Origin of the sequence: Psychrobacter sp. Pi2-51, from assembly GCF_904846665.1 — a bacterium.
Lineage (GTDB): Bacteria > Pseudomonadota > Gammaproteobacteria > Pseudomonadales > Moraxellaceae > Psychrobacter > Psychrobacter glaciei.
Window position 1 is genome coordinate 57,672 of record NZ_CAJHBP010000007.1, and the last position, 57,671, is coordinate 115,342.

51 protein-coding genes and 1 pseudogene (1 of these 52 only partly in view) are annotated in these 57,671 nt (G+C 43.7%); 27 read left to right on the forward strand and 25 right to left on the reverse strand.

From position 1 onward, the window contains the following. The 3 genes from JMY08_RS05435 to JMY08_RS05445 all read right to left on the reverse strand — a co-directional run. On the reverse strand, nucleotides 1-288 hold the start of the coding sequence (locus tag JMY08_RS05435) for a histone deacetylase (RefSeq protein WP_201591999.1). The gene continues 630 nt to the left of window position 1, outside the view; 288 of the gene's 918 nt are visible here — the first part of the coding sequence; the start codon lies at nucleotides 286-288; its stop codon lies off the left edge, out of view. 118 nt (nucleotides 289-406) lie between these two features. Further along, nucleotides 407-1,240, reverse strand: coding sequence for a YbjN domain-containing protein (locus tag JMY08_RS05440; RefSeq protein WP_201592002.1), 834 nt, complete (start codon nucleotides 1,238-1,240; stop codon nucleotides 407-409). Nucleotides 1,241-1,304: 64 nt separating this feature from the next. Next, complete coding sequence (locus JMY08_RS05445; RefSeq protein ID WP_227679600.1) at nucleotides 1,305-2,342, reverse strand: hypothetical protein; 1,038 nt, start codon at nucleotides 2,340-2,342, stop codon at nucleotides 1,305-1,307. Between the two features lie 133 nt (nucleotides 2,343-2,475). Here JMY08_RS05445 and ccmA point away from each other — a divergent pair, with 133 nt between their 5' ends. The 5 genes from ccmA (at nucleotide 2,476) to ccmE (ending at nucleotide 5,915) form a co-directional block, all read left to right on the forward strand. After that, nucleotides 2,476-3,105, forward strand: a complete 630-nt coding sequence (gene ccmA, locus JMY08_RS05450) for a heme ABC exporter ATP-binding protein CcmA (RefSeq protein ID WP_201592008.1) — start codon at nucleotides 2,476-2,478, stop codon at nucleotides 3,103-3,105. Nucleotides 3,106-3,161: 56 nt separating this feature from the next. Next, the gene (locus JMY08_RS05455; RefSeq protein WP_010201640.1) at nucleotides 3,162-3,899 is read left to right on the forward strand and encodes a heme exporter protein CcmB; all 738 of its coding nucleotides are present in this window, start codon (nucleotides 3,162-3,164) and stop codon (nucleotides 3,897-3,899) included. Nucleotides 3,900-4,117: 218 nt separating this feature from the next. Beyond that, entirely contained in the window at nucleotides 4,118-4,906 is a 789-nt protein-coding gene (gene ccmC / locus JMY08_RS05460; RefSeq protein ID WP_201592022.1) for a heme ABC transporter permease CcmC, read from the forward strand. Between the two features lie 44 nt (nucleotides 4,907-4,950). Further along, nucleotides 4,951-5,172: a heme exporter protein CcmD gene (ccmD, locus tag JMY08_RS05465; RefSeq protein ID WP_189585616.1), complete on the forward strand. Its 222-nt coding sequence runs from the start codon at nucleotides 4,951-4,953 to the stop codon at nucleotides 5,170-5,172. A gap of 242 nt (nucleotides 5,173-5,414) precedes the next feature. Next, entirely contained in the window at nucleotides 5,415-5,915 is a 501-nt protein-coding gene (ccmE, locus tag JMY08_RS05470) for a cytochrome c maturation protein CcmE (RefSeq protein ID WP_189585613.1), read from the forward strand. Nucleotides 5,916-6,015: 100 nt separating this feature from the next. On the opposite strand, the gene JMY08_RS05475 is transcribed toward ccmE, so the two are convergent. The 7 genes from JMY08_RS05475 to JMY08_RS05505 form a co-directional block, all read right to left on the reverse strand. Continuing rightward, nucleotides 6,016-6,864 (reverse strand): aldo/keto reductase, encoded by an 849-nt coding sequence (locus JMY08_RS05475; RefSeq protein WP_201592025.1) that lies wholly within the window; start codon nucleotides 6,862-6,864, stop codon nucleotides 6,016-6,018. A gap of 357 nt (nucleotides 6,865-7,221) precedes the next feature. After that, nucleotides 7,222-8,181: a MetQ/NlpA family ABC transporter substrate-binding protein gene (locus tag JMY08_RS05480; protein ID WP_201592028.1), complete on the reverse strand. Its 960-nt coding sequence runs from the start codon at nucleotides 8,179-8,181 to the stop codon at nucleotides 7,222-7,224. A 169-nt stretch (nucleotides 8,182-8,350) separates the two neighbouring features. Continuing rightward, nucleotides 8,351-9,007 (reverse strand): methionine ABC transporter permease, encoded by a 657-nt coding sequence (locus tag JMY08_RS05485; protein ID WP_373299678.1) that lies wholly within the window; start codon nucleotides 9,005-9,007, stop codon nucleotides 8,351-8,353. 49 nt (nucleotides 9,008-9,056) lie between these two features. Beyond that, the gene (locus tag JMY08_RS05490) at nucleotides 9,057-9,827 is read right to left on the reverse strand and encodes a methionine ABC transporter ATP-binding protein (protein ID WP_189585601.1); all 771 of its coding nucleotides are present in this window, start codon (nucleotides 9,825-9,827) and stop codon (nucleotides 9,057-9,059) included. Between the two features lie 281 nt (nucleotides 9,828-10,108). Next, complete coding sequence (locus JMY08_RS05495) at nucleotides 10,109-12,316, reverse strand: sensor histidine kinase (protein ID WP_201592031.1); 2,208 nt, start codon at nucleotides 12,314-12,316, stop codon at nucleotides 10,109-10,111. A gap of 111 nt (nucleotides 12,317-12,427) precedes the next feature. Further along, nucleotides 12,428-13,150: a response regulator transcription factor gene (locus JMY08_RS05500; RefSeq protein ID WP_010201627.1), complete on the reverse strand. Its 723-nt coding sequence runs from the start codon at nucleotides 13,148-13,150 to the stop codon at nucleotides 12,428-12,430. 295 nt (nucleotides 13,151-13,445) lie between these two features. Beyond that, nucleotides 13,446-14,675 carry an efflux RND transporter periplasmic adaptor subunit gene (locus tag JMY08_RS05505; protein WP_201592034.1) on the reverse strand — a complete coding sequence of 410 codons (1,230 nt, stop codon included), beginning with the start codon at nucleotides 14,673-14,675 and terminating at the stop codon, nucleotides 13,446-13,448. 815 nt (nucleotides 14,676-15,490) lie between these two features. On the opposite strand from JMY08_RS05505, the gene pilG reads away from it, so the two are divergent. The 9 genes and pseudogenes from pilG to JMY08_RS05550 all read left to right on the forward strand — a co-directional run bounded on the left by pilG (nucleotide 15,491) and on the right by JMY08_RS05550 (nucleotide 29,053). Further along, nucleotides 15,491-15,868, forward strand: coding sequence for a twitching motility response regulator PilG (pilG, locus tag JMY08_RS05510; protein ID WP_010201623.1), 378 nt, complete (start codon nucleotides 15,491-15,493; stop codon nucleotides 15,866-15,868). Between the two features lie 333 nt (nucleotides 15,869-16,201). After that, nucleotides 16,202-16,564: a response regulator gene (locus JMY08_RS05515; RefSeq protein ID WP_010201622.1), complete on the forward strand. Its 363-nt coding sequence runs from the start codon at nucleotides 16,202-16,204 to the stop codon at nucleotides 16,562-16,564. Nucleotides 16,565-16,567: 3 nt separating this feature from the next. Further along, a complete protein-coding gene (locus JMY08_RS05520) occupies nucleotides 16,568-17,098 on the forward strand; it encodes a chemotaxis protein CheW (protein ID WP_010201621.1) in 531 nt (176 codons plus the stop codon). Nucleotides 17,099-17,646: 548 nt separating this feature from the next. Beyond that, a pseudogene (locus JMY08_RS05525) lies at nucleotides 17,647-18,693 on the forward strand (methyl-accepting chemotaxis protein); the annotation flags it as partial. Nucleotides 18,694-18,821: 128 nt separating this feature from the next. Further along, complete coding sequence (locus JMY08_RS05530; protein WP_201592048.1) at nucleotides 18,822-19,772, forward strand: CheR family methyltransferase; 951 nt, start codon at nucleotides 18,822-18,824, stop codon at nucleotides 19,770-19,772. Nucleotides 19,773-19,802: 30 nt separating this feature from the next. After that, entirely contained in the window at nucleotides 19,803-26,762 is a 6,960-nt protein-coding gene (locus JMY08_RS05535) for an Hpt domain-containing protein (RefSeq protein WP_201592063.1), read from the forward strand. Then, complete coding sequence (locus JMY08_RS05540) at nucleotides 26,752-27,747, forward strand: chemotaxis protein CheB (RefSeq protein ID WP_201592066.1); 996 nt, start codon at nucleotides 26,752-26,754, stop codon at nucleotides 27,745-27,747. The genes JMY08_RS05535 and JMY08_RS05540 overlap by 11 nt, the downstream gene beginning before the upstream one ends. A gap of 17 nt (nucleotides 27,748-27,764) precedes the next feature. Continuing rightward, the gene (locus JMY08_RS05545) at nucleotides 27,765-28,349 is read left to right on the forward strand and encodes a hypothetical protein (RefSeq protein WP_201592069.1); all 585 of its coding nucleotides are present in this window, start codon (nucleotides 27,765-27,767) and stop codon (nucleotides 28,347-28,349) included. 176 nt (nucleotides 28,350-28,525) lie between these two features. Beyond that, nucleotides 28,526-29,053: a cytochrome b gene (locus JMY08_RS05550; protein ID WP_201592072.1), complete on the forward strand. Its 528-nt coding sequence runs from the start codon at nucleotides 28,526-28,528 to the stop codon at nucleotides 29,051-29,053. A 108-nt stretch (nucleotides 29,054-29,161) separates the two neighbouring features. On the opposite strand, the gene minE is transcribed toward JMY08_RS05550, so the two are convergent. The 5 genes from minE to JMY08_RS05575 form a co-directional block, all read right to left on the reverse strand. Beyond that, nucleotides 29,162-29,452 (reverse strand): cell division topological specificity factor MinE, encoded by a 291-nt coding sequence (gene minE, locus JMY08_RS05555; protein WP_010201590.1) that lies wholly within the window; start codon nucleotides 29,450-29,452, stop codon nucleotides 29,162-29,164. A gap of 2 nt (nucleotides 29,453-29,454) precedes the next feature. Then, nucleotides 29,455-30,267 carry a septum site-determining protein MinD gene (gene minD / locus JMY08_RS05560; protein WP_010201589.1) on the reverse strand — a complete coding sequence of 271 codons (813 nt, stop codon included), beginning with the start codon at nucleotides 30,265-30,267 and terminating at the stop codon, nucleotides 29,455-29,457. Between the two features lie 360 nt (nucleotides 30,268-30,627). After that, nucleotides 30,628-31,470, reverse strand: coding sequence for a septum site-determining protein MinC (gene minC, locus JMY08_RS05565; RefSeq protein WP_201592076.1), 843 nt, complete (start codon nucleotides 31,468-31,470; stop codon nucleotides 30,628-30,630). 111 nt (nucleotides 31,471-31,581) lie between these two features. Further along, nucleotides 31,582-32,703 (reverse strand): hypothetical protein, encoded by a 1,122-nt coding sequence (locus tag JMY08_RS05570; RefSeq protein WP_201592079.1) that lies wholly within the window; start codon nucleotides 32,701-32,703, stop codon nucleotides 31,582-31,584. Nucleotides 32,704-33,149: 446 nt separating this feature from the next. Continuing rightward, entirely contained in the window at nucleotides 33,150-34,106 is a 957-nt protein-coding gene (locus JMY08_RS05575; protein WP_201592082.1) for an acyltransferase, read from the reverse strand. A 420-nt stretch (nucleotides 34,107-34,526) separates the two neighbouring features. Between JMY08_RS05575 and JMY08_RS05580 the strand changes: the two genes are divergently transcribed. The 7 genes from JMY08_RS05580 (at nucleotide 34,527) to JMY08_RS05610 (ending at nucleotide 43,082) form a co-directional block, all read left to right on the forward strand. Beyond that, complete coding sequence (locus tag JMY08_RS05580) at nucleotides 34,527-35,183, forward strand: OmpA family protein (protein ID WP_189585567.1); 657 nt, start codon at nucleotides 34,527-34,529, stop codon at nucleotides 35,181-35,183. 290 nt (nucleotides 35,184-35,473) lie between these two features. Continuing rightward, a complete protein-coding gene (locus JMY08_RS05585; RefSeq protein WP_201592085.1) occupies nucleotides 35,474-36,922 on the forward strand; it encodes an imelysin family protein in 1,449 nt (482 codons plus the stop codon). A gap of 274 nt (nucleotides 36,923-37,196) precedes the next feature. Next, a complete protein-coding gene (locus JMY08_RS05590; protein ID WP_201592088.1) occupies nucleotides 37,197-38,846 on the forward strand; it encodes a di-heme oxidoredictase family protein in 1,650 nt (549 codons plus the stop codon). Nucleotides 38,847-38,887: 41 nt separating this feature from the next. Then, nucleotides 38,888-40,036 carry an imelysin family protein gene (locus JMY08_RS05595; RefSeq protein ID WP_010201580.1) on the forward strand — a complete coding sequence of 383 codons (1,149 nt, stop codon included), beginning with the start codon at nucleotides 38,888-38,890 and terminating at the stop codon, nucleotides 40,034-40,036. Nucleotides 40,037-40,039: 3 nt separating this feature from the next. Then, nucleotides 40,040-41,650: a DUF1513 domain-containing protein gene (locus JMY08_RS05600; RefSeq protein ID WP_201592090.1), complete on the forward strand. Its 1,611-nt coding sequence runs from the start codon at nucleotides 40,040-40,042 to the stop codon at nucleotides 41,648-41,650. A 22-nt stretch (nucleotides 41,651-41,672) separates the two neighbouring features. After that, a complete protein-coding gene (locus JMY08_RS05605; RefSeq protein WP_201592092.1) occupies nucleotides 41,673-42,335 on the forward strand; it encodes a M48 family metallopeptidase in 663 nt (220 codons plus the stop codon). 144 nt (nucleotides 42,336-42,479) lie between these two features. Next, the gene (locus JMY08_RS05610) at nucleotides 42,480-43,082 is read left to right on the forward strand and encodes a methyltransferase domain-containing protein (protein WP_201592094.1); all 603 of its coding nucleotides are present in this window, start codon (nucleotides 42,480-42,482) and stop codon (nucleotides 43,080-43,082) included. Here the strand turns inward: JMY08_RS05610 and JMY08_RS05615 are convergent. Together JMY08_RS05615 and JMY08_RS05620 are read right to left on the reverse strand one after the other, a co-directional pair. Then, the gene (locus tag JMY08_RS05615) at nucleotides 43,063-43,731 is read right to left on the reverse strand and encodes a hypothetical protein (RefSeq protein ID WP_201592096.1); all 669 of its coding nucleotides are present in this window, start codon (nucleotides 43,729-43,731) and stop codon (nucleotides 43,063-43,065) included. The two genes, JMY08_RS05610 and JMY08_RS05615, sit on opposite strands and share 20 nt — an antisense overlap. A 44-nt stretch (nucleotides 43,732-43,775) precedes the next feature. Then, the gene (locus tag JMY08_RS05620; protein WP_201592098.1) at nucleotides 43,776-44,684 is read right to left on the reverse strand and encodes a hydrogen peroxide-inducible genes activator; all 909 of its coding nucleotides are present in this window, start codon (nucleotides 44,682-44,684) and stop codon (nucleotides 43,776-43,778) included. A gap of 277 nt (nucleotides 44,685-44,961) precedes the next feature. On the opposite strand from JMY08_RS05620, the gene ahpC reads away from it, so the two are divergent. Continuing rightward, nucleotides 44,962-45,528, forward strand: a complete 567-nt coding sequence (ahpC, locus tag JMY08_RS05625; RefSeq protein WP_010201562.1) for an alkyl hydroperoxide reductase subunit C — start codon at nucleotides 44,962-44,964, stop codon at nucleotides 45,526-45,528. 161 nt (nucleotides 45,529-45,689) lie between these two features. Here the strand turns inward: ahpC and JMY08_RS05630 are convergent, their stop codons facing one another. Further along, the gene (locus JMY08_RS05630) at nucleotides 45,690-45,938 is read right to left on the reverse strand and encodes a YdcH family protein (protein WP_201592100.1); all 249 of its coding nucleotides are present in this window, start codon (nucleotides 45,936-45,938) and stop codon (nucleotides 45,690-45,692) included. Between the two features lie 213 nt (nucleotides 45,939-46,151). Next, nucleotides 46,152-46,400 (reverse strand): YdcH family protein, encoded by a 249-nt coding sequence (locus JMY08_RS05635; protein ID WP_010201558.1) that lies wholly within the window; start codon nucleotides 46,398-46,400, stop codon nucleotides 46,152-46,154. A 488-nt stretch (nucleotides 46,401-46,888) separates the two neighbouring features. Here JMY08_RS05635 and ahpF point away from each other — a divergent pair, with 488 nt between their 5' ends. Both ahpF and JMY08_RS05645 read left to right on the forward strand, forming a co-directional pair. After that, the gene (gene ahpF, locus JMY08_RS05640; protein ID WP_201592102.1) at nucleotides 46,889-48,466 is read left to right on the forward strand and encodes an alkyl hydroperoxide reductase subunit F; all 1,578 of its coding nucleotides are present in this window, start codon (nucleotides 46,889-46,891) and stop codon (nucleotides 48,464-48,466) included. A 257-nt stretch (nucleotides 48,467-48,723) separates the two neighbouring features. After that, nucleotides 48,724-50,172 carry an alanine/glycine:cation symporter family protein gene (locus JMY08_RS05645; RefSeq protein ID WP_201592103.1) on the forward strand — a complete coding sequence of 483 codons (1,449 nt, stop codon included), beginning with the start codon at nucleotides 48,724-48,726 and terminating at the stop codon, nucleotides 50,170-50,172. 74 nt (nucleotides 50,173-50,246) lie between these two features. On the opposite strand, the gene JMY08_RS05650 is transcribed toward JMY08_RS05645, so the two are convergent. The 5 genes from JMY08_RS05650 to JMY08_RS05670 form a co-directional block, all read right to left on the reverse strand. Continuing rightward, a complete protein-coding gene (locus JMY08_RS05650; protein WP_201592106.1) occupies nucleotides 50,247-50,990 on the reverse strand; it encodes a glutathione S-transferase family protein in 744 nt (247 codons plus the stop codon). A gap of 153 nt (nucleotides 50,991-51,143) precedes the next feature. Beyond that, nucleotides 51,144-51,476 carry a TIGR01244 family sulfur transferase gene (locus tag JMY08_RS05655; RefSeq protein ID WP_010201553.1) on the reverse strand — a complete coding sequence of 111 codons (333 nt, stop codon included), beginning with the start codon at nucleotides 51,474-51,476 and terminating at the stop codon, nucleotides 51,144-51,146. Between the two features lie 119 nt (nucleotides 51,477-51,595). Beyond that, nucleotides 51,596-51,922, reverse strand: coding sequence for a beta-lactamase hydrolase domain-containing protein (locus JMY08_RS05660; RefSeq protein WP_010201552.1), 327 nt, complete (start codon nucleotides 51,920-51,922; stop codon nucleotides 51,596-51,598). Between the two features lie 214 nt (nucleotides 51,923-52,136). Next, nucleotides 52,137-53,846 carry a SulP family inorganic anion transporter gene (locus JMY08_RS05665; RefSeq protein WP_201592107.1) on the reverse strand — a complete coding sequence of 570 codons (1,710 nt, stop codon included), beginning with the start codon at nucleotides 53,844-53,846 and terminating at the stop codon, nucleotides 52,137-52,139. Between the two features lie 56 nt (nucleotides 53,847-53,902). Beyond that, a complete protein-coding gene (locus JMY08_RS05670) occupies nucleotides 53,903-54,241 on the reverse strand; it encodes an ArsR/SmtB family transcription factor (RefSeq protein ID WP_010201550.1) in 339 nt (112 codons plus the stop codon). A gap of 411 nt (nucleotides 54,242-54,652) precedes the next feature. Between JMY08_RS05670 and JMY08_RS05675 the strand changes: the two genes are divergently transcribed. The 3 genes from JMY08_RS05675 to trxC all read left to right on the forward strand — a co-directional run bounded on the left by JMY08_RS05675 (nucleotide 54,653) and on the right by trxC (nucleotide 57,007). Continuing rightward, entirely contained in the window at nucleotides 54,653-55,525 is an 873-nt protein-coding gene (locus JMY08_RS05675) for an MBL fold metallo-hydrolase (RefSeq protein WP_189585542.1), read from the forward strand. 304 nt (nucleotides 55,526-55,829) lie between these two features. Beyond that, entirely contained in the window at nucleotides 55,830-56,450 is a 621-nt protein-coding gene (locus tag JMY08_RS05680; RefSeq protein ID WP_201592108.1) for a class I SAM-dependent methyltransferase, read from the forward strand. 119 nt (nucleotides 56,451-56,569) lie between these two features. Further along, on the forward strand, nucleotides 56,570-57,007 hold the full coding sequence (gene trxC, locus JMY08_RS05685) for a thioredoxin TrxC (RefSeq protein ID WP_201592109.1): 438 nt from the start codon (nucleotides 56,570-56,572) through the stop codon (nucleotides 57,005-57,007). Nucleotides 57,008-57,127: 120 nt separating this feature from the next. On the opposite strand, the gene JMY08_RS05690 is transcribed toward trxC, so the two are convergent. Continuing rightward, entirely contained in the window at nucleotides 57,128-57,529 is a 402-nt protein-coding gene (locus JMY08_RS05690) for a hypothetical protein (RefSeq protein WP_201592110.1), read from the reverse strand. Nucleotides 57,530-57,671: the final 142 nt, after the last annotated feature.

A 57,671-nucleotide genomic window follows, 5' to 3' on the forward strand; every position in this document is an offset into this window, starting at 1 on the left:
ATGGGCAATATGACGACCACGATTGACTAAAGCTTCGGTCATCTCAAAGCCGATAGGGCGTGCTTCCTTGCGCGGTAAGGTTTGGGTTTTAAGCTTATACCAATAGTCCGTAGTATGAGTGGTCAAAATCTCCTCTTCGCTTAATCGCGCAGGCGCAAAAAAATTAACCGTACTGATAGTGCCTTCAGCCAATAGCCGCTCAGGAACCATGGTGTATTTTTGCATGGGAAAACGGTGCTTTTCAGGCACGGCATATCGAAAAATATCAGAGTAAGCAATTTTGAGCATAGCGTTAAAGGATGTCTTTGTTGAGAGGGGTTTTAAGGATAGATAGGTTTAAGCGCTTTGAAAGTAAGGTATTGGTGAGAAATTGTAAAAACCGAAAATATCTATTGTGATCAGCTGATTACTGAACAAACTGCGTTGGCAAAAAGAAGGTTTTAGAATCTGATTGTTGACGCAGCTCTATTAATAAAGTCTGCATGTCTTCAGCAGGATCTTGGTTATTGAGCAAATCACTAAACAGCTCATTTGCCACAGTGGTCATTGCAATGACACTTTGTAGTAAATGCTCGATAATTTCGTCATTAATACCAACAGTTTCGACATCGACAGCGTGTTTATAGCGTATCTCGCCATCGTTGATATCCATTTCTAGGTTACCAATCAGCATGTCATAATTGATCTGAGTAATCAGTAGCATCGCGGCACTTTGATGACTTTCTGGTATTAAAAATGGCAAAATGCCATAGACTGCCAGTAGCTTGGTTTTTTCTTGCACCCGAAATAGATAGCCGCAGTTCAGTTGTTTATGACGCATTCTCAGCGACAAATGATGCGTTGTTTGGTTGTCACTGCTTTTATCGCCACTGGTTTGGGGTCGATAGTGAGTATAGTGCCATTGCTTATCATTAAAGTACTGTTTTAGGCAGTCGACAATGGAAGTGTCATTAGGCTCGTGTTGTGATGCTTTTAATTTTGCCTCAGCTTGAGAACGCTCGCTGTCATTATTATCACGCTGACCGAAAAAACTGCCAGTAGAGTCAGCCGTATTTGCCTCATCGCTATTACGAGTGTTGGCGCTAGAGATTCCGGCCTGCATCAGATCAAGATCAATTTCATCGTCAGCCGCTGATGACTGCGTCGACAAGTTTGCGCCATCGACAACAGACTGCGGTGCTGAGGCAGTCAGTAACCGTTTGAGTTTTTGCCACAAGCTGAGTTTGTTACGTTGACTCATAAGTATTGTGCTGACAAGTAAATGGATGATATTAAAAACTGACCACTAAGTAAAAAACAGTCAGTTACTTATTGTTAAACATCAAACCCTCTTTGATAGAGGGCTGTGCATAAAATGCTTGCAACATCTCACGTATATGCGCTGTAAACCACTCGCTTTCAATGGCATCATGTATCATAGGCAATAGAGCGGTACTCAATTGCGTCATGGCTTGCTCATCTATATATAAACTCGCGGCTACCGTTGCCATGCTATCGCCTTGATGGTTGGCATACCACGTATCGATGCTGGCTGACACGAGGCTGTGCAGATAAGGCGACATGCGCAGGCGGTTATAGCTCTGTTGGATGCTGGCTTCGATATGCTCGATACTACTATTACCAGGCTCATCACTTAAATAATTTTGCAGTTGGCTAATCGGCTGATCTTTGATTCTTGCCCAACCGCTTACTAGTAACCGAGCGACTTCGTCATTTGATAAGTGCTCTTGAGCATTGGCTTCTGCACGACGTGCTAAGTCTTTAATATTACGATGCAAATACGTCTGTAGTTTTTCATCAAGATTTCTATTGGTCGCCTTTTCAAAAGAGCTGCGCCCAAACTTCATCAGTTTGCCAGCAGCGCCTGCTTTATCCAGCGTGGTTTCCATAAAGTCGTTGATCGCGTGATAGAGCGTTTGTGTCAGCAAATCTGCAAAAGTCTCGTTGCCAACCAGCGTATGAATCAAGATATTACGCTGCTGCTCATGGCTACCCACATAATCGGCTAGGGTCTGCACTTGAGTGTCATCCACCAGCTCAGACAACGGCACATTGTCATTGACGGGATGATAAATAATCGTATGCAAGATATCGCGAATATCTTTACGTATCACATCCGTCATCGGCTGGTTAAGTAGCCAATCGTTGATCAGATGTTGCAAATCATCGGCGCTGACATATTTATTCAATGGCTGGGCAGCAAACCACTGCCAAGCCTCTATGCTTAGCGGTTCTGCTTGTTGCCGCAACCATTGCTGTATAAACGCAACTTGCGCGTCGACTAAGCTGTCTATTGTTAGCGCTGGCGTATCTAAATTTTGGCTATCTTTTGAAGTCTGCATAGGTTTTGAGGTCATAGTTATCGACAATTTGTTATACTGTGTGGTTGGGGTAAGCATAAAGTATTATGCCACGAACATGATATTTGTTGGTGATGAATATTGACTGCTGCTTGAGAAATAATAAGAGGTTTGAATGACAGCTCTGAATACCGCCTTACTTACGCTTGATGAGCTGACCGTTCAGCGCGGTGAAATCCCTCTATGTGAAGGCGTTGCGCTCGATTTACCGGCGGGCAGTATTTGTCACTTGATTGGTGCTAATGGTACAGGCAAAACGACGCTACTGATGCAGCTGGCTGGATTATTACCAGTGTTGGAAGGTCAAGTTTACTATCAAGGATTGGCAAGTTTACCGGTTCAGCCTTTATATGTGTCGCATCAGTTGGGCATACATCCAAATTTGACGGTCGCGCAAAATCTGACCTTTTTGCTGAATTTATACGGTATTAGCCCAAGTGTTGCTGATATTGATGACGCCCTTTCTTGGGTCGGACTGCAAGGCTTTGAGACGATTAGCTCAAGCCATTTATCTGCTGGACAAACCCGCCGTATCACCCTTGCACGGCTTTACTTATTGACCTCTGAGGTGACACCGTTATGGCTACTTGATGAGCCTTTTACTGCTCTTGATGTCGATATGGTGGCGCGGATTGAAGACAGATTACGCGAATTTGCCAATGCTGGCGGTGCTATATTAATGACCAGTCATCAGGCAGTCGGCGTAGCCAACCAAGTGCTCGATTTGTCCGATTATATGGTTTGAATGCTAGGGCGTGTCATCAGTATAAATGTGCCAAGCATCCGTGGAAGAGCGAATAAATGATAGAAACAGACAATCCAGTACAAGTAGCGAATAAAAGCTCAAACGTTAGCGCATCGGCTGCGCGCGGTATCAGCTTTGTGCAGTTATGGCGACGCGAGTGGCACGTGAAGCAGCAAGGAGCGGTACAGTGGTTGTACCCTTTGGTGCTGTTCTTAGTGATTATTACCTTATTCCCACTAGCGGTTGGTAGTGAGCCTGCGCTATTGCAGCGCCTTGGCGTGTCGGCGGTGTGGATTGCCGCTCTGTTGTCATTGGTGATGGGTGTCGATGGCTTGTTTAAGCCTGCTCTTGATAATGGTACGCTGGCACAATTGGTCGTTGCCAAAGCGTCGCTGCCGTTATGGGTGTTGATTCGTTTGGTTATCCATTGGATCTTTAGTAGTGGTATTGTGGCAGCGCTGAGTTTGCTTGCCGTGCCATTGTTTCAGCTTAGCTGGTTTGAGGCGTGGATATTGATGGCTTCTATTGTGACAGGCAGTCCGATGTTATTGATGTTATCAGCAGTTGCCAGTAGTTTGACGCTGTCATTGAAAAATGGCGCGGTGCTGGTGCCTTTGATTGCTTTGCCGATGCAGTTACCGGTATTGATTTTTGCCACTGGAGCAGTTGATTTATTTGCTACTGGTCTTAATGGCTTACCGATACTGGCATTATTATTGGCAGGCAGTATTATTTCAGTATTAATCATGCCATGGGTGATTGCGATGACCTTAAAAATGTCATGGCTCAATTAAACAGTAGATTTTCTGTACTATCAAAACCCAGTCGTTTAAACCCAATGTATTAACAGCATGTTGAAAACTGGCAACTTTGCTATAATAGCCAGCTAACTAAGCAAACAATCACTTGTAGATTCTATCCAGTGTTTAACGCCGGCAGGTTGACAGATAGTCGCGCCCATGATGCGCTATATCGGTTACAACCAATACGCTGTGCCAATAGGTTTATTCCCATGCCCAACCTGAATAACGTCTCATCTCCTAGCCTGTGGCAGCGCATCTGGCAGGGCTTTTTGACCACTGTGGGTACCAAGCAGTTTTTTCGTATTTTTTCGCCTTGGGTCAAGTGGTTGGCAATATTAGCTAGTATTTGCCTATTGATCGGTAGTGTCTGGGGTCTCGCTTTTGCGCCACCTGATTACCTGCAAGGTAATAGCTACCGCATTATTTTTATTCACGTGCCTTCTGCTAGCATTGCCATTTCTATTTATTTTGCCTTAGCAGTGCTCGGGGTTATTTATTTAGTCTGGAAAATCAAGACCGCTAGTCTGGTGGCGCAGGCGCTTGCTCCGCTAGGATTTTTGCTCTGTGTGGTTAGCTTAATCACGGGCTCTATTTGGGCAAAACCCACTTGGGGTACTTACTGGGTTTGGGATGCACGTTTGACCTCTATGCTCATTTTGGCGTTTTTGTATGCGGGCGTGATGGCGTTATTTGCAGCGTTTGAGCATACGGCCAATCGTGGTAAAGCCGCCGCTATTTTGTCTATTGTTGGCGCAGTAAACCTGCCTATTATTAAGTATTCGGTACAGTGGTGGAATACCTTACATCAAGGCTCGACCTTTACCTTAACTGCTGCACCAAAAATGTCAGCGGATATGTGGATGCCATTATTACTGATGATTATTGGTAGTTATTTATTGGTCGCGACGTTAGCGATTTATCGTACCAACACGCTGATCTTGTATCGTGATCAAGGCAAAGCGTGGGTCAAAGAATATATTCGCGGACAAGCCAAATGACTGCAATGACTGTCGCCAAAACAAATAACGGCTAGGAAAATATTATGCAGCCTTACTTTTATAGCGTATCTGAGTTTCTCGCCATGGGTAAGCATGGTGTTTTTGTTTGGTCATGCTGGGCCATTACCGTTGGCGTGATGCTGGCTTTTATCATTTATAGTCGCAGGCAGCGACAGGCCCTTATCAAGCAGCTGACCATTCAGCAGGCTCGACAAGCTCAACGTACGGCTAAAACTCCTAATCCTGAAACCAAGCAACCGATGTAAAAATTATTTTAATATCATGGCCTTAGCTCAAAAAATTATGATCTCTTAATTGTAAAGATATGACCTCGTCAGTTGCTAAGGGCTTATTGATTTATACGAAAAATGCTACCATATAGCCATTAGAAGAGTACGATTAGAAAGACATTTTTAGAACGTTTTTCTAATGGTAGTTTCTTTAATATTTTCTGTTTTATAGGCTGTCTATAGCATACAAAACAGCGACTCATCAATGAGGTAGTGGTATGAACGCAGTTCGTCGCAAAAAACTGATGTGGGTTATGTTTACGTTGGCAGGGGCGGCAATCGCCGTCGTATTGGTGATTTATGCCATTGGACAACAAACCGACTATTATTTCGATGCCACAGCCATTGCGCAAGGTGAAGCACCCCAAGATAAGCGTATTCGAGCGGGCGGCATGGTAGTCGCGGGTAGTGTCCGACGCGCAGAAGACAATCCATTGAATGTTGAATTTGCCATTACTGATTTTCAATCGACCGTACCTGTGACCTATCAAGGTATTTTGCCAGATTTATTCGCTGAAAACTCAGGCGTCGTCGCCACGGGCAAAATGCAAGGCGATACCTTTGTGGCAGGGGAAGTATTGGCTAAGCATGATGAAAAATATATGCCGCCAGAAGTGGCCAAATCAATGAAAGAAAACAACCGTAGCGGTGCAGTGCCTTCTTCTGAGCAATACAATCCTGCTGAAAAGGTACATGAGACGGACACTTTACAGCAGTAATTTTCTAGTCAATTCAACAGTAAAAAGAGCCGCTAATAATGTATTAGCGGCTCTTTTTTTACACGAATTCTGGTACTAATGGATCTTCATTATCTAGACCTTAATCATCCCATACAGGGCTGTAGTCAGGATGCTCAATTTTACGACCATCGCTACTGGCAAGTTTGCCAATCTTCTCTAACTCATCTGCACTCAACTGCACCTTCATTGCATCCAAGTTACCTTGCAAATGGTCAGGGTTAGACGTCTTCGGAATGGCAACACGGTGCTTGTCTGATAGAATCCAAGCCAATGATATTTGTGCTGGCGTGACGTTATGCTTATCAGCGATTTCTTTAATAACCTCATTATCGAACACATCACCGCGTGCAAGTGGCGAATAAGCTTCCAATAAAATATGGTGATTGTTTAAAAAAGTCTGTAAGGTATTTTGCTTAATAAAGGGATGAAACTCAACTTGGTTGACCACGATTGGTACATCCGCATATTTCTTGGCTTCAATAATATTACCAATATTAAAGTTGGAGACACCGATATGACGCGTCAACCCTTGTTTCTGTAATTCACATAACGCTGGAATGGTTTCAGATAATGGTACGCGATCGTCGGGCCAATGCAATAGTAGTAAATCCACATAGTCGGTATCTAAATCTTCTAAAGAGCGTTTAGCGGCTGCGACCAATTTTTCTGGCTCAAACTTCATTTCATCAGGGAAAATCTTTGTCGTCAAAAAGAATTTATCACGAGCGATACCTGATTGCTTAATACCTTCGCCAACTTCTTTCTCATTACCATAAGCTTGGGCGGTATCGATATGCTCATAGCCCATCTTAAGACCTTGGCTGACGACATCAATACAATCTTGACCAGTCGACTGCCAAGTGCCAAGACCTAATACTGGAATGTTTGCTTGTCCAGCAGTACGAATATTATAATTTTTTGAACTCATATTATTATCCTTATGTGCAAGTTTTCATATTATTAGTTGATGACTTTATTCAGTTCATTAGCATTCGGTTCATTGGCTTAGATTCCACTTCGAATACTGATCATATAGAAAGCCAGAACCGATTCAACTGCACTTACTATAAGGAAAATGAGGACAGTACGATAGAGTAGGTGACGCTTTCCTACAAAGGGCAAACAGGCTGTAACGTCATTTTTAGTAACTGGTAACCACTAGAGACAGGTTTAAAAGAGTAATAATCACAAAATCGAGGCCATAAAAAACGCCCATTACTATTCAGCAATGGGCGTTCGTCATTAGCATGATACCTATATGTTCAGGTATTTTTTGACCTAAAAATTATTGAGCAGCAGCTTCTACTGGTGCAGATTCTGTCGCGGTATCCGTGTTTGCACCGTGATCAGCGCCCCAGATTTTTGGGTACTTATAACCAGGGAAAGTATCATGAGCATACTTTTTAAAGGCTTCAGAATTATAAGCATTGGTTACGTCTTCAACCCATTTTTTACCAGTATCCGCTGATTTAATCGCTGACCAGTTGACGTAAGCAAAGCTAGGCTCTTGGAACAAGGCTTCAGTCAGTTTGATACCAGCGTCAGTAGCATAGTTACCGTTGATAACTGCAAAGTCAACTTCATCACGCGCGCGTGGTAGTTGGGCAGCTTCTAGTTCAATGATTTCGATGTCGTATTTGCTGTTATCAGCGATATCAGCTTTTGACGCAGTCAATGGATCGATGTCGTCTTTTAGCTTAATCCAGCCAAGATCATTCATCATGACCAAAGCACGAGCAAAGTTACTTGGATCGTTTGGTGCAGAAACACTCATGCCTTTAAATGCAGCATCAAGATTGGCTTTTTTACCTGAATAGATACCAAGTGGTGCTGTTGGTACTTGGAACACTTCAACTAGGTCAAGGTTGTTTTCTTTTTTGAAGGTATCAAGGTAAGGTTTATGCTGGAAAATATTGATATCCAAATCACCTTCAGCCAGTGCAAGGTTCGGGCGCACATAGTCGGTAAAGGCAATCAGCTCAACTTCATAACCTTGTGTTTCAAGCGTGTTTTTCACTTGATTGCGAACCATATCAGCAAAGTCGCCTTCAGTGGTACCGATAATGATTTTGGTATGATCAGGATCGATATCGCTAGCGGCAGTTTCTGCAGTTGACCCTTCGGTAACTGGCTCTTTGGTCGCTTCTGGTGCTGATGAATTGCTGCAACCGACCAAGACCAAGCCTGATACACCAACAGCAGCAAATGCGGTCGCTAACTGACGGCTGATATCTGTTAATTTCATAATATGTCCTTTAATGAATGGGATTGAGTAAAACGTTTATCGTCTGAAAATTAAAAAAGCAACATTATAAATAGTAATGCTGCTTTTTGGTATAGGCGCTGAGATAAGGGTTGAGTATGGCCAAAAATAAACCTAGTCGCTCGTGATGTCAAGTATTCTCTAAAGCGGTTTAACGTTTATCTAAACGATTGGCGAGCCAATTGCCAGAGGCTTGGATTGAGATAACCATGATCGATAATACAATCACGATAAAAATCATCACTTCAGTTTGATAGCGATAATAGCCATAACGAATGGCCAAATCACCCAAACCGCCACCACCGATCATACCAGCCGCCGCTGAATAAGATAGTAGACTGATACAGAGGATGGTCACTGATAGCACCAATCCTGAGCGCGCTTCGTTTAGTAAAACTTTTATGATAGTAAAAGGTCGTGCACCCATAGACTCGGTTGCTTCAATAATACCGCGTGGTACTTCACGTAGGTTTTGCTCCACCAAACGGGCAAAGTAGAACGAACCTGCAATCGCGAGTACTAGCGATGCGGCGATGGGTCCAATACCTGTGCCGACGATGGCTTTAGTAAATGGGCTCATGGCAATCATCAAAATCACAAACGGGAAAGCGCGCATAAAGTTGGTGATGCCGCCAAGTACCCCGTAGAGGGTTTTGTTTTGCAAAAACTGTCGATCACTGGATAAAAATAAGAATATGCCAAACAGTCCGCCAATGACAATGGCGACTGTTGTAGAAATACCAAGCATAACAAAGGTATCGATAAAGGCACTTATAATTTCTTTGCGCAGCACCAACAGTTTATCGATTGAAGCAGATAATTCAGTACCAGTTAACATATGTGTTTCTCCTGCCTCATTAGTCTTCGTGCACTAAGCCTTTGCCAATCGGAGTAGTGGCCTGAATAAGACCATCGCGAATATCTGCCACTTCAAGTAATTGTCCTTGGTGTAGTAATGCTGCACGATGACAGAGCCTACGAATGACGCTCATCTCATGAGTCACAATGACAATGGTGACGCCAAGTTGTTCGTTGATATCGCGTAGACAGGTCAGTAGACTGCGCGTCGTCGCAGGATCAAGCGCACTGGTCGGCTCATCGGCTAACAGTACTTTTGGACTGGGTGCAATTGCGCGGGCAATACCCACACGCTGCTTTTGTCCACCTGACAGCTGCGCAGGGTAGTGGCCAGCACGATCGATCAAGTCAACAATCTCAAGACAATCCATAACCCGTTTATGAATATCACGGCTTGGATAACCAGCAACGGTCAAATTAAATGCCACGTTATCAAACACCGTGCGATTGGACATCAGATTAAATTGCTGAAAAATCATACCAATGTTGTGACGAGCGATACGCAAATCGCTAGCAGACAAGGTGGTCAAATCAGTACCATCTATCACTACTTGACCAGAATCTGGACGTTCAAGTAAGTTAATCAAACGCAAAAGGGTAGATTTCCCTGCGCCTGAGTAGCCCATCAGACCAAAAATTTCACCTTGCTGAACAGACAATGAAGTCGGTTCGACAGCGGTAAACCAATGCGGCTTACCGTCTTTATCTTTGATTGATCGGTCGCTTAAAAAACTTTTGGTCACATCGTTTAAGACAATCATGTCACTCATGGAGGGCTCAAAATTTAATAGGTTTATGATGGTTATAGAATAATTAGGCTGCAACTTACTAATGACAGCGTCAAAGTGGATGGTCGCTACCATTAACAATGCAATAAGGGGCGGTAATATAGCATATTATGTAATGTTTTGGATATGCACATCCGTGAACGGCTTATGACTAATGGTTATTAGTTATAAGCTATCTGGAAAATTTAAGTTGTTGTATGAGAAGGAGGTCATGACCAGCAGAGTAGAGGAGGTTCTGCCAGTTGCTAGTGATGATTATCGTGCTAGTGGTTATTGTCGTGATAGTTATAATGTGGATCTTGCTTTACGGGTATAACGACCAAAAATCTGGTGTGACCATTGATAGTATCAGTCACGATACGCCCTTGATGAGCAGTGACGATTTGCGAAACCAAGGATAAGCCCAAACCTGAGCCTTTGTTTTTTTGTTGCAAGCGCACGAATGGACTAAAGACTTCTTCGCGTTTGTCTTCAGGAATACCTTCGCCTTCATCAATGACCGCCAGCACAACGTATTTTGGTAGCGGGCGTATTGGTTCGGCTTTGGCTTTTTTCATGTGTTTAGTGAATAAATTTTCTTTACGCGCTGTGGTCGGCGTCTCGCTCTCGCTTTGAGCATTGCCTTTAATATCATCTTTGCTAACAGTTTCATCGGTCGTTAATTTACTGGTTTTCCGAGATTGGATATTATCATTTAATAGCGCATCAGTGGATTTACTGATCGCTTTACTACTAATAATTGCTTCGTTATGGCTACAGATTTCTACAGATTTTTTACTGTCAGGAACGGCTTTCCACATGACTTTTTTAATTTTCTCAGTCAATTCCGTGGTAAAACTCTGGTAGTTAGCGATTAGGGACGATTCTGAATTAACGTTGAGCGTATTGTCACTGATTATAGTATTTCCAGTAGCATTTTCTTCAGCATCGGCACAATTGCTAGCGTCTGTTGCTGAGGTGCCAGTTTCTAGCCCAGTCATGTCAGTTATTTTAGTGTTGTCAGTGATGACGTCAGTTACATCCACATTTGAACCGTCATCATCAGCATCGTTATTATCAAGCACAATGCTCTCACCATTTCGATAAATCGGTGGTGCTGGTAGTGTGATTAGCGCTGCTATTTTTTCTGCTTTGTCTTTGTCAGTATTGGTTGTAGGAGACCCATTAGAAACGTCGTCAAGTTGTGCCGATGTTTGCTGCGCTAAGTTATCAGAGGCTTGTGATTCATCATAATGGTCAAAATCTGAACTGTTATAATCAGCAAAGCTACTACAAACCACTGTTTGCAGCAAATAATCTGGAATGGTATCGGCTTCATCAACAGTCTGAATGCCATAGATCAAGACGGTAACCGGTGGCTTACCATGTAGCATGGCATTGGTTAAGAGGTTGCGAATGAGATGGGTCAGCATCGGTGCCTGACCATCAATGACGATATGCTCACCTATCAAAGTGGCTTCAGGATAATGCTGACGTTCTTGATTCACTAAGTCATACAAATCCAAATGCTCGACTTGCTGCATGACATGACCAGCATCTAAGCGACTCACCAATAATATACTTTCAACCAAATCATTAAGCCCTGACAAATCTCGGTTGATCGCTTGCGCACGTTTATCAAATTTTGCTTTGGTATCTGTTGGCATCGCATTTGCCAGCATATCCATCATCTCGATTTGTAGGCGGATACGGGTAATCGGCGTACGGAGCTCGTGAGAGGCGTGCGCCAATAGCAGATTGTTGGCATTAATAAGGTGCTCAATTTTTTGTGCCGCTTGGTTAAAGCCGCGTGCTAACGAAGCAATTTCATCATTACCACGTGCATTGACTCTTACCGTGAAATCACCATCACCCAATTGGGTCATTTGCTGGCTCATCTGATTGATACGCCACGTCATGGTGCGAGCAATCAACCATAGAACGCCTGCCATAATTAATAGCAGCAATAGAGTACCAGTAAATAAATTTAAGGCAGCGGAGAGCACGGGTTTTTTTGGCGGCAAGCGTGATTCGTACAGCAATGTATAACCAGTGCTGCTATACACTTGAGCCTGCTTGGTAGGGGAGGTGTCTGAAAGGGATGGAAAAACTTGTGAAAATAAAGAGGGAGTGGGCGGTAGCACTAACGGCAAGTCGCTATTGTCAGTCTGCATAAGCAAACGACCTTCGTTGTCGTATAACCCCATCTTTGCTTGTAAGGATTCATCAAAGATATCAAAGCTTTTTTTGACTACAGCCAGCATAAAGCGTGACTGTAAACGGTTGTCCTTACTAATGGAGATATTCAGCTCATGCAAAAAAGGATCAATTTGACCCAAAATCTGCGTGGCCAATACTTCTGAGCGGATACCCGCATCTTTGTCATGCACCAGCTGTGTCAATAGCACCATGGCGACTGCAAATAAAGTAAGTGCCAGCATCACGCTGGCAAATAACTTGGCAAATACGGAGCGAAAACCCAGTTGCTGCATTAAACCATCTCTATTGTCAGATGCTCGTATCAATTCATATCACGCCATTCGTCTGATTTAATCCAAACTATGGTGACAGGCTCGATTAATTGTATATCGAGCCATTTAAGATTAAACCTGATCGGTAGCAAACTGATAACCGACACCGCGTACAGTAATAATACGCTTTGGTTGGCGTGGATTGTCTTCGATCAAGGCACGTAAGCGTGAGATATGAACATCGATAGCGCGATCAATATTGTCTGAACTGTCATCATTTGGCATGGCTTGCCACAATTGCTCACGATTCAGTACCTTACCAGAATGGGTGGCAAAGTAGTGCAGCAATTGAAACTGATGCGTCGTCAAACGCACAGGCAGCTCATCGATCGTTACTTCGTGGCTATCAGGGAACACACTGAGACGGCCAAAGGTCAAACTGTCCGATTGACTGTCTGCTTGATTTGGCTGCTCGTGACGACGAATGACCGCTCGTATCCGTGCCAATAGTTCACGTGGCTCAAATGGTTTAGAGATATAGTCATCAGCGCCCATCTCAAGACCCAATACGCGATCGGTAGTATCGCCTTTTGCCGTTAGCATGATGATCGGCACTTTATTGGTCATATTGTTTTTGTTACCGCGTATCTTTTGGCAAACCTGCATGCCATCCATATCAGGTAGCATCAAATCAAGGACCACCAAGTCAATACCGCGCTCTTTGGTGTCTAGCAACTCTAGACCTTCTTGACCAAGTCCTGCATGATGCACATCATAGTAATTCATGGTCAGATAGTCGCTGATTAGTTCTGCTAAATCTGGATCATCTTCAATTAACAAAATCTGCTTACTCATAGTTTGTCCTCTAGTTGTTGTTATGGTTTGTCAAGAAATCGCTTTTTATTAAAATTCTAGCGCGCCTCGATATCTATATTATCCTAAATCTACATTATCCTAAATCTAAGTGCTTCTAAATCGTTATTGTCCTTAATCATAAGACATTGACCGTTAAGATAGGGTTAAAAAAACATGATTAAGCTTTCAGTCAATATAAGACAAAGTAATAATACTATATTGCCTAATTAACACGTGACTAAACAAGACACGCTTTGTTAATGTTTCTACACAATGTAACTGTCTCTACTGCTCTCTAAGAAACCACCACTTTTTTGCCTTTAGATTCAATGGTTAAGTTGGCAAGACAAATTAAACTGTCGTTGCTAATGCCTGCAATTAAATACTGCTTGGTAATAGGATCATATTCGACGACCTCAACTGGCTGACGAGTTAGGCGTTGGTCTTGCTTAATAATCCATACATTGGCGCTCAAGGGTCTTAATGGTTTATAGGGTGGGCGCTGCAACTCTGTTAAGTCAACATCATGTAACGCACGCTCGGGGACAATCGTACCGACATCGATCTGACCATAATTGACACGCCCCGTCACTTGCATATCAGGCTGTAATTTCTCGCGACTGATTTCATTATTGACGACATTCACATGAACCAAAAGCTGTTTGGGCTGAACTGTTGCCGTCAACCTGCTAACTTGTCCAGTGAATTTATCCGACATGCCTTCAGCGGTAAAATTGACCGTCTGTCCGACAGAAAGCTGAGGTTCAGCTTGAATGGGTACAATGCCGATGAAATGTAATTCAGTTTCATCACTAAGCTGCAAAAGTGGTTGGCGTGCGTCCATTTTTTGTTCAGCTTCGGCATACAGCTTTTCGACACGTCCTGAGAAGCTGGCACGCACCGTCATCAATTTGTAGGATGATTTGGTACTAGCAGGTGCATTTTTGCTGGCTATTACATTATTTTTATCAACGCTAGTTTTATCACCGCTAGACTGAGGCGCTTCAGCGTTATTTTCATTAGCCTTTATCGATGTTGGTGTCGGCTTCGTTGTTTGGCTTGGGTTATCAGTCTTGTTCTCTGTTTTACTATTTTGTGTAGATTGGTCTGATGTTGCAAATTCTGTATTTTCAGCCGTTGAGGTAGTCGCTGACTCTGTGGGTTTACTAGCTGCTTCCTGACGCTGGACAATTAACAGTGGCGTGCCTTTTTCTACCCATTGATTTTCTTCTACCAATACTTGCTGGACAGTGAGCGCTTTTGCTGCGGTGAACTGGGTCTTCTTGATTGGTTCAATACGGCCTTGGAGTCCTATGCTGGGCTGATAGCGTGATGGCTTTATACTTAAAATATGGTCAGGCGTCATGGTAACGCTATCGTCATCAATGATAATGGGTGTCTCTACCGTCTCACTATTTTCTGCGGTCACAGGCTCATCAGTAGGGGGCGAGGGCTGACAGGCAGCAAGCAATAATAAAGCACTGCATAAATACGCACTATTTTTTAGACCTATAAAAACTCTCATACCAATTGCCCTCATAAACATTGGTTTATTATATAGTGAATCGGGGCGAGGGCAAATAATAGTGCGATATTTACGCAACGAGACAGAGTTATTGATTTCAAACGCATGACTGGAAGAGGAAGAGTAATAATCAGAGTATTTTTGCTAAACCGATGATTAATTTGAACATAAATTCACTAAATAACTGGAAAACAACGAGTAACTGTGCTAAAACGAACATATTAAAATACAGTGATACATATTTATCACAAATGAAGATGATTCGGTAAGATAACTGTTGCTTCTACCCAATGTTAAATTCTTACCACACTTCTTTGATGAGTGTTATGCCCGTTAAATTGTTTGTATTTATAACGATTATGCCTGTTAATTTTGACAGGTTTGAAATTTACATAAGAAAAATGATTGGTCATATAGGCGGTTTTATACAGTAAGACGCTTGTTAGCCACATAACTTCTTAGCTATATGACCTCCCATTTAAGTATTTATCTCATTTTTATTATTATTTTCAAAATGAGGACACGCCCTAGTGATGGTCATAGAAATCTGATAATTATCTTCGTAAATTAAACTCAGATTAGAAATTAATTTACGAAGATAATTGACGGTAAAGTGCGTATAGTAACTGAAGGTAACGTCATGCTTGATAGACAATACTGATAAAGAACATGTTAGCTATTATGACAGCGTAAAATGCAAACTTAGTCGTTCATATCAATCCAAGAATAAGCCATTTTATAAATTGGAATAACTGTTAAAATTTTGCACTGACAGATAGCGCTACGAATAAATAGTCATTCATAGGATAATGATAATGGAAAATAATTTTGAGGGTCTGAAGGTCATGGTTATCGATGACTCAAAAACCATTCGCCGTACGGCAGAGACTTTATTACAAAAAGCTGGCTGCGAAGTAGTAACCGCTATTGACGGTTTTGATGCTTTAGCCAAGATTGTTGACAACAATCCCGATATCATTTTTGTTGATATCATGATGCCACGCTTGGATGGCTATCAGACTTGTGCATTGATCAAAAACAACCCTGATTATGCCAGTAAGCCGGTGATTATGCTGTCATCTAAAGATGGTTTATTTGACAAGGCACGTGGACGTATTGTCGGTTCAGATGAGTATTTGACTAAACCATTTAGCAAAGATGAGCTTTTTGAAGCAATCAATCAGTACCGTTAATAACCAACCATTTTATAAAACTGATAATTAGACAGTCATATTGGTATGCTTTATATGTGCAGCGGTACGGCTAGTGCAAGTGGCTAAGAAGACTGTCATACAAAAAACAACTATAGCTGTCGTGACTGTTCCATGAATTAAGATTTCAGGTTAATTAAATAGCCGTGTTAGAAATAGCTCAGTGACGATCACAACAGTATTGTTTAGTATTTACTGCTTTATATATATCATCGTGGAAATAGTGCTGCCCTCGAAAGTGTCAGGCATTATTTTTAATAGATTTGTCTCAATAATATATCCCAACGGATATCATCGAAAATAAAGGAAATTTCCATGGCTACTATTTTAGTCATTGACGACTCGCCATCAGAGATGGCGAAATTTCGCGACATGCTTGCAAAAAACAACTATCAGGTGCTTGAAGCAACCAATGGTGAGCAAGGCTGTCAAATGGCAACTGATCATTTACCAGATGTCATCTTGATGGATGTGGTCATGCCTGAAATGAATGGTTTTCAAGCTACCCGTAAGATAACTCGTGGCAAAACAACATCGCATATTCCTATCATTATGATTAGTACCAAAAATCAAGAAACGGATCGTGTTTGGGGTAAGCGCCAAGGCGCTAAAGAATACATAACCAAGCCAGTTGACGAAAATGGTCTGGTTAATATTATTCGCAAAGTAATGGGGTAACTTGTGGCTTCCAAAGGGTTTATTGAGCTTCTGCGTTTCGCAGATTTGGCACGCGCACGTAAAAGTGGCCGTCACGGTGGACAAGAATCCGACTGGCAGGGTGTAGTATTTGAGATTGGTGGTCAGCGCTTGGTGGCACCAATGGGTCAAGTCTCAGAAATACTCACTATGCCAGAATTCACCAGTCTGCCCTTAGTAAAGCCTTGGATGATTGGCATCGCCAACATTCGCGGACGCCTATTACCACTGACGGATTTGTCTGAGTTTTTGCAAGTTCCTAGTCGGTTGGCGCAAATGAGCCAACGCAAGGTTATTGTGATCGATCATGATAATGTGTTTTCAGGATTACTTGTCGATCAAGTACTTGGTATCGAGCAATTTACTCGTGATGAATATCGCCCAGAAGCGCTTGAATATAACTCGCCATTCTCTCCTTATAATCATGGCAAGTTTTTTAAAGATGAACAAGATTGGTATATTTTTATGCCAAGCTTGTTAGTGCAAGATTTGCAGTATGCTGATGCAGCGCTATAACGGTCTTTCATACGGTATTTGCTGCCATGAAATACTCGCCTGCTAGCACGATGAAAAGAAACACCGACTGACATAATACAGTTGTATGTCAGCATTCATACAGGCTTTGCTAATCACTATTGTTTCGATAACAATATGATTGTCGGAGTCAGTCACGATAAGACTTTGACGATTGTTCGAAAGGGATACGCAAGATGAGTGATGTTATAAAGAACTCTGTAACTGGCAATAGCAAAACAACGCACACGGTTAAAGACGCTAATAATATTTGGAAATTATTATTGGGGTTTTTTGCTTTATTGACCGTGGTTTGTCTAATTTGGCTAGTCAATTCATTGTCATCAGTAAGTCAATATCTGCCTGATTTTAATCAATCAGTAGTATTGCCAGTGATTATATTTGTAGTAGGTGTTGCCGGTATTCTATTTGCCTTATATAAGTTACTTAGTCAGCGTGGCGGCTCAGAGCGTCTACTCATCGAAAAAGAGACCTTGCGTCGTCGTCAAGAAGCAGAAGCAGAATCCGAGCGTGCTCGCCAAATTCAAGAAGAGAATGAGCGTAACCAGATTGCAATTTTGCGTTTGCTTGATGAATTGGGTGATTTGGCAGACGGTGATTTGACGGTCAATGCGACTGTATCAGAAGATTTCACTGGGGCGATTGCTGATTCGGTAAACTTCGCCATTGACCAATTACGTCAATTGGTACTGGTTATTAACAGTACCGCTGATCGCGTTTCACAGTCCTCAGAGCAGACGCAGATGAATGCGGTTGAGCTTGCTGAAGCCTCGGAAAACCAAGCGCAAGAAATCGCTGGTGTATCCGCAGCAATTAATGAGATGACTGTCTCAATTGACCAAGTTTCGAACAACGCGGCAGAGTCTGCAACGGTTGCTCAGCGCTCGGTTGCTATCTCTTACAATGGGGCAGAGGTTGTACAGCGCTCCATTGAAGGCATGAACGTTATTCGCGATCAGATTCAAGAGACGTCAAAGCGTATCAAACGCCTTGGTGAATCTTCGCAAGAGATTGGTGATATCGTTGGATTGATTAATGATATTGCGGATCAGACCAACGTATTGGCATTGAACGCGGCCATTCAGGCGTCAATGGCAGGGGAGGCTGGTCGAGGTTTCGCGGTAGTTGCTGATGAAGTTCAACGTCTCGCTGAGCGTTCAGCCAATGCTACCAAACAGATTGAAACACTGGTAAAAACCATTCAGGCAGATACCAACGAAGCTGTGATGTCAATGGAATCCACAACCTCTGAGGTTGTACGCGGTGCACGTTTGGCCAAAGATGCTGGTGAAGCACTAGAAGAGGTACAGAGCGTTTCTAATACGTTGGCAGATCTGATTCAAAACATCTCAAATGCCGCCCAGCAACAGGCTGAGTCTGCTGGACATATCTCTCACACGATGAATATCATTCAAGACATTACCTCACAAACCTCATCTGGTACGATGGCTACAGCGCGTTCTATTGGTGAGCTAAGTGAAATGGCTGCTGCCCTCCAAGAGTCGGTGACTGGCTTCAAAGTATCGAATGATGATGAGCAATTAGAAGCTGAAGAAAACCTATTGACCAACGCTTAATAATTAGCGAATGTGTAATAGGTAAGTATCATAATTAGTCATCAAGCTTAGGGTTTTGTCATCTTGAGATGTTAATCAAAGTGCTGCTCTAGTAGTGATGCTGGGCAGCAGTAATAATAGCAGGTCACGTGGATAAGCATACTCAACAAGACGTTAATGTAGTCGATAAAGCCAATCCCGATTTGGTGACAGTCTTAGGGCAAGTTAATGCCTTTGATATACAGCAATGGCAACGTTACATAGAGCAAGAAATTGGCTTTGTTTTACCTCCTATCCAACGACAGTGGTTGGTAAATGCGATTGACCGTACGGCTGCCGCGCATGGACTATCGATTTTGCAATTATGGCGTCAACTGCCAAGCAATGATGCGCTGCGCCAGCAATTATTGGACAAAGTGCTGATTGATGAAAGTCGCTTCTTTCGTCATATGCCTTCTATAGACTTCATTACAGAGTGCGCCTTGCGACACCAGCGACTGAGGCTAATAGATGACAGTATTGATGAGACGTTTCGCATTTGGAGTGTTGGCTGTGCCAGTGGACAGGAGACTTGGTCGCTTGCCATGAGTTTGGCATCGAAGCAGCTGGTCAATTACGCCGTATTGGGTACAGATGTCAGCCAAAAAGCAATTACGAAAGCACGTTTGGCACAATATGACAAACGTCAAAAAACATTGATTCCGTCAAGCTGTCAGCAGTTTATTTACCCATTACATTCTGAAACTGTACCCGATCAATCGACTGTTTTTGATTCATCTATAGTAGAAAGTACTATTAACGACACTCAAGCACATTGGCAAATCGTGCCAACTTTACAACAGTATGTTAGCTTTGCTTTACACAATATTATCGGTCAAGAACCACCCACGTCCGATCTACAGCAGGTCATCATCTGCCAAAATATGCTGCTATATTTTCGTAAATTTGATCAACGAGATATTCTTAACAAGCTGTCAGAGCAGTGTGCGCTAGGTGGTTATATAGTATTGGCTCCAGGTGAGGCGTTGTTTTGGCGTCCTTCAAATATGCGCCGTATTGCGCACCCAAAAATTAATGCGTGGCAAAAGATCAGTGCCTAAATTAGCGCCTAGACGAGTTAGGATAAATCTATGAAAAACCAGCCCAATGACATGGTGACGCTCGAGTGGTTATTACCACTTTTTAATCAGCAATTATCACAAGTATCTGATGGCTGGCAATTAGACGCTGACAGCAATAATTACGAGCAAATGGTGCAGCACTATCATCAAGTTGGTGGTGCTTTAACTATGATTAATCTGCCTTTGCTGTCAAATTTAGCGACTAAGCTGAGTCTGTTGGCAGGGGCGGGTAGCCAAGATGGTTTTACCCCTGATGATCGCCGCATCGGTCAGTTTTCTCATCGGCTGCTACAACGTGAGCTGACGCAATATATGCGTACAAGCAGTCATCATACCGCTCTAATCAGTAGAGCGGCTGATGACCTTACTCAGTCGCTATCACGACTGGGTATAGCGACCGACCATTTGTCACCGCAATCCACTATAGCTGGCAATACTCATTACAAAAGCCTAGTCGATGGCGGTATTAATTCTGAAAAAGTTATCGATGATATTGAACTAGTTGTGCCAAGCCATGCGGTAGATGCTCATCTAGACACTCAGCAGTATCAAAAATTACTATTGGTTTGGCGTCAGCAAGTACAGGCGCTACTGGTTGCCAATAGCAATCAGCCCTCAGTACTGACGGTATTAGAAAAGGTAAGTGAGTATTTATGGCAAACCACGCAAGACGATGATTTGCAGCGTCTATGGTATTTAACCGAGCTGTGGTTGCGCGATCTTGCTCATAATAAAACACCGTTGCCTAAGCACTATGCACCGCTATTGGCAAAGCTTGAGCAAGTGCTAGAGTCTTGTGGACATCAAGCCGAGTTGGCGTCGAGCATTATTAAAGAATTGCTCGCCAGCCTCTATATTGAGCTGAGTGGTCTTGCGCAAAGCAGCGAGCATACTCAGTCTATTCTCAGTAATCTACCGCAAAGTGCGATAGTGGATGCACGTTTTTTACCTCGTATACTGAGCGAGCTTGAGACCCTCATTTTCAGTCTCGATCAACCGCAGACTTTATTGAACCCATTGCAACGTATAAATAGTCAACTCGAAGCTCGAGGGTGGACTTTTTATGCCTCAAAAGCCGCATCCATCATTGCTGATATAGAGCGTGCCCTTTCCTCAGAGACTGGGTTTGCACAAGAACAGTGGCAGATTGAACGCCAGCTTCAAGAGTTATATAGCGCTATTTACAATACAGAGCAGGCAATATCTACAAAGATCGGTGATGCCGCTGATTTTACGCCGGTGTCTGATGTAGCAGCGAGTGTCGAGGCACAATCAGATTCTAGTACGGATATCAAATCTACTAGTAAAAACTTACGTGAATTGCGCATTGCTGTTGAAGACATAAAACAAAGCTTTAACGCATATATACAGCGTCAGGATATTGCTCTCTTACCTGAGGCTGCTGATTTTACTAATATTGGTCATGCTTTTGATGAAATGGGATTGCCTTCAATCCGTGAAGCGACTGATGCTATAGCCAGCCTATTTGTACAACTCACCACTCATGAAATTGACGTGCTCAGTTGGAAGGTTACCCAAGCATTGGCTGAAGGTCTGACTTCGATAGAGCTGTTGCTTGATTATCTGGCTCAGCAAGTTTTTGACCAACCGCTATTAGCGTTGGCAAATCAGCATATTGATAATGCTGCCACATTGCTCAGTGAGTATATTCAAGCACCTGAAAGTGTTGACCAAAGCTTATTTAGCCAAAAAGTCGCGGCGACCGATGTACTGCGCTACGATGATAACGGTGAGATTGCGCCAGTTACTGAGCACGCTATCGATGACCAAATTCTTAAAGATCAAGACTTTGATGCGGCAATTTTGAGCCATGAAACGGCGGTAGAAGATGAGTCGGATAACCTCATCATAAATAATAGCGTCGGTGATGATTTTAGCACTGTTAATGACAGTGAAGCTTTGCTACGTGCGCGTGAACAAGTGAAGCCAGATAGTTTTGATATAGATGAAGATATTCGTGATATTTTCATTGAAGAGGTGACAGAGGTCGTCGAGGACTTAGAAGATTTTTTACCAATTTGGCAACAGGATTCACAAGATCTAACACCTTTAACAGAAGTGCGTAGAGGTTTTCATACGTTAAAAGGGTCGGGGCGCATGGTTGGTGCCTTTAGTATCAGCGAGATGGCGTGGTCAATCGAAAATCTGCTCAATCGACTTTTAGACAAAACACTGCCTGTCACTGATGAGGTCGTTGCGCTAGTAACAGAGACGACCAAGCGACTTTCAGTTTTAATGACAGATTTTACGGCGCAACAATCGCCAAGCTTTGATCCTGCGGTAACCATCTTACAAAGTCATAATGTACTAACGGGACAGCCAGTTAACACGGGTTTAAACATTGCCGTATCTGCCTCATCGGACACTGAATTAGACGAGGCTTTGAACTCAGATGAGCCAATGGCAACTGCTGAATATAACGATCTGGCAGACACGATTGATGAGTCTGAAAATGAACAGGAAGTAGGCGGAGATAGAAACGTCATAGACTCTCTTTCTGGTCTGATGTTACCCACCGTACTCCTTTCTTTCATGCAAGAGACGCAGCAGTTACCGACAGATGCGAATGATGCCGATCCTGATATCAAAGAGATATTTATAGAAGAGGCGAATGAAGTGTTGGACGACATCGTGCCTTTATATGAGCATTGGCAGCTGTCTCCCACTGATTTGAGCGATTTGGCAGACATTCGTCGCGGATTCCATACGCTAAAAGGTTCTGGTCGTATGGTTGGTGCCAACTATACTGGTGAGCTGGCATGGTCAATAGAAAACATGCTCAATCGCATTTTAGATAAGAGTATTGTTGCTTCAGCTGATATGAGACAGCTTATTACCGATGTGTTAGCAGCATATCCTGCTATGCTCATCACGTTTGAAAGTGGCAGCCAAGATTATCCAGCGCTAGTGCCACTATGGATCGCCTGTGCGAACGCTTTTAGTAAGCAGCATGGTAATGAGTTCAGCTATGCTAAGTTATATGAGCAAGCACTTACCTCTACTGAGCAACATTCAGTATTAGAGTATGATAGTACGATCGAAACTAGTGATGAAGACATTGATAATATGCTGCAGACCATTCATTCGGCTAATGAAATAATGGCAGAAGCGCCAGTCATTTTGACGCATCAGAATGCAGAAGAAAAAGCATTTTTTGAGATTTTCATCGACGAAGCAGAGACCCTATTACAGGAGGTTGATACCTTTGTTAATGAGCATCAAGGTCAGCCCTATGTTGCAGTTAGTGATCACATTGTTCGGGCATTCCATACCCTAAGAGCCGCTTCAGGTTCTAGCGCGTTGGCAGCGATTAGCGAAATCAGTGCAACAATAGAGCAGAGTCTAGAGCTGTTGCAACAGCAAGATATTCCTATGAGGGCGCAACACTTAGAGGCGTTAGCCCAGTCTGTGACACTGATTAATGGCTATCTTAATAATTACAAACCAAACGTCGAACAGCAAGATATATCGGTAGAAGAAGCGCAGAGCCAGCAAGATATTGCGTCATTGCAAGCGATGCTGGGTGAGCATTATGCTGTCGGTGATTATAGTGAGATAGCAGACAATAAACTCACTATAGAGCAGCTATTCGACGAAAATATTGATGAACTGCTCGATGCTGAATGGCAATTAAATGAGGCGCTGAGCCACTCCGAAAGTGAGCATGTCCAGAAATATATTGAACAACAACTGGCACAAATAAATTATCTGGCTGGCAAAGCGGTAGATATTCCAAAATTCACTGCAATTCTAAGTGCCTTAGCTGGGGCTTATAATCATCTGCAAGCCAGTCCTGAAACAGCAGCTGATACAGACATTCAAACCACGTTGTTGGCTGGGCATGCGCAGTTAGTAGGGTTGTTCGATGCATTGGCCGGTAGCACGTCATTAAAAATCGATGGGCACGTTCTTGAGGATTTACAGCGTATTGCTAATGGTGCTGACACTGAAGATGATATTATTGATGAGGATAATGATGGTCTGCCTACCGTGCAAAGTGTCTCTGCTGCTGAGTTTCAGTTAGAGTCTATCGATACTGACATTGAACTGTTAGAGATCTTTTTAGAAGAAGCGCAAGAGCTTGATGATGCCCTTGCCGAAAGCTTTAATAAGTGGCGTGCGGATATTACTAACATCAATACGCTAAAGGTATTACAACGTCATCTGCATACCATCAAAGGTGGTGCACGCATGGCAGGTATCCGCAGTATTGGAGACTTGACCCATGAAGCAGAGAGTATCTATGAAGCTTTTGTAGAGCACAGACGCGCGCCAACCACACAGTGGCTTGAGATTATGCAAATCGTGCAAGATACCTTGTCGTTGCAAGTCATGCACATGGTAAATCATCAGCAATCATTTTTTGCTCCCGAACTTATCGAGCAGTTACAACGTTTTGAGAAAGCACAAGTATTGCCAGATACGGTTAATTTGATTGTACCCGTGCCAAAACATCATACTGTCGCTGAGCCGCAAGCTGTTGAAGATGACTCTATACTCAGCAATGTCGAAAACACAGAAATACTGACGCTTGATAGAATGATTAAACAATCATGGGCCAATGGCTTACCGGATCCTGACATATTAGAAGTATTCTTAGAAGAAGCAGAAGCGCTGACCAATAACAATCAATATCTACAGTTATTTTTAGATAACGTGAGCGATACGGTTGCCTTACAAGCGCTACAGCGTGACTTGCATACCCTCAAAGGTGGCGCAAGAATGGTCACGGCTAATGGAATAGCGGATTTGGCACACGACATGGAGTCGGTCTATGAAGATCTTGCCCATCGTCGTCGTCCTGCTACAAAAAAAGTCCTAGAGTTACTCGTGGTCTGTCATGACTGGATGGCAGATGCACTATTTATTCTCAAGCAACAAGTCAACCCGCCAACGCCTGCTTTATTAATAGAGGCGCTACAAGAATTTAGTAAAAACCCTGATAGCTTAAAACAAATACCTAATGAATCTCTGCAAGCGCAGCGCAAAGCGATTTTGACTGCCAAAGAAAATCGAAATTCAGCAGGTATGGTAAAAGACATCAGTAAAATGCCGGCTATGATCGGTAAGTTTACGGAGCAGGAGCAGAGCGCTAGTAGCAATGAGATGATCCGTATCTCAGGTGGTTTGATTGAGCATATGATTAACTTGTCTGGCGAGTCGGCGATTAACCGTGCGCGTATTGACATGGGCATGAGTAGCTTGACCAACAGCCTTGAAGAGATGGGCATCACGGTACAGCGTTTGGCAGATCAGTTACGCCGAATGGAGATTGAGCTTGAAGCTCAAATCTTATCGCAGATAGATGATGAGTTGATAAGCCATGAAGGTTTTGACCCGCTAGAGATGGATCAATACTCTTCTTTGAATCAGCTATCAAAATCTCTGACAGAGTCGGCATCAGATTTGGTTGATATTAATCATACTCTTTTAGAAAAAACGCGTGATAGTGAGAGCTTATTATTACAACTGTCGCGAACGCAAACTGAGCTACAAGATGGCTTGATGAATTCGCGTATGGTGCCATTTACGCGCTTAATACCACGCCTTGAGCGTACGGTACGCCAAACGGCTAATGAGCTTAATAGGTCGGTTGAGCTGACAATTATTAATGCTGATGACGAAATGGATAGAACCATTCTAGAGCGTATTACGTCGCCGCTTGAGCATATGCTACGTAACGCCGTCGATCATGGTATCGAAGACAGTACAACGCGTCTGAAAGCTGGTAAAGAGCGCAGTGGTAACATCACTTTAGAGGTGTTGCGCGAAGGCAGTGAAATTGTCATCAACTTATCCGATGATGGGCGCGGTATCGATGTCGAAGCTGTTCGCAGCAAAGCCATTGCGCAAGGCCTTATCGATGCAGCAGACAGTAGTCTGACCGATCTTGATATCATGCAGTATATTTTTAATGCGGGCTTGAGTACCAGTAAGCAATTAACGCAGATCTCAGGGCGCGGCGTTGGCATGGATGTCGTCATCAGCGAGATTCGTCAATTAGGTGGCGTTGTGTCTGTAGTCTCTGAGCTGGGCAAAGGGTCACGTTTTACCATGCGCCTACCGCTCACAGTAGCTGTATCGGATGCCCTAGTAGTGCGAGCAGCAGATCGCTACTATGCCATACCACTGGTTCAGATTGAGCGTGTGGTACGTATCAATCCAGAAAAGCTTTATGATTACTATCAGTCAAATGACGCCACGCTAAACTTTGAAGACGCTGATTACCGTGTGCGTTATTTAAATGAGATTTTATCAGGTAATAAACTCAATGAGCTGGTGGTTAACACCAATACGAGCTTACCGGTGATTATCATCAAAAACCGTACTGGACAGAATATTGCCCTGCAGGTCGATCAGATAGCTGGGTCACGTATCGAAGTCGTAGTAAAACCATTAGGACAACAATTCTCAAACCTATCGGGTATTTCAGCCGCTACCATCATGGGTGATGGCTCGGTCATGCTTATCTTAGATTTGATTGCCTTGATGCGTAATGCACCAGCGCTTAAAGAAGTCATGCCATCTGTCGGCTCTAAGCATAGACGTTTAGAATCTCAGCCGACAGTTATGGTCGTCGATGACTCGGTCACGGTACGTAAAGTAACGTCGCGCTTCTTAGAGCGTCAAGGGTATAAAGTTGCCGTTGCCAAAGACGGTGTCGATGCGATTGAGATACTACAAGAGACGATACCGGATCTTATCTTATTGGATATTGAGATGCCACGTATGGACGGCTTCGAAGTGGCCATTCAAATACGTCACAATAAACGCTTGCAGCATATTCCGATTATTATGATTACCTCACGTACTGGTGAAAAGCATCGTGAGCGTGCCCTAGAGATTGGGGTGAATGATTATATGGGTAAACCATTCCAAGAAAACGAGCTATTGAACAAAATCCAAATGCTATTGGGTGAAGAGGTCAGCTTAACTTATGAAGGATAAGGCACCTGTTCCATTAGCGCTCAAGAACAAAAGTGATATCAAGGTGCTGGTGGTCGCAGAAGATCATCACCAGCGTATGGCCTTTTCGGATACCGTACGTGGTTGTGGTTTTGCCCTCATTGATTGTGTATCACGGGCGCAGTTGAACGATAAGTTTGAACGTTATGAAACACCCATTGATATTTGGTTGATAGACAGTGATTATGATGACAGTGTAGCCACGGCTACTGCTATGTCTCAATCAATCGGGGTTTTGGTGGGTTTTAGTCAAGCGCCTTATTTAAATGAGGCAAAGCAGTATGCTAAATGGCAACGAAAACTAAAACGTAAGCTTGCGCAGATGCTACTCCTACCAGCATTGGTAGATACCAAGGCTTACCAGAGCGATACCAATGACTGGCAGTATGTTGTGTTTTTGGGTGCGTCTATGGGCGGTCCTAGCGCTGTAAAAGAGTTCTTAGATAACTTGTCACCCACGCTACCCATTTGTATTTTATTGGCGCATCATTTCAACCAGACGATGATTGGGACGCTACCACGCATACTAAATCGCCATAACGATTGGCGCTGTCAGGTCATTACCTCGTCGCAACGTTTACAGGCGGGTCAATGTTTGATTGCGCCTATTGATAAGCAAATTGTTTGCGATTCGACCGGACGGATTATATTACTTACTAAAGCATGGGAAGGTGATTACAAGCCCGCTATTGGTCAGATCCTAAAAAACACCAGCGATGTTTATGGTAGTGAGCTGATCAATATTATTTTTTCAGGTATGGGTAACGATGGGGCTCAGCATCTGGATTTAATCCAAGACAATGACAGTCAGTTGTGGGCGCAAGATCCAAGTGTCAGTACTTGTCCTAGTCAGCCACAAGCGATTGTTGATTCTGGATATTGTGGTTTTATTGGTAGCCCTGTGGCTTTAGCACAAAAACTTACCGACTATATTGGTGAAAGGGCGGCTGTTGCCTCTTCGCATTAATCTATTGTGAGCGACGTATGAAACAAATTATAAAACATTCGTTTGAGGCAGTAAGCTTGCTAACCACGAACAATGGTATGCTAGATGTCACTATCGTTCCAGCATTTAATCAGCCTGATTGGATTATTCCGAGCAGCCTGATTTTGAGTGTGGATGACTTTGATGAGCATATTTGGACTTATCTGTGGCAACAACAAGAAGTCGCTGTATTCCATTTGCTATCCCGTGGGCAAACGCCAGAAAAAATCATCGTATTAGAGGGTAATACGGCTGCCCATCGCATAGCATTACAGACTGTCGGTGAACTGCACCAGTTACAAGTACGTATCTCTGACGTTAAGGATATTGAGCTTCCTGAACAGTATACGAGCAATGCGAATATCGATTATAGCGTCGCCCAAAAAACAAAAAATAGCGACAGTGAAACTGTTCAAGCGACTGGCGAAAATCTGACAGATAGTGAAATCGACTATGTCAAAAAACGCTTTCAAGAAAACGTTGTAGAATCCTACTTGTTTCAAACCGTAATTATCGATAACATTCTCTACTTGGTGCCTGATTTGGATAAAATTGCGCATCAATTGGTTGATTTAGACAGCTAGCTTTTTTAGTAAGTGTGGCCTATAGTGAATAGCAATTCCTTAGTCTTAATCATGACTAATGATCACGACTAATGATAGTGACCAGTAACATCGTCAAGACTAACCTAGCCACAATGACTATGCCGCCTGTTATTGTCTTTATCTATAAATGTTGGTTAGAGTGAATAGAGCAGCCTATGAATAATATCGATGCGAATGTTTCAAAGTGGTCAATCGCTAGCCGCTTATTTCACTGGATCAGTGCGGTTTTATTGCTGGTAACGTGGCTCATGATGCTGTTATACCAAAATCTTAATAACAATCTCTATATTGGGCTACACAAGGCCTTTGGTATAAGCTTGTTGTGTTGGATGATAGCGCGAGTTATCAATCGCGTCTTTACCAAAGTGCCACCAGCGTTACCGATGCCTAAGTGGCAGCTGTTGATGTCAAAGTTGTCGCACTTTGCGCTATATGCTTTGCTAATCGCGATGCCGTTAGCTGGCTTGCTGATGTCAGTCTATGGGGGTCGACGGGTAGATATATTTGGTTTATTTCAGATTCCTGTCTTTGTCACCCCAGATAGAGGTTTAGCGCGTTATTATAATGATTTACACGCTGATATTATCTGGCCCATGATTATTGCCTTTACTGTATTGCATATCGGTGCAGCTTTGTATCATCAGTTTGTCAAAAAAGACAATTTGATCGCACGTATAAAGTAACGACTAATCTAGAAAATATACGTCCACAAAAAAGCCCTCAGTATTTTACTGAGGGCTTTTTTAGATTAGGGCTTAACTAGAGCGATTGTTCCATATGCTTTGAACAGCTTACTTTTTATGCTCAGGCAAGTTGATATTCATCTCTAGCACATCTAAGCTGTCTTCAGAACGATGATTGATATTCACATCATCAATTTGCACGCCATTGACGTACTTATTTACCACTTCTAGTATTTCACGTTTCATTTTTTCGATACGATCCGCTGTTAGGCGGTTGTTTAAGCGATTTTCACTCGCAACGATAACCTTGAGACGCTCAGTGGCTAAATTAGCACTGCCGACATTGCTGCTGTCATCAGTACCAAATAAATTGCTCCAAAATCCTTTTTTCTTACTCATCATTAACCCCCAAACCAGCGCTGTAATAAACTCTTTTTCTTCACGTCAATATGACGCAACGGCCGCTCTTCGCCTAAGAAACGGGCGACAATGTCATCATAACATTGACCAGCGATGGAGTCGGTATAGTGAATAACCGGTTCACCGTGGTTAGATGCCTCAAGCACTGAATGGCTTTCAGGGATAACACCAAGTAAGGGTACTTTTAGGATATCATTAGAGATGGTATCGATATCCATCATCTCATTCGCTGCCGCACGTTCGGCATTGTAGCGAGTGATAACCAAATGCTCACGGATAGAACCTTGGTTCTCTTCGATCTTTTTGGTACGGCTTTGTAAGATACCGATAATACGATCCGAGTCACGTACTGAAGAGATCTCAGGGTTGGTCACGATGATCGCTTCATCAGCATGATACATCGCTAACTGGGCTCCACGCTCGATACCAGCAGGCGAATCACAAATGATATAGTCAAACTGCTTAGACAGCTCAGCCATTACTTCGGACACCCCTTCGTCTGTCAGCGCATCTTTGTCACGCGTTTGACTGGCAGGTAGGATGTATAAGTTCTCAAGCTGTTTGTCTTTGACCAGTGCTTGTGACAAGCGCGCGTTACCGCTGATGACGTCTACAAAGTCATAAACAATTCGATTTTCACAGCCCATGATCAAGTCTAGATTACGTAGACCCACATCAAAATCGATAACAACTGTCTTATAGCCACGCAACGCCAAACCGGCGGCAAAAGAGGCACTAGTGGTGGTTTTGCCCACACCGCCTTTACCTGAAGTGATTACAACAATCTTCGCCACAATGGCACACTCCTATGAATCAATGGGATATCTATTAAATAAAATAGCGCATTCTCTTATGCTTATTATTCACATGTAATATATGCGCTGCGAGCGTAAGCCTAGCATAAATAAACAAAAATTTATAGCAAGTCTGCACTAAAGCGAAAAACAACGATTATCTGCGTTAAGTGCTCCTGCCTATAGGTATTAGCACTGATAGATAGTTTACATAGTGGCAGAGTAAATTATTTGTCTTGAGACAGTTTTGTTAACCAAACTTACTGAAATATTAAGTAAGATATTTAGCCATTACTTTCTCAGTACTACAGCAAATGCCTTTAAGATTTATATATAAAATTCGACAAATCAGCCGTCTAACTAAGCATCATCCATCACGGTAAATACCAAACCTTGACCTTCTATAAAGCGTACTTGTACTGGTTTGTCGATTACGTGTTGCGGTAAATTGTCTCGTAGGCAGTAAGTGCCTGCGACTGACACCAATGACGGGTTAAAGACCTGACAAAAGATACGAGCATCTTTGTCGCCTGTTGCCCCTGCGACCAAACGACCTTGGGCGCGGCCGTAGACATGCAAGCTGTTGTCTGTAATCGCTTCAGCACCACTGTTGACACTGTTGGTCAAAATCAAATCCCCACCGACGTGGTTAAGGCTCTGTCCTGAACGTAGCATTTGATCATAGATGAGGCTGGTGATATGTTCAGCGCTTACCAAGGTTTCTGCTGGAATATTGGCGATGGTCGTCTCGGTCGCTGTCTCAAGTGCGGGTTCAGACGCTGCGACTGCGTCATTCGTGCTGGTCGACTCTGTACTTTTGGCTTCTGATGCTTTACTGACCTGAGCAGTGGGTTTTTTACTGGGTAGAATACGCTCGATACGTTTGCCGTCGGCAGGAAATATCGCCAATCGCTGCTCACGTGCTTGTGCATCCAACACACCTGTCACGACACCGATAGGTTGCAGTCCCCATGACCATAACAGCTCTACCAATGCAGACAGATCTTGTTCGACCTCGCTATCAATGAGGATAGGTATATTGCTGGATTTGTTGCTAAGCGTTTCAGCAAGCTGAGCCTCGATAGCGCTCAAGTCATCCGTACTGAACTGTAAGCGCGAAAAGGTGAGCATCTTGCCGTAAAAGGCGAGAGCAGGCGTGGCGCTCGGGGTTGGGCTGCTGTTCTCGTTATCTAAAATCGTCATAAGATTGATCCTCAAAAAATATCGTATGGCTGCATGCGTACTATATTTATTATTATTTAGTGGTTATTTACTTAGGTGCTGGTTATTTATCAGCCATTTTTAGCAAAAATATTATAAGTTAAGCATATCTTGGTGCTTCCATTGCTGCACTTTTATTTGTGCTTCAAATGCTGTCAAACTGTCCTCAATAATGCTAGAAATCAAAGTGTCCAGCGCGGTGTTGTTGGTATCGATTTGTGCCACACCGCTGGCAATAGCGACCATCAATGCATCAAGACGTTCAGCATCGAGGAGACGCTCGTTTAAAGCAATGACCACATTTTCGCCAATATTGTGTCCCACATGCTGCAATTGCGACTCAATCAAGCCACCAGCGATGGGTATCATGCGCAAGTAGCGACGTAACTCTGGCGTATTGGCCAAACCTTCTTTAATCGCTTCGCCCATCGCACCAGCTATCATGTTATTGCCTCCTGGAGAGGCCGTCAGCGCTTGCAGCTTTGGCGCCAGCTCTGTGCGTAGTAGCGAAAGTAATGCTGTTTCAATCTCATGACGGTTGCGAGCAATCGTTGATTCGATCAATGATTTGTGCGTTTTGGTGTCGGTAAGCTGCACACGAAAATTATCGATTGCAGTCAAAATGACGCGATCTGACAACTCTTCTAATAGCAGATCAATATAGAACTTGATACGGTCAATCCACGACTGCGGTAGTACTTGATAGCCAAGCTGGTAGAGTCGGCGGCCGATAACCACTACTCGAAATAACCGTAGTGCGCGTAGCTGCGGAAAACAGCCCAACACCTCATACCAGTGGACAAACGGAAAAAAGAACCAGCGATAATAAACTTTTTCTTTAATGGCAATTGCCCAGCGTAATAATAGCTCGACGACTAAGAATATGGTGAAAAACCCACCCGCCGTACGCAACGGATCAAGCAAAGTGCCTTGATACCAGTTAAGCGCATCACTCAGTGTCAGCCACCCTGCAACATTGCTACTAAAGTTACTCATCAAGATGGCATCTATGCTAATCAATAAGAGATCAATACTAATAGCAACAATCATCAAAATGTCATAAGTCAGCTTAAAGCGACTTGGTTTGGGACGATTTGACTGTGGTGACTGCGTGCTTGAAGGTTGCATGCTCGAAGATTGACTGCTTGCTAAGTTCGATGACTCATTTGGCATTGCTGCGGTTATTGGCGAGCTTTTAGTAGGAGAGGCGGGCACAGTCATACCTTTTAGTAAGAAATGGCATAAGAAATAATGTCATCAGTAGACAGGGTCAGTGATGATATTACAACTGAGTAAGCGAGCGTTTTAATGACTATTCACATTATCAATGAATGCCATCAAAAAACAACCCATCAACCATTATAATTTGGTATTTTATATCAATTGAGTAAAACCTGATATTAGGGCGTGTCCTCAATCTGAACAGTAAACTGTAAACGGGCTAAAAATGGCTAAATATTTGCCAAACTGCGTCAAGTAGCTTGCTCATATCTCGATATTATCTGTACTACTTTCCTTGTTTAGCTGCCATTTATCTCATTTTTATCAGCATTCTCAAAACGAGGACACGCCTTAGCCAGCTTTTAGTGTTTATATTGCAGCATAAAAAGTATGGCAACATTGTGATTTGCAGGTTTACTGAAAAAAATTTATCGTTCAGTCTATTTGCTCTGCGGGTTATCTGCAAAGTCAGCAAGCATGGTGGTAATAAGGTCATCTTTTTGACACCATATCTGTTCAACCCAATCGAACATTTTAGCCTTTATTGCCTCATCCTCTTCATAGCCACCATTTTTGATACCAGCAAACAATTCGTCAGGTATTTTAATATACCGAACGTCAACGCCCAAGCGTGTGATATTGCCTTTCCATAGATCACCATAGGTTGGCACGCCATCCGGATAAACAATGGTCATATCTAAAATACCATCGATGTCATCCCCTAGTGCATTGATAGCCAGCGCCAAGCCACCCGCACGCGGTTTCAGTAAATGCGTATAAGGTGAGCCTTGTTTGGCATGTTTCTCTTGGGTGAAGCGAGTGCCTTCTAAGTAGTTTAATAAGGTGAACGGTTTATCTTTTAATAACGCGCAGGCACGCTTGGCTTCTTCAATGTCTTTGCCCTTTAATGCAGGGTTTTTAGCAACCTTTTCTTTAGGATGGCGGCGCATCATTGGGAAGTCTAAAAAATAAAAGGCTTGACCAACGATTGGGATATAAATCAGCTCAAACTTGGTAAAAAATCGGGTGAGGGGCAGGCGCTTTTCACCAATGTATTGCACGATACTGGTATCGACCCATGACTGATGATTGCTAACCAGCAGGTATTTACCGGCCATATGGACATCATCGGGTAAGTTGATACGCCAATCTTTACGTGGCAACATATTATCGATCAAGGCGTTATTACTACTAATCCAGTGGGCAGCAATTTTTATCACGGTTTTATCCGCAATGGGTGCTCCAGTAATCATCTTGGTCGCGCCCATTAGCCATAACGGGATACTATAACCAAAGCTATTGGCCGCGATGACACCGGCTGCTGTAGTCAGCGAAACTGCCTTGCCCAATTTTGGGGCGCGTTGATGTATTTTTTGAATAGTAGAGGTCAGGCGCATGTTTAATCCCTGTCTATCGATATTGTTGATATATAAACACTCCATTTCTGAAGTCGTTATTTGCAAAATTTTTGGCGGTTTTATAGGGTTGAAATCGCGCTATATTTTTAGTGGTGTTATTAGCGCTGCTTCACGGTCAACTTTATTGCATGATTTTAACAGAAATTATTCATAGTGTACGACTGTAAACGTGACTTGCCATGTCTGGCCTAGTGGAGATAGATAACACAAAGGAGAAGGGTGCGAACCCTCCTGCACTTCTCATACATAGATGTGACAAAATATTACACATAGATAGATGGTAATTGCCATAATAATAACGAACGCAAGTAAGCACCTAAATAATATTCATAAATAATCTTTATAAAAAGCACAGCTTAATAAAGCAAAATTTTAATTTAATACTTAAGAGGAAATATTATGCGTAATACATTAATGATTGCCGCAGTCGCATCTGGTTTAGCACTTAGTGGTTGTGCTACTGATCCAAACACTGGACAACAGCGCTTGAACAAAACTGCTATTGGTACATTGGCAGGTGCTTTAGGTGGTGCAACCATCTCTAAAGCAACTGGTGGCGACAAAACTGGCCGTGATGCAGCTATTGGTGCCGCATTGGGCGCTGGTGTTGGTTATTACATGGAGCGTCAAGCTAAGCAGCTTGAGCAACAGATGGCTGGTACAGGTGTAACGGTTGAACAAAACCCAACGACTGGTAACATCGACTTAGTTATGCCAGGCAGCATCACCTTCTCATTTGATGATGCTACGTTGAGCTCATCGTTCAAGCCAACACTTGATAAACTTGCTTCAACGATGAACCAGTACAACAAAACATCAGTTAACATTGCTGGTCATACCGATAGTAAAGGCTCAACGTCATATAACATGGGTCTATCACGTGATCGTGCTTACTCAGTGGCTAACTATCTAACGGCTCGTGGTGTTGCTTCTAACCGTGTCAACGTTGTTGCTTATGGCGAATCACGCCCAGTAGCTGACAACAACACTGATTATGGTCGTCAGCAAAACCGCCGTGTTGAGCTAACCATTAACTCACCACAAAGCGTAAACTAATAAATGGTTTGATAACCATCTATTTTAGTCGCTTACAGTAAGAATAGTGCAAAAAAGGTCAGCAATACGCTGGCCTTTTTTTTGGGCTTAGAATTTGATAAGCCAGCTTCTGATCAACGGTAAGACCCAATCCTTAAATTATATTTGATAATAGTTATCAATAACATTATAATTCGCAAATATTTGAATATTTCAGCAATAGTGATGACAGTGTTTAGCAGCTATGACCCTATACATCAGTCATTTACTGTACTTGCCTTTTTTTATAATGTATCTCATCGAGGACGTGTATGAATATGACCACAGTGACGAGCCGTAAAATTTTACCAACTACTTTAGCCGCTGCGCTTGCAGGGATACTGCTGGTATCGGGTTGTACCAAGCAAGCCAATGACGATACCGCCACTGATGCACAAACAGAGGTACAAAATACAGACGCTGCCAATAATAAAATCACATCAGGCGCAGAGCAAGCCAATATCGATCGCTTGGCACTTAGCTATGTAAATATGGCTCATGCTGCCTATAAAGATTCATTAGACACCGCAAAGACTTTGCAGACAGCAGTGAATGCTTATGTAGATGCGCCAACTGAAGCGAACCTTGAAGCGGCAAAAGCTGCCTATAAAGCGGCGCGTCAGCCTTACTCACAGACTGAAGTATTTCGTTTTGATGAAGCATTTGTGAGCGCTGATGACAAGCGTGAGATTGGTAGCGTCGATGGCTGGGAAGGACAGGTCAATGCATGGCCGCTCGATGAAGCGCTCATTGATTACGTCAGCGATGATTACGAAGGTGAATACAACAGTCAAGACAATATCATCAATAGTGATAGCATTGCCGTCGGTAGCATTAAGCAAGATACCAGCACGATTACGCCGCAACTATTAGCAGACATGAATGAGATCGGTGGTAGCGAAGCCAACGTGACGACCGGCTATCATGCGATCGAGTTTATGCTATGGGGACAAGATACCAACGGCGTCGGTGAGGGTGCAGGCAACCGTCCGATTAGTGATTACAATACCACCGATGGCAAATGTACTAGTGGTGAAAGCGCCAATACCGATGCAAGCATTTGTGAGCGTCGCGGCGAATTCTTAAAGGCCGCTGCGCAGTTATTGGTTGATGATTTGACCGCGATGGAAGCCCAGTGGCAGCCTGACAGTGAGCATACCTTACGCAGCGATATGATAGCGCGTAAAGATAACAATGGCCTGCGCCAGATTATGTATCAGATGGGCAGCTTGGCATTTGGCGAGTTGGCCTCTCAGCGTATGCAGGTCGCCTTCGTCACGGGATCTACCGAAGACGAACATGAATGCTTTAGTGACTTGACCCATCTGAGCTATGCAAATAATGCTCGCGGCATTCAGAATGTCTTTAATGGCAGCTACAAGACCCTCGCGGATAAAACCGTTGGTGGCTATGGCGTGAAAAACTACCTGATTGATACGGGTCATCAGGATGTTGCTGATAAGCTAGCTGCTGACTTTAGTAAAGTAGAAAGTGATTTTAATGTCATCGTTGAAAAAGGCGAAAAAGAAGGTATTAAGATTGATCAAATGATCGCGACCGTTGGTCAAGCAAGCAAACAAGGTATCTCTGCTGAAGAGCAAAATGCTCGTCGTGGTTGGATCGAGACTGCCATTACCAGCTTGCAGGAATTGACGACTGGTATCGAAAGCGCGGCAAAAGCGGTTGGTATTGATAATCTCGATGCTGATGCGGGTTCATAGTTTTAAGCTAGGCTGTTTATACGCTTACTAGCGTCAGTTGTATTCATTTATAATGCCTGATAAGTCGCTATAAGTGAATGAGAATTATTTTCATAAGAAAGTAATTTATGTATAATACACACGTTGTCAATCTCGGTTGGCAATGTGTTTTTTTATGCCCTATTAAAATAACGCTACCAGCCAGCTTTCTTACAGTTGTACCCTGTTGACTGTAACGACATATTGTTATGGTGCGCGATTTTTATGGTTCTATATTAGCGCTAAGGCAATGCTTATGAACGCCATTTCTGCCACGAAAGACAAACTATCTATGTCTCTTCATACCTCTTTATTGTCTAAAAATACACCGTTAAAGCTTGCGCTTAGTGCTCTCTGCGTCTTGTCAGTTACGGCTTGTCAGCCCACTGACAGCTCATCCGCTAATAAGAATGACGTCAATGCTGATAAGCAGGATAAAGCCTTGGCTGCTGAACGCAGTCAAAATATCGAAGCGCTGGCTGGGGTGCCCATGCAGCAGCTTGCCTCTTTTGACCCGCAAGAGATTAAACAAGGCGGTGATAGCGGTATTAGTATTACCAGTGCTGAGAGTTACTCAAAACCTTCATCAAATCTCACCGCCTTACGCAAAGGTTCTTTTTTTATTGGTAATGCGTTCTTTCAACAACCGTGGGTGATTGCCCCTGCTAGCACGGACAGCCGTGACGGTCTTGGCGCGTTATTCAATGTCGCCGCCTGCCAATCATGCCATGTCAAAGATGGTCGTGGTCACGCGCCGATGAGCAGCAAGGACGATGCTGATAGTTTATTAATACGTCTGTCTATGCCAGCGACAACGGATGAGCAGCGTCAGCAATTGCAGGATTCCCTGATCGAAAAAGTAGTGCATCCTATGTATGGCGGTCAGCTACAAGATCGCGGTATTCAGGGTGTACCAGCCGAAGCGCGAATTGCGGTACAGTGGACCGATATGCCAGTTACCTTTGCCGATGGTTATGTTGAAACCCTACGTGCGCCTAGCTTTAAGTTGACCAAACCCGGCTATGGGGCGTTTGATAATGAAATGATGGTATCACCGCGAGTGGCTTTACCAATGATTGGGCTTGGGCTCTTAGAACAAATACCTGACGATGATATTAAAAAACAAGCGGTCAATAACAATAGTACTAGCGACATCAGTGGCAAGTTTAACTGGGTGATGGACCCGCAAACTGGCAAGCATGCGCTTGGTCGTTTTGGTTGGAAAGCTGGTCAAACCAAGCTGATTACACAAAACCAAAGTGCCTTTAATGAGGATATGGGGCTGACCTCAAACATTCGTCCTCATGAGTCCTGCATGCCGAGCCAAACCGCTTGTATTAACGCGACTACTGGCGCTGATGAGCAAGGTAATGGTAAGCCGCTCGTCGAAGTGAATGATGAAATAGCCAAGTTTGTAGAATTTTATACGCGGAATTTAGCCGTGCCCCATCGTCGCAATGCCAACGATAAGCTGGTACTGGCTGGTAAAAAACATTTTTATGATATGGGTTGTCAAAGTTGCCATACGCCAAGATATCAGTTGCCAAAAACCGATGACGATCATCTTGAGCAGCATGGACAAGTCATTTATCCTTATACGGATTTGCTGCTGCATGATATGGGTGATGCGCTTGCCGATCGCACGATAGCGGGCAAACTACCAGCAAAAGATGCGCAAGTTGAGTTTTTGGCCAACTCATACGAGTGGCGTACTCCTGCATTGTGGGGAATTGGTCTGGCTCAAACCGTCGATCCACAAGCGACCTTTTTACATGATGGTCGCGCGCGCACGCTGATGGAAGCAGTGCTATGGCATGGCGGTGAAGCAGAAAGGCAACGCCAAAAAGTGTTGAAATTAGATAAGCAAGGACGCGCTGAATTAAACGCCTTCTTAAAATCATTATAAAAATGATATAAATTATTACTTATCCCATTACCGAGAAACTTATGAAAATAAATCCTGCATTAGCAATGGCGTTATCGGCACTGAGTGCTGGATTACTCATCAGTTGTGTCAAGCCTGCCGATGAGAATAAAACAGCAGAGGTGGATAGCCAAGCCGTCGCGCAAGATAGTGCCACTTCAAACAGTACGGCCGCCGATAGCGCGAATGACGAACAGATAGTCGCCATAGATATCAGCGCGGAGACCGAAAAGACCTATCTGACGCATGTGGCTGAAGACATTGTCATTCCAGCTTATGCGGATGCGGCGAAGCAAAGTGGTTTGTTACATGATTTGGCGCAGAAGCATTGTCAGCAAGCGCCTGTCAGCGGTGATGAGTTACAAGCGTTACGTGCTCAGTGGCTGGTACTGGCACAAGCATGGGCGAGTGCTGAGATGATCAACTTCGGTCCTGCGACTGCTAGTATGAGCAACTTGTACATCAATTATTACCCTGACGAGCGCGGTCTGGTGCACAGTGGTGTTGCAGAGCTAATCGCGGCCAATCCAAAACTAACCCCAGAGCAGCTCGCTAACGAGAGCGCTATTGTGCAAGGTGTACCAGGTCTGGAAGAGGCGCTATTTGCCAATGACAGCTTGAATGCTGCTCAATGTGCTTATGTGGTCAGCGCCAGCGCGGCACTAAGCACGCGATTAAAAGACATCGAAAGTAACTGGCAGCAGAACGCCACGACTTTACTGGCGATTGATAAAACGGCTGATAGCGATCAAGGTTTGAACCAGTGGTTTAACGCTTTATTGTCATTGATTGAGACGATGAAGACCAATGCTATTGATGAACCATTAGGTCTCACAGGCAAAGCCAAGGGACATCTGCCTGCTGCTACTGCTGGACAAAGCCGCGCTATTATCAATGCTAAGTTGGCTACCTTGAATAAAACGCTGACTGACCCGGTATTGACGGCCATTCTTGGTAGCAATGATGAGAATGCTATTGCGGCCAGTCTATCAAGCGAGCTGGCTGATACGACCACGCTATTGGCGCAGATGCCAGAGGATTTAGCGACTGCCGATAAAGCCAAGCAGCAAGAATTGTTTGATCATTTTACGACCATTACCCGTCTGCTGAAACGCCAATTGATTCCGACCCTCGGCATCCGTGTTGGCTTTAACAGCAACGATGGCGATTAAGTCATGCAAATCTCTGAAGCCAATACCGCTGCCATAGCCAAATCTCATAGCGCGTCATCTAAAGCAGCGCCTAAACCGGCAAACAAGCGCTCAAATCATGAGCAGCTGGTGACTTCGGCCTTGACTACGCTTGGTAGCGTATTGGGAACGGTGGCACTGATTGGTATACATCATCACTATCGCAAGCAGCATCAGCCTGAAGCAAAGTTGCAAGATTATGTGTCGGGTGTGCGTGCTCAGCTGCATACATTGCAAGCATCGCCCAAGCCACAGCTAACCCGTTTTCGCTATGCCTATCAGCAAGCATCTGCTGCGTGGCAACGGGCTTATCATGATGATATCGATGATAAAAATTATGATACTAAAAATACCGTGACTGACCTGATGGCAATGCATAGCACCGTTATGTTGGCGCGTCCAGTATGCTGGGTCAGTGGCGTGGCATCCATGCCAAAAAACCTATCATTGATAAATGACGATAACAGTCATGATGAAAATGGCTTTGGGGTAGTCGGCATCGATGCAGACCGACAAATCGTTTGGCAAACGACCATGCCTGAGCGTGTCCACGATATTGTTGTCCAGCCAATCCTTAATATTCAAAATAGACAAAACAATCAAAACAGATTAAATGCTCATAACTGTCAACGTGATGTCGTGGTGTTGGGTCGCCGCCCCAGTGAAAAGTTTTGGGTATTAGACACAGCGACAGGACAGGTAAAGTTTGCTATAAAAGCGGCTGCTAATCGCCATTTTTATGGGCATGCTTGCTACAGTTTAGACGGCACAAAGCTATACGTCACTGAGAATGATACGATAAGCTTGGCGGGTAAAATTGGTATCTACGATGCTCATGATAACTATAATAAAATAACCGAATTTGACTCGCACGGTATTGGGCCACATGAGCTGATTATGCATCCAGATGGCGAGACATTGGTCATCGCTAATGGCGGTATCAAAACCGAACAAGCCTCTCGTGAAGAGCTGAATCTTGATACCATGCGTCCATCACTGACTTATCTGAACCGTCATGATGGGACGCTGCTTGAGCAAATTATCCCTGAATACAATCAGATGAGTGTGCGTCATTTGGCCATACATGACGATGGCACGGTGATGATTGGTATTCAATTTCAGGGTGAGAAACATATCAATGTGCCGTTAGTGCTGACCCATCATCGCGGTGATTCTGACTTTAAACCATTGGTTATGCCCAATAATAAATGGCAATGCTTCCATCAATACATTGCCAGTGTCGCGGTTGATAGTGAGCGCAATCTGTTATGTGTGACTACACCGATTGGTGGTTGTGCGGCGATTTATGATTTAAACACACGCATGCTGATTGATGCTGTGCGTTTGCCGGATTGTGCAGGCGCTTCGCTAATAGCTGGTCAGGTCACTGGTCAAACTAAAAGTAATCATGGAGCGTCAGGCTTTATCGTCAGCGATGGGCACGGGAAACTGACCAGATTACGTGTCAATACTCTACCAGTAGAAACATCGAGTGTAGCAGAATCAAATTTAAAGCATACTGCCGACATTATGGTGCAGGACAGTCAAATACATAATATGTCTTTTGACAATCATTTGCAGGCAGTCTTAGCATAAGCGGTACAGGGGAGACATCACGATGCCGCAACCGAGTACGTCGCTCGTATTAGATTTGGCGAGACAACAGCTGGCACAAGCGGGTATTGCGCTGCACGTGAGTAAAAAGCGCGTCAAAAATATCAATTTTCGCTTAAAGCCTTATGCGCTCATGGTCTCTGTACCGATGTCTATCAGCCCCAGCCAAATCGCCCAAGCTGTCGACAAGCGCGTATCATGGGCGCTAGACAACCATCCGCAAGTGTTAGCGCGTTATCATCACAAGCAAACCCCGAAACCCAAAGCGTCAACCTCGGATAGTTCCGTCCTCTTATGGGGTATCGCGCAATCGTTCACTCTCAACCACGATGAAAAAATCGCTTATTATCGGCAACAACTTACTGAAGTAAATCCAGCACTATTTGCCAAGTGGCAACCGATAGTCGGTGCTACTGCTAATGAAGTTCGACTGAAAAAAATGCATACGCGCTGGGGCAGTTGCAACACGCGTGCGCGTCGAATTTGGTTATCCGTATATCTTCCCGCTTACCCGATTGAATGCACCGAATACGTCATTGTCCATGAGCTGTGTCATTTGCATCATGCCAATCATAGTAAGGCGTTTTGGCAAACGGTAGCGGCAGCGATGCCAGATTATCAGCAGTGGCACGATATGCTAGCGGGCAAGTCGGGTCAGCTGGATTAAACGCTTCACACAAATGATATAAAGGCATTCGTTAACCCTAACATACCTGCTATGATAAGCGCTCACGTCGCAGTATACAGCGTATCATTCAAATAATAGAATGATAGGTATATTGTAGATGCATGGTATATACAGGGATGTCATATGGACAACGTCAATCAAGCCGAATTTTGGCAGCAGCGTTATGAGACTGGTAGCATACAGTGGGATATGGGACAGGTGTCACCACCGCTAAAAGCTTACATCGATCAACTGCCTGCGTCTGCTAAAGATCAGGCTATTCTAGTGCCAGGGGCAGGCAATGCCTATGAGGTTGGCTATCTACACGAGCAGGGTTTTACCAATGTCACGTTGGTTGATTTTGCGCCTGCACCGATTGATGCGTTTGCAGAGCGCTATCCTGACTTCCCAGCGGCGCACCTGATTTGTGCAGATTTTTTTAATTTATCACCTGAGCAGCATCAATTTGATTGGGTGCTTGAGCAGACGTTTTTTTGTGCGATAAATCCATCACGTCGTGATGAGTATGTCGAACAGATGGCAGCGCTATTGAAGCCGCAAGGTAAGCTGGTTGGCCTACTTTTCAATGTGGATTTTGGCCGTGATGAACCACCTTTTGGTGGCACAAAAGATGAATATCAGCAGCGCTTTGAGCAGTATTTTGATATAGAGATTATGGAAGCCAGCTATAACTCGCATTCTGCACGTCAAGGCAGTGAGTTATTCATCAAGCTGCAAGCGAAGTAAGCTCACGCTTGATATTATCTCGCGCTTGCTCTTCTAACCGTTCAAAGTAATAATCGGTCAGATACAGTCTTGGATGCGCCAACAATCCTTTTAACACCGCTGTTCGTCCGACACGGTAATCGGTAGCTGGCACGTGTGCATACTCTTTACGTACCGCAGATGCGTACGGTTCATATTCAGACCATACAGCACCCAAAACGCTCAAATCCATATCTAGTAAATATGCTGCATCGCTACACTTATCATTATCGGTTAACTCATCAAGTTGATGAGTAGCTGTCATCATGATAAGTGCATAGATATGTTGGCATTGTTCCGCGCTCAAATATTTCCGTAACGCTTCCACCGCATAGTCTGCACTTTTAAGCTCATTATCTGCCCATGTTGGCTCGTATATCACATCGTGATAATACAGCGCTAAAGCGATGATATGGGGTTCATAAAGGTTGTGCTTAACTTGCTCAAACTGCGCAAACAACTGCTTAAGGTGGTGCAGGGTGTGATAAGCGCGATGGGCTTCGTTATAACGGGTAGCGACAGCTTGCCAAAGCGCCTCTACCTCTACTCGATCAATATCATTAGCGATGGCAGACAAGTGCATGGCGAAATGCTGACCAAGGTCGGACGTTACGTGCGAAACATCGTTCATATCTATTCTACAATGCCTAGTTTATGATTGTTTTAACGGTCAAATCAGTCCTGATGAGCTGCATCTTCAAAGGCTTGTTTAAATACCTTGCCCAGTAAATTTACATCGTCGACACGGGCATAATTCAAGCGGGTGACAAAGGCGATGTGGCGATGTGGGCCTTTTTCTGCTAATGGCACCGCGACCGCATTTTGGTTTTGCAGATGCAATTGATCCAACGCCATCTCAGGTACTAAAGTTGTGCCCATATTAGCGAGTGCCATCTGAATAAGCGTGTTGAGACTGGCATCAGAAAAGCTCGATTTCATTTGCGCCCGATCAAAATGACAAACCGATAGCGTCTGATCGGTCAGGCAATGTCCTTCACCCAGCAGCATGAGATTCGCAGTAGCGAGCTCCTCAGAATCAATGGTGTCAAGCTTGGCATGGAGATCGTCTTTTGGGAATACTGCGAAGAAGTCTTCACTCCAAAATTCAAAACTGTGCAATCCGTCTACGGCATAGGGTAGCGCAATGATGGCCGTGTCAATATGACCGTAACGCACTTGCTCAAGCAAGCGTTCGGTTTGTTGCTCAACGATGGTCATACGAAATTCTGGATAATTGGCTCGCAGTGTAGGCAGGACTTTTGGCAGCAAGTAAGGAGCAATCGTTGGAATGATACCCACGGTCATCGGGTAGGCAAGCGGCGTTTGATGACTGTGCGCACGGGTGGTCAAGTCGCTCACTTCAGAAAACACACGCTGCGCCCGCGTCAGGATATCTTGCCCAATAGGAGTGATAAGCACTTGTTTGTTATTACGCTCAAAAATCTGTGTGTCTAGTTGCTTTTCTAATTCTGCGATACCTAAGCTCAGCGCAGACTGCGAAATATTACAATCTTCTGCTGCCCGTTTGAAATGGCGGTGTTTAGCGACTGCTAAGGCAAATTCAAGTTGACGTAAGGTAATCATAAGACCTCTTTTTTGGTTGTTTTTCACGCAAATGACGATACTTATGCATCTTGGTCATTATCGAAATTTACCGATAGCACACTGATGACATGAAGTAGATAGAATAGTTTAACAAGTTTAATAAAACAAAACATCACATTAAAAACTTTTAACTGGATTAACCATAGAATTCGCGTATAGTTTGTCAGGTAGCCCAGATAGTTCAAGGCTTAACAGAAACAATCAAATAAATAAGCACCATTAAATTAATCACACTTAATCAAAAAAGGAGCCAATCATGGCGTCTATTATCAATCAAGAAATTCCAGAATTTTCAGCAGATGCATATGTAAACGGTGAGTTCAAAACCATCACTTCAGAAGATGTAAAAGGTAACTGGGCAATTTTCCTATTTTACCCAGCTGACTTTACTTTTGTTTGCCCAACTGAGCTTGAAGACATGGCAAACCATTACGAAGAGCTGCAAGGTTTGGGCGTAGAAGTATACTCAGTATCGACTGACACTCATTTCACGCATAAAGCATGGCATGATTCTTCAGACGCAATTGGTAAAGTAAACTATCCAATGATCGGCGATCCTACTGGTAAAATCACTCGTGGTTTTAACGTGATGATCGAAGAAGCAGGTCTAGCTGAGCGCGGTACATTCTTAATCGATCCAGATGGTTTGATTCAGGTTGCTGAGATTCATGCTGGCGGTATTGGCCGTAGCGCAAAAGACATGCTGCGTAAAGTAAAAGCGGCACAATATGTCCGTGAAAACGATGGCGAAGTTTGCCCAGCAGCTTGGGAACAAGGTGGCGATACATTGAAGCCAAGTCTTGACCTAGTCGGTAAGATCTAAGCAGTTATTCAACTATTTATCGAGACGTAGCGCTGTTTTCATTACTTTCTTAATTTGAACCAGCGCTATAAATAAAGACCCCATCAGCTTACGTTGATGGGGTCTTTTTATATCTTAAGTTAAAGTTTTATTAGTGTTATTTATCGGTTATAAATAAGTGATTACGCTTGAGATTGCATTTTATTTTTATCTATGGTTTTGTAAATCTCATCTTTGAGCTGTAGCTTGCGCCGCTTCATTTGTTCGATTTCTTCATCGCGGCTGGCGTGTTTGACCACGTCATTCTCAAGCTTATCAATTTGCCTGTCCAGTATAGTATGTTCATCAAAGATACTCGCAAAGTGCGCATCTTTTTGCTTGAGCTCATCGATGATGTCGCTGTGATCTTGCCATTTATCAGTCATGGTCATGTTGTCATCCTTGTTATTTAGCGTGTGCTTAGCATAAGCAGTGACGCGTTGTGGTTAAGACAGATTATGATTGTGAGACTTGTTGATTATAAAATTAAGATTTATAAAACTAAATGTAAGAAATTCTTAGCAGTAATTTTGGGGTGTATCCTCGATTTGAACGAAAGTGCTCAGATAGGATAAAATGAGGACACGCCCCTAATGAATGAAGCGTTAAGCGTGAGATTGCGTTTTGTTTTTATCAATTATCTTATAAATTTCATCTTTAAGGTGTAGTTTTCGACGCTTCATCTGTTCTATTTCATCATCACAGCTGCTATGTTTTATCAAATCCTTTTCGAGATAATTGATCTTCTCATCCAGCTGAGTATGCTCAGCAAAAATACTCGCAAAATGGCTGTCTTTTTGCTTAAGTTCAGCGATAATTTCTTTGTTATCTAGCCTTGTATCAGTCTTTCTCATCTGGTCATCCTTGTTATGAAGCGCAAGCTAACGATCAGCATCAGCGCATTGTCGTTAAGATTTATGATTGTGAGACTTGATTATTACTCAACCAAACCGCTATTACGCTCAATAGTGATAAGGCTTAATACAAGCAGAAATAGCCTTTGATAAGCACGCATAAAAGCCAATCTTCCGCTAGGAAACAGGAATTATTCCTATTGCTCTTATTCGATTGTAGCGAAAAAATCATCTTGATACTATGATAATAATCCTCTTATAAGTTTAAATTTAATTATAAATTCTAATTAATGATTAGTTTTATAAAACATAAGGTTTGGGTTTCTCAGCTTGCTCAAATCTATGAAACCTATGATAATAGGGACATCAAAAGGCACAAGCCTTATCCAAATAACACTTTAAACGATATTACTTACTACAGATTCTCCATCTTTAAACGTGCAACCGCTTAGTTGCCGTTACATATTAAATAATAATGAGGAACAAACATGATAGATCAAAGTTTATTAGATGCCATCAAGAGCTATAGCGAAAACATGACCCGTCCAATTACCTTTGTCTTAGGCAATGGTACGCATGAAAAGCGGGCAGAGTTGATTGACTTTTTGACCAAAATCGCTGGTACGACTGACAAAATCAATTTTGATGCAGAAGCGATTGATGAGAGCTTGCCTAGTGCGATTAGTTTTAAAGTCGTCAGTCATGCTGATGACGCGTTGACTGATACTGGTATCGTCTTTAGCGGTATTCCTGGTGGTCATGAGTTCACCTCGCTTATCTTGGCAATCTTGCAAGCGGGTGGTCATACGCTAAAACTAGACGAAGGTATTCAAAAGTTAGTCAAACGTTTTAATAAGCCCTTACAGTTCCAGACCTATGTGTCATTGTCTTGCCACAGTTGCCCAGAAGTTGTGCAAGCGTTGAACCAATTTGCCTTATTGAATGACGACATCAGCAATGAAATGATTGATGGTGCATTATTCCAAGAGCAAGTAGAAGCGAATAACATCCAAGGAGTTCCAGCGGTATTTTTAAACGGTAAGCCGTTTGCTAATGGACTAATTGATACGGCTAAGCTGATCGGAAAATTGCAAGAGCAGTTCCCTGACTTGTTGTCAGAAGTGGAAGACGACGCTGAGCAATTAGAACAACAGGATGTCACTATCATTGGTGCTGGTCCTGCTGGGGTCGCTGCTGCCATTTATACCGCGCGTAAAGGTCTAAAAGTGACCATGGTCGCTGATCGAATCGGTGGACAGGTCAAAGATACGCAAGATATCGAAAACTTGATTTCTGTACCATTGACGACAGGTACACATCTATCAGCAGACTTCGTCAAACATTTAGGCGAATACAACATCACGCTAAAAGAGCACGTCAGCGTTAAAGAAATCGGCGAGACTGTCGATGAAAACTACAGCATTCATCTAAATACGGGTGAGATTTTTGAGACCCGTAGTATTATCTTAGCGACGGGTGCCCAATGGCGCAAGCTTGGTGTACCAGGTGAAGAAGAAAATATTGGCAAAGGCGTGGCTTTCTGTGCCCACTGTGACGGCCCGTTCTTTAAAGGTAAAGAAATCTCTGTCATCGGTGGCGGTAACTCTGGTGTCGAAGCGGCGTTAGACCTTGCCGGTATCGTGAAGCATGTAACCGTGCTTGAGTTCGCTGATGAGCTAAAAGCGGATCAGGTATTGATCAACAAAGCCAAAGAGAGATCAAATATCGAGTTCATCACTGGGGCGGCGACCAAAGAGATTAAGGCCACTGATGGTAAAGTCAGCTCTATCGTCTTTGAAGATCGCAAAACAGGTGAAACTCATGAGCGTGATTTGTCCGGTGTCTTTGTACAGATTGGCTTAGTACCCAATACTGGATTTATCAAAGGCTTCGTGGATTTAAACCGCTTTGGTGAAATTGAGATTGATGAGCGCTGCCGTACGGATCGCAAAGGTATCTTTGCTTGTGGTGACGTCACGACTGTGCCATTTAAGCAGATTAACATCGCGATGGGTGAGGGTAGTAAAGCAGCATTATCAGCGTTTGAATACTTGGTTATGCAGTAAGTTTGAAGTTAGTTTGAATTTGAAAAGCCACCTCTTTTGAGGTGGTTTTTTTGTGCTATCGTATAAATACGTCTATATAGAACAAATCCTAATATTTAGAAAATGGTCATTTAAGTAAACCAATCAAGCGATTTTTCTCAGAAAATATCAGTATTTACGTTACAAATTCGACATTTGCATTACAAAATCGTGTTGTTGATGCAATAATGAGCTCAATAAAACCTATAATAGCGTCATGAACTATAAGGAAAATAGGCATGGAATATATTGAAGCTTTTTTTGCCCTAGTCGGCGATCTAACGTGGGGCTGGGCACTTATCCCTATGTTAGTTATTTTTGGTTTATTATTTACCATCGTGGGTAGATTTGCTCAATTTAGATATTTTAAACGTATGTTCCGTGTATTTAAAACGGATGAGGTAGGAGACGACGGAATTTCTGCCCGTCAGGCGTTGCTCGTTTCTATCGGTGGACGTGTTGGCGGCGGTAACATTGCTGGCGTTGCTGTTGCAATCTCTTTAGGGGGTCCGGGAGCGGTATTCTGGATGTGGGTTGTGGCCTTAATTGGCATGATGACCAGCATTGTTGAGTGTAGCTTAGCCCAGCTTTACAAGCGTAGAGATACTGATGGTAACTTTCGCGGTGGCCCTGCGACCTATATTTTACATGGCTTAGGTAAAGACTATCGCTGGCTTGCTGTTATTTATGCAATCTCGTTACTACTGTCTTTTTCTATCGGGTTTGTGGCATTCCAAGGCAATACGGTAGCAGGTTCTGCGCTTGAAAGTTTCGGCATTGATCGTTGGATAACAGGTGCGGTACTGGTGGTTGCGGGCGGGTTTATCGTCTTTGGCGGTATCCAGCGCATTGCAAAGGTCGCCGACGTTGTCATTCCTGTGATGGCATTAATCTATATTGGTATGGCGCTGATTGTCATCGTGCTCAATATCATCGAATTGCCTGCATTGATGGCGATGATTGTTAAAAATGCGTTTGGTATTGAATCCGTCGTGGGTGGTGGTATTGGTGTGGCGATTGAGCAAGGCATGAAGCGCGGCTTGTTCTCGAATGAGGCTGGTCTGGGTTCTGCGCCTAATATCGCTGCCACCGCTTACGCCACGCATCCAGTCAGTCAAGGTATCTCACAGTCACTGTCAGTGTTTATTGATACGATCGTCGTGTGTAGTGCTACGGCATTCATGATTTTGCTGAGCGGTGTTTATCAACCAGGTGCTGAAGTCGATGGTATTGTACTGGCACAGCAAGCGCTAACGACCCAGCTTGGAGATTGGGCGCAGTATATCCTGACCATATCGATATTGTTATTTGCCTTAAGCTCTATCATGTATAACTATTATATGGGTGAAAATGCCATTAACTTTTTGGTCAAAAAGAATATCAAAATAGCGACTCTGATTTTACGAATTGTAGTGATGGCGATATTATTTTTGGGCGCAGTGGCTCCTGCAGCTACTACAGTATTCTTCTTCGCTGATCCGTTGATGGGCGTGCTAGCACTAGCAAACTTATTGGCCTTGATAATGTTGTTTCCGCGAGCCAAGCGTCTACTTGACGACTTTGCAAGTCAATTAAAATCAGGGGTTAAAGAGCCGTTATTCGATGCACAAGAGTATGAAAAGTTGGACCTCGATCTGAGCGCATGGGGTAAAAAAGCGGTAAAAGAAGCTTTAGACCAAAAACAGTAGTACACGTACGCTTTATTTATCATGAAAGAAAAAACCACTTTAACTGAGTTAAAGTGGTTTTTTTATGCAAGATACTATTTGTTCGCCAACATGCCAGCTATCGATATTATCTTGCCTGCTTCATCTTCTTTGATTACGCGTGTCTCTTTTAAAGCTGAATCGATCCAAGCTTGTATGTGAGGATTGTTTAACATCGTCTCACAGTACTGTTTAGTCGTCGGCTTTAATTCTATGCTGGAGGCATCAGCATAGGTTTGCAAGCGTAGCACTACTGGCGCAAAAAAAGCATCGGCAGCAGTGAATTGACCAAAAAGGTAGCTGTCTTTTGAGCGATTTTTTAAGCAATCCGCAAAAATCTCTTCGATACGAGCAATGTCAGTTAAGCAGGCATCGCTTGGTTGTATCTTAGCAGTCGCTCTGATATTCATCGGCATCTCATTACGAATACCCGTTAGACCAGAATGCATCTCAGCGACGATGCTTTGGCAGTAGGCGCTATTTATTCTGTTGCTAGTAGGGCTTTTAGTCTCAGACTTACTCAGTCCTGTCCAAATATCTATGTCGGTAAAATAATCATTGATATGAATGGCAATCGCTAAGGTATCCCAAACCGTAACCTTTTCATCATTTTCACCATAAACCAAAACGGGCACTTTGCCTGTTGGCGCATGCTCATCGAGAATGGATGACGCTGAGGGATGAAACAATTCGATAAGCTGCTCATTGAAGTCAACATCGAAGGCTTTGAGCAATAGCCAAGCTCGCAATGACCACGATGAATAGTTTTTATTGCCGATGATGAGAAGTGGTTTTTGCATCATAAAGTCCTATTAAATTGTATAAATAAAATTTAATTATGTACCCAATGCTGAAAATAGACCAGTCTATAGTTTAGTAATATTCAAAAAAATGCCCATCCAAATTTTGGACGGGCATTTTTTTAAGTAGTGGCACGTTTGTTTAGGTCGATATCAATCGTCTAACAAGTCCATGCGCTTAGCGGCTTCGTAGATACCCGTTGAGCGGTTACCCGTACGGCAAAATATTAACACTGGCTGCTCGGCTTGATTAAAGAAGTCAGCAAACTCCTCAACGTGGTTTTGATTGAGCTCACTACCAGCAAATGAGACTTCTTTATAAGCAAGTCCTGCTTCTTTAGCAGCTGCTTCGATATCAGCGCTGGTCGGTTGTCCCGGCTCTTCGCCATCAGGACGATTGTTGATAATGGTTTTGAAGCCGTTTTCGGCAAGCATAGGGACTTGATCAGGGGTAATTTGTCCCGTAATACTGATTTCGTGGCTCATAAGAGCTCCTTTTATTGTTTATATGAAAGAGTGAGCTGTAAAGTGTAGGAATACAGCATCTAAGCCTAGGCTTATTGCAGTCATTTCTAAAGAGAAGGTGTGTAAGCGTTATAGCCGTTTTATAGCAGCCCTTGCATCAACGCGCTTTGATAAAGGAGTTTGGCGCGAGCACCAGTACCACAAAACATCAATATGGGCTTGGGCATTGAGTGATAAAAGACGGCAAACTGTTCTACGGTCAGCATACTTAGGCGCTCATCATCAAAGGGTAGGTGATGATACGTCAGATTTGCCTGCTTCGTTGCAGTCGCCAAGTCACAGCTATTAGGCTGTGTCTCGATCTCAGCATCTGGGCGTATATTGAGCACTGAGCGATAGCCCAGCTCAGCAATCTTGACACATTGGCTTGGGTATATTTGCTTATAAATCGTTAAATCATCGGTCATAAAAAGGGTCATTTACGTTTATTAAAAAATGTTAAAAACACTAAAGCGTCGATTTGACGTCTAAATGTTGTCTTATTTCAGTTCGGCTGGATTTAGCTTGTTTAGATTGAGTGCAGCCATACAACAAGCTAGCATACTATACTCTCTATCATAACGATATTTTGTTGCAGACATCAATAGTGATTGTATGGTTGACGAAAATAGTAGGGCGTATTTATATTTGCTTTAGAGCATTGACGGCATCCATAGTACTGAGGTACACCTGTCCTGATAGCTCAGCAATCAGCGGAGTGTGCTCGATGACATCCATGACTGGGCCTTTAATAAAGCTAAAGTGTAAATGCTTGTTTTGCAGGGCCAGCTCTTGATTTAAGGTGCTGAGCATTTCCTGCGCGGTCAGATCAATATGATTGACCGCGGCCATAATGAGAATCAGCTCATGCGCTTCGGGATATTGTTGTAAGGCATTTAAGATGCGCCGATGTACCGATTCGCTATTACCAAAAAACAGACTCTCATCGATACGTAACATCAATAAATTATGAAAAGTGACGACATCGTGACGATTGATATTGCGAAAGTGTCCTGTCCCAGCCAATTGTCCGACGATGGCGACGTGTGGTTGGCTCGATTGCCAGATGAGACTGGCAAATGACACCATGAGACCGATGACCAGTCCGGTATTCAGCCCAAATATTAGTACCCCTACAAACGCTGCGATAAAGCTTGCGCCGTCTAAGCGATCCCGTTGCCAAGCGGACTTTAAGGTCGCAATATCGATCAAGCCAATGATGGATGCCATGATGGTTGCGCCAAGCAAGGCGTAAGGCAACGGCGCAAGTGCACTATTAAAGGCGATTAGTGCGGCAATCATCACCAGCACCGTCATCAGGCTGGCGAGAGGAGTTTTGGCACCTGAGTCGACGTTGATTGCCGTCCGTGAAAATCCGCCTGCCACGGCAAAGCTCTGAAACAATCCACCAGAAAGATTGGCGAGTCCAAGCCCTGTCAGCTCACGATTGGCATCAAACTTCTCACCGCGCAGTCGCGCATAGGTGCTGGCGACGGAACTGCTAGAGACAAAGATAATAAGCGCCATCAATCCTGCGGTTGGTAAAAGTTTGAGCGCTTCTTGGATGTCTGGTATATGGGGCAGTGTGAAACGTGGTAACCCTTGCGGAATATTACCGATAGTCGCCACGCCACGCGCGTCCCAATGCAGTGCCATACTGAGTAAAATGGCAATGCCGAGCAAAATAAGGGGAAATAAGCGTTCTGCCCATTTGGCAGATGAGGATGACAGCCACGTTCGCCATACCCATTTGCTACCGTAGCGATTTGCGACCAAGAGCGCAAAAGCGATCACGCCAATCAACAAGGTCAACGGATGTAGCTGGCGCGCATATAACTGCATGGTCGATAAATAACCGATTAGGCTACTGCCCGCGATAGGGATATCCGTTAAGTATTTGAGCTGACTGACGAAAATGAGAACCGCCGCACCGCTCACAAATCCTGCCGATACGCCGCGACTGATAAACTGCATAATCCAGCCAAGCTTGAGCCGTCCTGCGATCCAAAGCAGTGACCCCACCATCAGTGCCAACAGACTTGCCATTAGGGCATACTGCTCAGTGCCTTGCTCAGCGTAAGGCAACAAACTACTGGCAGTCATAATAGCGGTGATGGCCACCGGTCCGACCGCTTGTACATTGCTAGAGCCAAGCCAAGCATAGACGATGACAGGCACAATCGCAGCGTACAGACCATAGACGGGCGGCAAGCCTGCAAGTACGGCGTAGCCTAGGCTTTGCGGTATCACCAGTACGCCCACCACCAGCCCAGCGATGACGTCAGTTGGCAAGGCAGCCAGCTGATACTGGCGCAGCCAAGTGGGAATCAGGCGAGCAGCGATAGAGGTCATATCAATACGTCATCACCATAAATAAAGTTAAAAACAGCTAAGAACTCAATAACCAGTTAGGCATCTGTTTTGGCACAAAAGCGTTGATAAAGTAGCTCTAAGACCGCTAAGGCATCGTCGCTGGCGATGCTATAGTAAATTTGCTTGCCGTCGCGCCGTGTCGCGACCAGCTCATCCTTGCGCAATATGCCTAACTGCTGCGATAAGCTTGGCTGTCCAACACCGACCAAGCCCTCAAGCTCACCAACGCAATACTCACCTTGAGTCAATTGACAGAGAAGGAGTAAGCGATCAGGATGCGAGAGTGACTTTAGTAATTGGCTGGCTTGTAGCGATGCTTGTTGCATCTGTTTGGCCAGATCTAGCGGTACAGAGTCTGCGTTATTGACTGACATAGGGTCGGCCTTACTGTCAGTAGAGGTAGCCAATGCTGAGGTAGAAGTTGTCAGAGTGAGCTCCTTATATAAAACCAGGATAAAGGTCGCGTGGTTTTTATAAAAGTGATGAGTGATTACCGTTAATTATCAATGATATCGCAGCTTACATCAAGTTATATTTATTTACATTATATAATTTGATAAAATGTATGGTGATTGCTATATTGGTATTAACGTTAAGAAAGCATGTTAAAAAGGCATGCTAAAAATTTGACCGCTGATGTTGTCGGCGGCGTTGATATTAACTGCAATAATTTATAAACATTCAATATGCATTAGTTTTTGAATTAAATATTGTATATGACGATCCATTATACTTAAAGAATGGTTCGAAGGTTAAAACAATCCTATAAAAGCAAAGAGGCAGCTATGCAAGTTCATTCTTTTTTAGATAGCGATACAGAAACGTATACTCACGTTATCGCTGATACCGAACAGAAACTGTGCGCCATTGTCGATCCCGTACTGAACTTTGATGCCAAGTCAGGCAGAACGAGTACCAGTAGTGTGGATGAAGTGATTGAGTTCGTACGTGAGCAGGGCTGGGCGCTTAAATATATTATCGAGACGCATGCGCATGCAGACCATCTATCTGCTGCTATTCATGTAAAAGAAAGCCTTGGTGGACAATTAGTAATTGGTCAGCATATTACCGAAGTACAAAAAATCTTTAAGCAAATTTTTAACTTTGACACCAGTTTTCGTACCGATGCCAGTCAGTTTGATATTTTGACCGACGAGGGTGAAACACTAGCGCTTGGCGGTATTACGATCACTGCCATGTATGTGCCCGGTCACACACGGGCAGACATGGCTTATCTGGCGGCTGACGATGAAAAGACAGTGGTATTCGTTGGAGATACCTTGTTCGCGCCTGATGTCGGTACAGCACGCTGCGACTTCCCCGGCGGCGATGCCAAAACGCTCTATCAGTCTATTCAAAAGCTGTTGGCGCTTCCTGAAGATACAGTCATGTATCTGTGCCATGATTATCCAGGTGAAGGCCGTAAGCACTGTCCAACAGCGACTGTTGCTGCACAAAAACTAGAAAATATCCATGTTAAAGACAGTATAAATGAAGCCGAGTTTGTGCAGATGCGTGAGCGCCGCGATGCGACTTTGGGTATGCCACGCCTTATCATTCCTGCCGTGCAAATTAATATTGATGCAGGACATTTCCCAGAGCCAGAAGACAATGGTACGCGTTATTTGAAAGTGCCGATCAATGTCCTTGGTGAATAAACCAAACAGTGCCATAAGTAAAAATTGTCATCTTATGCCTTACTATGCAAGTATCGTATGATTGATATCTATCAGAATGCTACTCTGTAGATTATCTGCTGTACAGAAGCTTGGTATAGTCAGGTCAATATAAAAAAGAGACAGCGTGACTGGTATAAATTTTTCGTAGCCTCTGTCTGCGTAGGCACAGCAAGCAAGAAAAGTTTGTGCCAGTCACGCATCATAATGTCATGTACCCATTTTATTTAGTATCAACTATATCAATATCCGCAAACGCTAAATATGGCAATGACTGGAGAGAATAATGAACCCTTATGAGCGCTATGTATTGCCCAAGCTGATAGATGTTGCTTGTAGTACAGGTAACGTGATGAAAGCACGTTCTAAAATTGTTCCTCAGGCGTTGGGCGAGGTATTAGAAATCGGGATTGGCAGTGGTCTTAATTTGCAATTTTATGATACCAAAAAGGTTTCTTCTATTATTGGTGTTGACCCAGCAGCTCAGATGCAGACATTAGCACGCAAGCGCGCAGCTGACATTAGTATTCCAGTTGAAGTGATAGCCGTTGATGTCCAAGGCATTCATACGGATACGGATCAATTTGATACGATTGTGATGACCTTTACCTTATGTAGTATTGATGATCCAATAGCCGCACTTCGAGAAATGGCGCGCGTGTTAAAACCTAGCGGTCGCTTGTTGTTTTGTGAGCATGGCTTAGCGCCAGATTTTTCTGTTGAGCGATGGCAGCATCGACTGACGCCTTTTTGGAAACCGATGGCCGGTGGTTGTCATCTAGATCGTGACATTCCAGCACTGATTAGAGCGGGTGGTTTTGTCATTGACGAGCTCAGCGAAGAATATTTGCCCGGGCCAAGACCGATGAGCTATGTATATAGTGGCGTGGCACAGCAAGTGGCGTAGAGAATGAGTATAATTGACTATGCTAAAATTGCTCGTAAAGCCAATTCAAATAGCTTTGAGTTAAAAATATCAAAGTCGAATTTTCGAGACCGTAAAATAATTAAAATAGGAATCATATGATGAGTGAGCAAAGTTTTCATCTGGTCTGTCCCCATTGCCAAGCAACCAACCGTGTACCTGCTGCACGGCTAAGCGCTGCACCGAAATGCGGTAAATGTAGTCAGCCATTATTGACAGCAAGTCCGTGTGAGCTGAACGCGCAAACAGCCAATAAAGTCATCCAAAAAAATGAGGTACTGACCATCGTAGACTTTTGGGCGAGCTGGTGTCAGCCTTGTATTATGATGGCACCAGAGTTCAAAGTCGCTGCTGGTCAGCTGCCGCAAGTGGTCTTTGCCAAAGTGCAAACGGATAAATATGAGCAGGCGTCAGCTCCTTATAATATTCGCAGTTTACCAACGATGGTGGCCTTCAAAAACGGCAAAGAGGTCGCGCGTCAGTCAGGTGCGCTACCTAGCAATCAAATCGTCCAATGGGTAAGAAGCTTAAATTCTTAAGCTTCTCTTGAGTTTTACTCATGATGATTGGACACAAAAAAGCCAATATGCTTATCGCGTATTGGCTTTTTCATTGTTTGGTCGCGCTATCTTAATCATTTAGACAGCTTTTGCTTAATGTTACTCACCATAAATCTTAACACCATTGGCAAAGCTACAACGTTGAATACGCGCCGATTGGACAATCGCATCACGCTCGCCATAAAGCCGTGACAACTTGGCATCGCGGGCTTTGGTATTGTTACTTTTGCCAACACCAAAGCTGATATTCGGTGAGATGCCCCAGCGGCCTGCAGAAACCCCAACACCCACACCCGAAGCGGACAAGGTTGATTGCTCATTGCGAGTGGCGTCAACATAGCGATTGACACGGACGTACTCTTGGCTCAGTGCTTGGCAATCATAATTTTGATAGGTGCTTGGCGGCACATATTGCGGCGTGATATTACCAGTAGAAGCGCAGCCTGAGAGACCCAACATGCCGGCTGATGCCAATAGTGTCGCTATAGTAAAAGTTTTCATAATGGCTCCATAGGGCTAAGTAAGGGTGTGTGGCGTTGTCGCGATTTTAAGTAAAATCATCGTGATTGCTTTGCTTATAGTCATCTGCTTGCAAACCTCTATTCTTAATAACGAGCATGCAAGGCATTGTATTTATTTAAGA

What these genes read in the sequence shown, in the direction of transcription:
- ahpF (WP_201592102.1), top strand. Translation starts at nt 46,889, where the DNA reads ATGATAGATCAAAGTTTATTAGATGCCATCAAGAGCTATAGCGAAAAC.
- JMY08_RS05580 (WP_189585567.1), top strand. Translation starts at nt 34,527, where the DNA reads ATGCGTAATACATTAATGATTGCCGCAGTCGCATCTGGTTTAGCACTT.
- JMY08_RS05575 (WP_201592082.1), bottom strand. Translation starts at nt 34,106, where the DNA reads ATGCGCCTGACCTCTACTATTCAAAAAATACATCAACGCGCCCCAAAA.
- trxC (WP_201592109.1), top strand. Translation starts at nt 56,570, where the DNA reads ATGAGTGAGCAAAGTTTTCATCTGGTCTGTCCCCATTGCCAAGCAACC.
- JMY08_RS05490 (WP_189585601.1), bottom strand. Translation starts at nt 9,827, where the DNA reads ATGAGTGACATGATTGTCTTAAACGATGTGACCAAAAGTTTTTTAAGC.
- ccmA (WP_201592008.1), top strand. Translation starts at nt 2,476, where the DNA reads ATGACAGCTCTGAATACCGCCTTACTTACGCTTGATGAGCTGACCGTT.
- ccmD (WP_189585616.1), top strand. Translation starts at nt 4,951, where the DNA reads ATGCAGCCTTACTTTTATAGCGTATCTGAGTTTCTCGCCATGGGTAAG.
- JMY08_RS05610 (WP_201592094.1), top strand. Translation starts at nt 42,480, where the DNA reads ATGGACAACGTCAATCAAGCCGAATTTTGGCAGCAGCGTTATGAGACT.
- JMY08_RS05655 (WP_010201553.1), bottom strand. Translation starts at nt 51,476, where the DNA reads ATGAGCCACGAAATCAGTATTACGGGACAAATTACCCCTGATCAAGTC.
- JMY08_RS05675 (WP_189585542.1), top strand. Translation starts at nt 54,653, where the DNA reads ATGCAAGTTCATTCTTTTTTAGATAGCGATACAGAAACGTATACTCAC.
- JMY08_RS05585 (WP_201592085.1), top strand. Translation starts at nt 35,474, where the DNA reads ATGAATATGACCACAGTGACGAGCCGTAAAATTTTACCAACTACTTTA.
- JMY08_RS05515 (WP_010201622.1), top strand. Translation starts at nt 16,202, where the DNA reads ATGGCTACTATTTTAGTCATTGACGACTCGCCATCAGAGATGGCGAAA.
- ccmC (WP_201592022.1), top strand. Translation starts at nt 4,118, where the DNA reads ATGCCCAACCTGAATAACGTCTCATCTCCTAGCCTGTGGCAGCGCATC.
- JMY08_RS05440 (WP_201592002.1), bottom strand. Translation starts at nt 1,240, where the DNA reads ATGAGTCAACGTAACAAACTCAGCTTGTGGCAAAAACTCAAACGGTTA.
- JMY08_RS05545 (WP_201592069.1), top strand. Translation starts at nt 27,765, where the DNA reads ATGAAACAAATTATAAAACATTCGTTTGAGGCAGTAAGCTTGCTAACC.
- pilG (WP_010201623.1), top strand. Translation starts at nt 15,491, where the DNA reads ATGGAAAATAATTTTGAGGGTCTGAAGGTCATGGTTATCGATGACTCA.
- JMY08_RS05605 (WP_201592092.1), top strand. Translation starts at nt 41,673, where the DNA reads ATGCCGCAACCGAGTACGTCGCTCGTATTAGATTTGGCGAGACAACAG.
- JMY08_RS05540 (WP_201592066.1), top strand. Translation starts at nt 26,752, where the DNA reads ATGAAGGATAAGGCACCTGTTCCATTAGCGCTCAAGAACAAAAGTGAT.
- JMY08_RS05480 (WP_201592028.1), bottom strand. Translation starts at nt 8,181, where the DNA reads ATGAAATTAACAGATATCAGCCGTCAGTTAGCGACCGCATTTGCTGCT.
- minC (WP_201592076.1), bottom strand. Translation starts at nt 31,470, where the DNA reads ATGACGATTTTAGATAACGAGAACAGCAGCCCAACCCCGAGCGCCACG.
- JMY08_RS05590 (WP_201592088.1), top strand. Translation starts at nt 37,197, where the DNA reads ATGAACGCCATTTCTGCCACGAAAGACAAACTATCTATGTCTCTTCAT.
- JMY08_RS05620 (WP_201592098.1), bottom strand. Translation starts at nt 44,684, where the DNA reads ATGATTACCTTACGTCAACTTGAATTTGCCTTAGCAGTCGCTAAACAC.
- JMY08_RS05475 (WP_201592025.1), bottom strand. Translation starts at nt 6,864, where the DNA reads ATGAGTTCAAAAAATTATAATATTCGTACTGCTGGACAAGCAAACATT.
- JMY08_RS05635 (WP_010201558.1), bottom strand. Translation starts at nt 46,400, where the DNA reads ATGAGAAAGACTGATACAAGGCTAGATAACAAAGAAATTATCGCTGAA.
- JMY08_RS05535 (WP_201592063.1), top strand. Translation starts at nt 19,803, where the DNA reads ATGAAAAACCAGCCCAATGACATGGTGACGCTCGAGTGGTTATTACCA.
- JMY08_RS05505 (WP_201592034.1), bottom strand. Translation starts at nt 14,675, where the DNA reads ATGAGAGTTTTTATAGGTCTAAAAAATAGTGCGTATTTATGCAGTGCT.
- minE (WP_010201590.1), bottom strand. Translation starts at nt 29,452, where the DNA reads ATGAGTAAGAAAAAAGGATTTTGGAGCAATTTATTTGGTACTGATGAC.
- JMY08_RS05650 (WP_201592106.1), bottom strand. Translation starts at nt 50,990, where the DNA reads ATGCAAAAACCACTTCTCATCATCGGCAATAAAAACTATTCATCGTGG.
- JMY08_RS05680 (WP_201592108.1), top strand. Translation starts at nt 55,830, where the DNA reads ATGAACCCTTATGAGCGCTATGTATTGCCCAAGCTGATAGATGTTGCT.
- JMY08_RS05495 (WP_201592031.1), bottom strand. Translation starts at nt 12,316, where the DNA reads ATGCAGCAACTGGGTTTTCGCTCCGTATTTGCCAAGTTATTTGCCAGC.
- JMY08_RS05455 (WP_010201640.1), top strand. Translation starts at nt 3,162, where the DNA reads ATGATAGAAACAGACAATCCAGTACAAGTAGCGAATAAAAGCTCAAAC.
- JMY08_RS05445 (WP_227679600.1), bottom strand. Translation starts at nt 2,342, where the DNA reads ATGCAGACTTCAAAAGATAGCCAAAATTTAGATACGCCAGCGCTAACA.
- JMY08_RS05630 (WP_201592100.1), bottom strand. Translation starts at nt 45,938, where the DNA reads ATGACCATGACTGATAAATGGCAAGATCACAGCGACATCATCGATGAG.
- ccmE (WP_189585613.1), top strand. Translation starts at nt 5,415, where the DNA reads ATGAACGCAGTTCGTCGCAAAAAACTGATGTGGGTTATGTTTACGTTG.
- JMY08_RS05660 (WP_010201552.1), bottom strand. Translation starts at nt 51,922, where the DNA reads ATGACCGATGATTTAACGATTTATAAGCAAATATACCCAAGCCAATGT.
- JMY08_RS05600 (WP_201592090.1), top strand. Translation starts at nt 40,040, where the DNA reads ATGCAAATCTCTGAAGCCAATACCGCTGCCATAGCCAAATCTCATAGC.
- JMY08_RS05595 (WP_010201580.1), top strand. Translation starts at nt 38,888, where the DNA reads ATGAAAATAAATCCTGCATTAGCAATGGCGTTATCGGCACTGAGTGCT.
- JMY08_RS05615 (WP_201592096.1), bottom strand. Translation starts at nt 43,731, where the DNA reads ATGAACGATGTTTCGCACGTAACGTCCGACCTTGGTCAGCATTTCGCC.
- JMY08_RS05550 (WP_201592072.1), top strand. Translation starts at nt 28,526, where the DNA reads ATGAATAATATCGATGCGAATGTTTCAAAGTGGTCAATCGCTAGCCGC.
- JMY08_RS05665 (WP_201592107.1), bottom strand. Translation starts at nt 53,846, where the DNA reads ATGACCTCTATCGCTGCTCGCCTGATTCCCACTTGGCTGCGCCAGTAT.
- JMY08_RS05500 (WP_010201627.1), bottom strand. Translation starts at nt 13,150, where the DNA reads ATGAGTAAGCAGATTTTGTTAATTGAAGATGATCCAGATTTAGCAGAA.
- JMY08_RS05670 (WP_010201550.1), bottom strand. Translation starts at nt 54,241, where the DNA reads ATGTCAGTCAATAACGCAGACTCTGTACCGCTAGATCTGGCCAAACAG.
- JMY08_RS05690 (WP_201592110.1), bottom strand. Translation starts at nt 57,529, where the DNA reads ATGAAAACTTTTACTATAGCGACACTATTGGCATCAGCCGGCATGTTG.
- ahpC (WP_010201562.1), top strand. Translation starts at nt 44,962, where the DNA reads ATGGCGTCTATTATCAATCAAGAAATTCCAGAATTTTCAGCAGATGCA.
- JMY08_RS05645 (WP_201592103.1), top strand. Translation starts at nt 48,724, where the DNA reads ATGGAATATATTGAAGCTTTTTTTGCCCTAGTCGGCGATCTAACGTGG.